At 64.7% G+C, this 45,192-nt stretch carries 47 protein-coding genes and 4 tRNA genes; 26 read left to right on the top strand and 25 right to left on the bottom strand.

What is annotated here, in order from left to right; translation table 11 throughout:
• The 5 genes from E4L98_RS22820 to E4L98_RS22800 form a co-directional block, all read right to left on the bottom strand.
• Positions 1-362 (bottom strand): ATP-binding protein (locus tag E4L98_RS22820; RefSeq protein WP_503826145.1); only part of this gene is annotated, 362 nt, incomplete at its 3' end.
• Positions 359-1,390, bottom strand: coding sequence for an ATP-binding SpoIIE family protein phosphatase (locus E4L98_RS22815; protein WP_135203830.1), 1,032 nt, complete (start codon positions 1,388-1,390; stop codon positions 359-361). The genes E4L98_RS22820 and E4L98_RS22815, both read right to left, overlap by 4 nt.
• Positions 1,378-1,782, bottom strand: a complete 405-nt coding sequence (locus E4L98_RS22810; protein ID WP_135203835.1) for an anti-sigma regulatory factor — start codon at positions 1,780-1,782, stop codon at positions 1,378-1,380. The genes E4L98_RS22815 and E4L98_RS22810 overlap by 13 nt, the downstream gene beginning before the upstream one ends.
• Before the next feature lie 65 nt (positions 1,783-1,847).
• Positions 1,848-2,204, bottom strand: coding sequence for an STAS domain-containing protein (locus tag E4L98_RS22805; RefSeq protein WP_135203829.1), 357 nt, complete (start codon positions 2,202-2,204; stop codon positions 1,848-1,850).
• A gap of 7 nt (positions 2,205-2,211) precedes the next feature.
• Positions 2,212-3,069, bottom strand: coding sequence for an STAS domain-containing protein (locus E4L98_RS22800; protein ID WP_135203828.1), 858 nt, complete (start codon positions 3,067-3,069; stop codon positions 2,212-2,214).
• 172 nt (positions 3,070-3,241) lie between these two features.
• On the opposite strand from E4L98_RS22800, the gene E4L98_RS22795 reads away from it, so the two are divergent.
• Genes E4L98_RS22795 through E4L98_RS30850 form a run of 4 tightly spaced genes read left to right on the top strand, consistent with a single transcriptional unit; the run spans position 3,242 to position 5,784 of the window.
• Positions 3,242-3,589: a GntR family transcriptional regulator gene (locus E4L98_RS22795; protein ID WP_135203827.1), complete on the top strand. Its 348-nt coding sequence runs from the start codon at positions 3,242-3,244 to the stop codon at positions 3,587-3,589.
• Positions 3,586-4,443 (top strand): ABC transporter ATP-binding protein, encoded by an 858-nt coding sequence (locus E4L98_RS22790; RefSeq protein ID WP_135203826.1) that lies wholly within the window; start codon positions 3,586-3,588, stop codon positions 4,441-4,443. The genes E4L98_RS22795 and E4L98_RS22790 overlap by 4 nt, the downstream gene beginning before the upstream one ends.
• Positions 4,440-5,396 carry a hypothetical protein gene (locus E4L98_RS22785; RefSeq protein WP_229257520.1) on the top strand — a complete coding sequence of 319 codons (957 nt, stop codon included), beginning with the start codon at positions 4,440-4,442 and terminating at the stop codon, positions 5,394-5,396. Before E4L98_RS22790 ends, E4L98_RS22785 begins: the two co-directional genes overlap by 4 nt.
• Positions 5,383-5,784, top strand: coding sequence for a hypothetical protein (locus tag E4L98_RS30850; protein ID WP_229257519.1), 402 nt, complete (start codon positions 5,383-5,385; stop codon positions 5,782-5,784). The genes E4L98_RS22785 and E4L98_RS30850 overlap by 14 nt, the downstream gene beginning before the upstream one ends.
• A 17-nt stretch (positions 5,785-5,801) precedes the next feature.
• On the opposite strand, the gene E4L98_RS22775 is transcribed toward E4L98_RS30850, so the two are convergent.
• From E4L98_RS22775 to rnr, 4 genes are all read right to left on the bottom strand, one after another.
• Entirely contained in the window at positions 5,802-6,476 is a 675-nt protein-coding gene (locus E4L98_RS22775; protein ID WP_135203825.1) for a YceH family protein, read from the bottom strand.
• A gap of 11 nt (positions 6,477-6,487) precedes the next feature.
• Complete coding sequence (cysE, locus tag E4L98_RS22770; RefSeq protein ID WP_135203824.1) at positions 6,488-7,225, bottom strand: serine O-acetyltransferase; 738 nt, start codon at positions 7,223-7,225, stop codon at positions 6,488-6,490.
• A 131-nt stretch (positions 7,226-7,356) separates the two neighbouring features.
• A complete protein-coding gene (gene rlmB / locus E4L98_RS22765; protein ID WP_205746812.1) occupies positions 7,357-8,088 on the bottom strand; it encodes a 23S rRNA (guanosine(2251)-2'-O)-methyltransferase RlmB in 732 nt (243 codons plus the stop codon).
• Between the two features lie 15 nt (positions 8,089-8,103).
• Positions 8,104-10,593: a ribonuclease R gene (gene rnr, locus E4L98_RS22760; RefSeq protein ID WP_135203822.1), complete on the bottom strand. Its 2,490-nt coding sequence runs from the start codon at positions 10,591-10,593 to the stop codon at positions 8,104-8,106.
• Between the two features lie 286 nt (positions 10,594-10,879).
• Between rnr and E4L98_RS22755 the strand changes: the two genes are divergently transcribed.
• Both E4L98_RS22755 and E4L98_RS22750 read left to right on the top strand, forming a co-directional pair.
• Positions 10,880-10,964: transfer RNA gene (locus E4L98_RS22755), tRNA-Leu, on the top strand.
• A 147-nt stretch (positions 10,965-11,111) separates the two neighbouring features.
• Positions 11,112-11,196 (top strand) — tRNA-Leu (locus E4L98_RS22750).
• A 37-nt stretch (positions 11,197-11,233) separates the two neighbouring features.
• Here E4L98_RS22750 and E4L98_RS22745 read toward each other — a convergent pair.
• Complete coding sequence (locus E4L98_RS22745; RefSeq protein ID WP_167761422.1) at positions 11,234-11,944, bottom strand: substrate-binding periplasmic protein; 711 nt, start codon at positions 11,942-11,944, stop codon at positions 11,234-11,236.
• 227 nt (positions 11,945-12,171) lie between these two features.
• On the opposite strand from E4L98_RS22745, the gene E4L98_RS22740 reads away from it, so the two are divergent.
• Both E4L98_RS22740 and E4L98_RS22735 read left to right on the top strand, forming a co-directional pair.
• Positions 12,172-12,256, top strand: a tRNA-Leu gene (locus E4L98_RS22740).
• Positions 12,257-12,314: 58 nt separating this feature from the next.
• Positions 12,315-12,399, top strand: a tRNA-Leu gene (locus tag E4L98_RS22735).
• Between the two features lie 76 nt (positions 12,400-12,475).
• Here E4L98_RS22735 and E4L98_RS22730 read toward each other — a convergent pair.
• Complete coding sequence (locus tag E4L98_RS22730) at positions 12,476-13,507, bottom strand: SDR family oxidoreductase (protein ID WP_135203820.1); 1,032 nt, start codon at positions 13,505-13,507, stop codon at positions 12,476-12,478.
• A 94-nt stretch (positions 13,508-13,601) separates the two neighbouring features.
• Between E4L98_RS22730 and E4L98_RS22725 the strand changes: the two genes are divergently transcribed.
• A complete protein-coding gene (locus tag E4L98_RS22725) occupies positions 13,602-14,519 on the top strand; it encodes an AraC family transcriptional regulator (RefSeq protein ID WP_135203819.1) in 918 nt (305 codons plus the stop codon).
• Between the two features lie 3 nt (positions 14,520-14,522).
• Here E4L98_RS22725 and E4L98_RS22720 read toward each other — a convergent pair whose 3' ends face one another.
• A complete protein-coding gene (locus E4L98_RS22720; protein ID WP_135203818.1) occupies positions 14,523-15,368 on the bottom strand; it encodes an SDR family oxidoreductase in 846 nt (281 codons plus the stop codon).
• Between the two features lie 97 nt (positions 15,369-15,465).
• On the opposite strand from E4L98_RS22720, the gene E4L98_RS22715 reads away from it, so the two are divergent.
• From E4L98_RS22715 to E4L98_RS22680, 8 genes are all read left to right on the top strand, one after another.
• Positions 15,466-15,879: a winged helix-turn-helix transcriptional regulator gene (locus tag E4L98_RS22715; RefSeq protein WP_135203817.1), complete on the top strand. Its 414-nt coding sequence runs from the start codon at positions 15,466-15,468 to the stop codon at positions 15,877-15,879.
• 70 nt (positions 15,880-15,949) lie between these two features.
• Complete coding sequence (locus E4L98_RS22710) at positions 15,950-18,157, top strand: ATP-binding protein (RefSeq protein WP_135203816.1); 2,208 nt, start codon at positions 15,950-15,952, stop codon at positions 18,155-18,157.
• An 87-nt stretch (positions 18,158-18,244) separates the two neighbouring features.
• The gene (locus E4L98_RS22705) at positions 18,245-19,402 is read left to right on the top strand and encodes a GGDEF domain-containing protein (RefSeq protein ID WP_167761421.1); all 1,158 of its coding nucleotides are present in this window, start codon (positions 18,245-18,247) and stop codon (positions 19,400-19,402) included.
• Positions 19,403-19,404: 2 nt separating this feature from the next.
• Positions 19,405-19,608 carry a hypothetical protein gene (locus tag E4L98_RS22700; protein ID WP_135203815.1) on the top strand — a complete coding sequence of 68 codons (204 nt, stop codon included), beginning with the start codon at positions 19,405-19,407 and terminating at the stop codon, positions 19,606-19,608.
• 69 nt (positions 19,609-19,677) lie between these two features.
• Positions 19,678-20,217 carry a phasin family protein gene (locus tag E4L98_RS22695; protein ID WP_135203814.1) on the top strand — a complete coding sequence of 180 codons (540 nt, stop codon included), beginning with the start codon at positions 19,678-19,680 and terminating at the stop codon, positions 20,215-20,217.
• A gap of 81 nt (positions 20,218-20,298) precedes the next feature.
• The gene (locus E4L98_RS22690; protein ID WP_135203813.1) at positions 20,299-21,939 is read left to right on the top strand and encodes a VRR-NUC domain-containing protein; all 1,641 of its coding nucleotides are present in this window, start codon (positions 20,299-20,301) and stop codon (positions 21,937-21,939) included.
• A complete protein-coding gene (locus tag E4L98_RS22685; protein WP_371857276.1) occupies positions 21,936-24,335 on the top strand; it encodes a helicase C-terminal domain-containing protein in 2,400 nt (799 codons plus the stop codon). The genes E4L98_RS22690 and E4L98_RS22685 overlap by 4 nt, the downstream gene beginning before the upstream one ends.
• A gap of 49 nt (positions 24,336-24,384) precedes the next feature.
• On the top strand, positions 24,385-24,843 hold the full coding sequence (locus tag E4L98_RS22680; protein ID WP_135203811.1) for a nuclear transport factor 2 family protein: 459 nt from the start codon (positions 24,385-24,387) through the stop codon (positions 24,841-24,843).
• Positions 24,844-24,846: 3 nt separating this feature from the next.
• Here the strand turns inward: E4L98_RS22680 and E4L98_RS22675 are convergent, their stop codons facing one another.
• The 8 genes from E4L98_RS22675 to trhA form a co-directional block, all read right to left on the bottom strand.
• Positions 24,847-25,515 (bottom strand): hypothetical protein, encoded by a 669-nt coding sequence (locus E4L98_RS22675; RefSeq protein WP_135203810.1) that lies wholly within the window; start codon positions 25,513-25,515, stop codon positions 24,847-24,849.
• 9 nt (positions 25,516-25,524) lie between these two features.
• Positions 25,525-26,256 carry a LytR/AlgR family response regulator transcription factor gene (locus tag E4L98_RS22670; RefSeq protein ID WP_135203809.1) on the bottom strand — a complete coding sequence of 244 codons (732 nt, stop codon included), beginning with the start codon at positions 26,254-26,256 and terminating at the stop codon, positions 25,525-25,527.
• 3 nt (positions 26,257-26,259) lie between these two features.
• The gene (locus E4L98_RS22665) at positions 26,260-27,339 is read right to left on the bottom strand and encodes a sensor histidine kinase (RefSeq protein WP_135203808.1); all 1,080 of its coding nucleotides are present in this window, start codon (positions 27,337-27,339) and stop codon (positions 26,260-26,262) included.
• Positions 27,339-28,052, bottom strand: coding sequence for a LiaI-LiaF-like domain-containing protein (locus E4L98_RS22660; protein WP_135203807.1), 714 nt, complete (start codon positions 28,050-28,052; stop codon positions 27,339-27,341). Before E4L98_RS22660 ends, E4L98_RS22665 begins: the two co-directional genes overlap by 1 nt.
• The gene (locus E4L98_RS22655; protein ID WP_135203806.1) at positions 28,049-28,426 is read right to left on the bottom strand and encodes a LiaF transmembrane domain-containing protein; all 378 of its coding nucleotides are present in this window, start codon (positions 28,424-28,426) and stop codon (positions 28,049-28,051) included. The genes E4L98_RS22660 and E4L98_RS22655 overlap by 4 nt, the downstream gene beginning before the upstream one ends.
• A gap of 105 nt (positions 28,427-28,531) precedes the next feature.
• A complete protein-coding gene (locus E4L98_RS30155; RefSeq protein WP_167761420.1) occupies positions 28,532-28,690 on the bottom strand; it encodes a hypothetical protein in 159 nt (52 codons plus the stop codon).
• Between the two features lie 176 nt (positions 28,691-28,866).
• Positions 28,867-29,748, bottom strand: a complete 882-nt coding sequence (locus tag E4L98_RS22650; protein ID WP_135203805.1) for a LysR family transcriptional regulator — start codon at positions 29,746-29,748, stop codon at positions 28,867-28,869.
• Between the two features lie 13 nt (positions 29,749-29,761).
• Entirely contained in the window at positions 29,762-30,379 is a 618-nt protein-coding gene (trhA, locus tag E4L98_RS22645; RefSeq protein WP_135203804.1) for a PAQR family membrane homeostasis protein TrhA, read from the bottom strand.
• A gap of 281 nt (positions 30,380-30,660) precedes the next feature.
• On the opposite strand from trhA, the gene E4L98_RS22640 reads away from it, so the two are divergent.
• From E4L98_RS22640 to E4L98_RS22625, 4 genes are all read left to right on the top strand, one after another.
• Positions 30,661-31,041: a BlaI/MecI/CopY family transcriptional regulator gene (locus tag E4L98_RS22640; protein ID WP_135203803.1), complete on the top strand. Its 381-nt coding sequence runs from the start codon at positions 30,661-30,663 to the stop codon at positions 31,039-31,041.
• Entirely contained in the window at positions 31,038-32,747 is a 1,710-nt protein-coding gene (locus E4L98_RS22635) for a peptidoglycan DD-metalloendopeptidase family protein (protein WP_135203802.1), read from the top strand. The genes E4L98_RS22640 and E4L98_RS22635 overlap by 4 nt, the downstream gene beginning before the upstream one ends.
• 3 nt (positions 32,748-32,750) lie before the next feature.
• On the top strand, positions 32,751-34,874 hold the full coding sequence (locus E4L98_RS22630) for a TonB-dependent receptor plug domain-containing protein (protein ID WP_135203801.1): 2,124 nt from the start codon (positions 32,751-32,753) through the stop codon (positions 34,872-34,874).
• Between the two features lie 82 nt (positions 34,875-34,956).
• Positions 34,957-36,027: a patatin-like phospholipase family protein gene (locus tag E4L98_RS22625; protein WP_135203832.1), complete on the top strand. Its 1,071-nt coding sequence runs from the start codon at positions 34,957-34,959 to the stop codon at positions 36,025-36,027.
• A gap of 15 nt (positions 36,028-36,042) precedes the next feature.
• Here the strand turns inward: E4L98_RS22625 and E4L98_RS22620 are convergent, their stop codons facing one another.
• Together E4L98_RS22620 and E4L98_RS22615 are read right to left on the bottom strand one after the other, a co-directional pair.
• Positions 36,043-37,737 carry an FAD-dependent oxidoreductase gene (locus E4L98_RS22620; RefSeq protein ID WP_135203800.1) on the bottom strand — a complete coding sequence of 565 codons (1,695 nt, stop codon included), beginning with the start codon at positions 37,735-37,737 and terminating at the stop codon, positions 36,043-36,045.
• Positions 37,738-37,825: 88 nt separating this feature from the next.
• On the bottom strand, positions 37,826-38,158 hold the full coding sequence (locus E4L98_RS22615; RefSeq protein ID WP_135203799.1) for a hypothetical protein: 333 nt from the start codon (positions 38,156-38,158) through the stop codon (positions 37,826-37,828).
• Between the two features lie 118 nt (positions 38,159-38,276).
• On the opposite strand from E4L98_RS22615, the gene E4L98_RS22610 reads away from it, so the two are divergent.
• Positions 38,277-39,353, top strand: a complete 1,077-nt coding sequence (locus E4L98_RS22610) for a type II asparaginase (RefSeq protein ID WP_135203798.1) — start codon at positions 38,277-38,279, stop codon at positions 39,351-39,353.
• 3 nt (positions 39,354-39,356) lie between these two features.
• On the opposite strand, the gene E4L98_RS22605 is transcribed toward E4L98_RS22610, so the two are convergent.
• Positions 39,357-39,980, bottom strand: coding sequence for a flavin reductase family protein (locus E4L98_RS22605; RefSeq protein WP_205746811.1), 624 nt, complete (start codon positions 39,978-39,980; stop codon positions 39,357-39,359).
• Positions 39,981-40,089: 109 nt separating this feature from the next.
• On the opposite strand from E4L98_RS22605, the gene E4L98_RS22600 reads away from it, so the two are divergent.
• Positions 40,090-40,542 (top strand): GNAT family N-acetyltransferase, encoded by a 453-nt coding sequence (locus E4L98_RS22600; protein ID WP_135203796.1) that lies wholly within the window; start codon positions 40,090-40,092, stop codon positions 40,540-40,542.
• A 167-nt stretch (positions 40,543-40,709) separates the two neighbouring features.
• Positions 40,710-42,638: a CocE/NonD family hydrolase gene (locus E4L98_RS22595; protein ID WP_135203795.1), complete on the top strand. Its 1,929-nt coding sequence runs from the start codon at positions 40,710-40,712 to the stop codon at positions 42,636-42,638.
• Between the two features lie 115 nt (positions 42,639-42,753).
• On the opposite strand, the gene E4L98_RS22590 is transcribed toward E4L98_RS22595, so the two are convergent.
• Both E4L98_RS22590 and E4L98_RS22585 read right to left on the bottom strand, forming a co-directional pair.
• On the bottom strand, positions 42,754-43,170 hold the full coding sequence (locus E4L98_RS22590) for a DUF6691 family protein (RefSeq protein ID WP_229257518.1): 417 nt from the start codon (positions 43,168-43,170) through the stop codon (positions 42,754-42,756).
• Positions 43,167-43,592, bottom strand: coding sequence for a YeeE/YedE family protein (locus E4L98_RS22585; RefSeq protein WP_135203831.1), 426 nt, complete (start codon positions 43,590-43,592; stop codon positions 43,167-43,169). The genes E4L98_RS22590 and E4L98_RS22585 overlap by 4 nt, the downstream gene beginning before the upstream one ends.
• Positions 43,593-43,834: 242 nt before the next feature.
• Between E4L98_RS22585 and E4L98_RS22580 the strand changes: the two genes are divergently transcribed.
• Together E4L98_RS22580 and E4L98_RS22575 are read left to right on the top strand one after the other, a co-directional pair.
• Complete coding sequence (locus E4L98_RS22580; RefSeq protein ID WP_135203793.1) at positions 43,835-44,218, top strand: MCP four helix bundle domain-containing protein; 384 nt, start codon at positions 43,835-43,837, stop codon at positions 44,216-44,218.
• Positions 44,219-44,411: 193 nt separating this feature from the next.
• Positions 44,412-45,192 (top strand): methyl-accepting chemotaxis protein (locus tag E4L98_RS22575; RefSeq protein ID WP_135203792.1); only part of this gene is annotated, 781 nt, incomplete at its 3' end.

The raw sequence follows: 45,192 nt of genomic DNA, 5'->3' as shown, positions 1-45,192 counted from the left end.
GCCTTGCCCAGCTCGACCCGCAGGCCGGGCGCGGCGTCGGCCGCCACGCTGCAATCGTCCATCAGGCGCCGCGCGGTGATGCTGACCGACTTCAGCTCGGCCGCCGCCTGCGGCTGCCGGCTCGCGCCATCGGCGCTGATGGTCACGCGCAGCTGGTCCTGGTCGACCGCGAACGCGGCCCTTCCGCCGGACTGATGGGCATAGGCGCAGCGCGCCACTTCCGACACCGCGGTGGCGATGCGCACCTGGTCCTGTACCCCGTAGCCGAGCAGGCCGGCGATCTGGCGCGCGCGCTGGCGCACCGTCACCACGTCCGGCTCGCTGGCGATGCCCACCTGCAGGATGCGCGCGGAGGCCATCATGCGGCGCCCGCAATGGCCAGCACCAGCACGCTGGCGTCGTCGCGGCCGCGCGCATAATCGCGCAGCAGCACCGCGGCGATCACGGCCGGCTCGCGCAACGCCAGCCCCGGCAGCGCCGCCAGGTCCCACTGGGTGCTGATGCCGTCGCTGGCCAGGATCACCAGCGCGCCCGGCGGACAGGGGAAACTCAGTTCCTGCACCTTGCGCACGTTATGCCCGACAATGCCGTTGTGCGACATCAGCTGGCGCCGCGCGCCGTCGGCAAAGATGCAGGCGGTGATGTTGCCGATGCCGGCAAAGCGCAGCTGCTGCGCGGCCGGCTCGTAGCTGGCGATCGCCAGCGCGGCGCCGCGCGTGGGCCGCAGCGCCTCGTGGCAGCCGTGCATCAGATCGGCCGGGGTCTGGCGCGACGCCGCGGCCAGCAACTGCAGCGCCGGCAGCGCCGCCCGGGCCGCTTCCGGACCGTGACCGAGGCCATCGGCCACCATCAGCGTCAGGCTGTCGTCCCAGCGTCGCACGGCCCAGGCGTCGCCGCTTTCCTTTTCGCCGGCCAGCGGCAGGCAGACGCCGCCGGTCAGCAGCCGCGGTGGCTGCTGGGCCTGCTGCGGCTGCGCCCACAGCCGCATGAAAAACACCGCGCCGCGGCCGGCCGGCGCGTACATGTCGAATTGATCGGACAGGCGCCGCATCGCGCCCAGGCCGGTGCCCGAGGTGCCGGTGCTGGACACGCCATCGGTCATGGCGCGCTGCGGATTGGCGATGCCCGGCCCCTGGTCGATGGCCAGCACCTCGATGCAGCGCTGGGCGCCGTGGCAGACGATGGACAGCAGCATGCGGCCCTCGCCCGCATGCTTGAGGATGTTGGTGGCCGCCTCGCTGATCACGATCGCCAGCTGGCCGGCGCGCGTCTCGTTCAGGCCCAGCACGCTCGCCAGGCCCTGACCGATGCGCCGCGCCGCCGCCACGTCGCTGGCGTGGCTGATGGCGATCCACTCGGCCGGTTGCAATGAACTGCTCAGATTTTCCATTTGATAATCGCTACCGCCGTGCCGTCGCCGGGACGGGAATCTATCGTAAAGTCGTCGACCAGGCGCTTGGTGCCGCCCAGGCCCAGGCCCAGGCCGTTGCCGCTGGTGTAGCCATCGCGCAGCGCCAGTTCGATGTCGGGAATGCCGGGGCCGGTGTCGGCAAACACCAGCCGCAGGCCGCTGCGCAGGCCGTCGCGCAACCGCTCCAGCAGTACCATGCCGCCGCCGCCATACTTGATGGTGTTGCGTGCCAGCTCGCTGGCGGCGGTCACCAGCTTGGTCTGATCGACCAGGCTCAGTTTCATGTCGATGGCGTGCTCGCGCACGGCCTTGCGCACGGCAACCACGTGCTCGTCGGTTTCCAGCGGCAGCGCCTGGTGGACGTCGGCCATGGCCTGGTAGCGACTCAGCAGCAGCGACGTGTAGCGGCTGGTATCGAACGCGACGTCGTTTCTCATCAGTCGTAGCTCTTCCCGAGCAGCTTCATGCCCCGCTCAACATTTAACGCGGTTTTCACCCCCGGCAGCGTCAGGCCCAGTTCCACCAGCGTGATGGCCACGGCCGGCTGCATGCCGACCAGCACCGTCTGCGCGTCCAGCACGCGCGCCATGGCGGCGGTGTTGCTGATCATGCGGCCGATGAAGGAATCCACCAGGTCCAGCGCGGAGATGTCGATCAGCACGCCCTTGGCGTGGTCGCGCACGATGCGCTCGGTCAGATCGTCCTGCAGCGCCATGGCCAGGCGGTCGTGCATGTCGACCTGGATGGTCACCAGCAGCAGATCGCCGATGCGCAGAATAGGAATCCGTTCCATGGCGATCTCAGCTGCGGACGATGGTGGCGCCCACCCGCGCCAGCGCCACGGTGAAGGCGTCGGCCAGCGTGGCCTTGGTCACCACGTCTTCCAGGTTCACGCCCAGATGGACGATGGTCTGGGCGATCTGCGGGCGGATGCCGCTGATGATGCAGTCGGCGCCCATCAGCCGCGCGGCGGCGATGGTCTTGATCAGGTGCTGGGCCACCAGGGTGTCGACGGTCGGCACGCCGGTGATGTCGATGATGGCGATGGCCGCGCCGGTCTCGACCACTTTTTCCAGCAGGCTTTCCATCACCACCTGGCTGCGCGCGCTGTCCAGGGTGCCGATCAGCGGCAGCGCCAGGATGTCGTGCCACAGCTTGACCACCGGCGTCGACAGCTCCATCAGCTCGTGCTGCTGGCGCACGATGATCTGGTCGCGGCTCTTCTGGAACACTTCGATGGTATACAGGCCCAGCTGGTCCAACAGCGTGCTGACGCCCCAGGAGGCGTCGGCCAACACGATGGCGTCCGCCGCCAGCTCGCGCCGCAACAGCGTGAACAGCGGCTGCTTGAGCGAGAACACGAAGGTGGCGGTCTCGTTCGGCGTCGAGCCTTGGCGCGCGCGCTGGCTCGAGATCTCGTTCAGCAGGTTGCGCACTTCATCCCAGTGGCGGCCGTAGATGTCGTCGGTGCCGCCGGCGCCTATCGCGCCCGGCAACAGCGCCAGGAACTGGCTGCAATGGCGCTGCAGCTGCTGGCTGGCGGCATCGTCGCCACGGACGGACTTAGCGGCCAAATCGCCGGTCCAGCTCGTCAAAATCTCATTTTCAAATTGTTTGATCAGCGCCCCGGTGCGCTGAGCGGTCTCATTTGAATTCATCAAATCCCCGTTTAGTTTGGACACATCCGTCAACTATATATCATAGAGTCAATATTGACTTCCTATTTTCAATCGTGCGAAACGAATACCGGTTTTTGCTTGCCATCCGGGACTTTAGTGTTATAGTTCACTACAACACCACTTCATCAACACACGTAAGGGGTAATTATGTATGTGGAATGACAATGCGCCGATTTACCGGCAGCTGAAGGACAAGGTGATCGGCATGATGCTCGATGGCCTGCTGCGGCCCGGCGACGCCCTGCCCTCGGTACGGCAGATCGCCGCGGATTACCAACTCAACCCGATCACCGTCTCGCGCGCCTACCAGGAACTGGTGGACGAGACCCTGGTGGAAAAACGAAGGGGATTAGGCATGTATGTGACCGATGGCGCCCGCGACAAACTGCTGGCCAGCGAACGCGAGCGCTTCCTGCGCGAAGAATGGCCGGCCATGCTGGAACGCATCCGCCGGCTGGGGCTGGACCTGGAAGCGCTGCTGCAGCGGGGTGCGGCATGAGCGCCGTCATCACCGCGACCGGCCTGCGCAAGCAGTACGGCCGGCAGACCGCGCTGGACGGCGCCAGCTTCACGGTCGAGGCCGGCCGCATCGTCGGCCTGATCGGGCCCAACGGCTCGGGCAAGACCACCACGCTCAAAGCCCTGCTCGGCCTGACGCCGTTCGAGGGCGAGCTGTCGGTGCTGGGCCTGGACCCGCGCACCCAGCGCGAGGCGCTGATGAACGAGGTGTGCTTCATCGCCGACGTCGCCATCCTGCCGAAGTGGCTCAAGGTGAAGGAGGCGATCGCCTTCGTGGAAGGCGTGCACCCGCGCTTCAACCGCGCCAAGGCCGAGCAATACCTGGCCAACACCAAGCTGACGCCGGACATGAAAGTGAAAGCCATGTCCAAGGGCATGGTGGTGCAGCTGCACCTGGCGCTGGTGATGGCGATCGACGCCAGACTGCTGGTGCTGGACGAGCCGACGCTGGGCCTGGACATCCTGTACCGCAAGCAGTTTTACCAGAACCTGCTGGAAGACTACTTCGACGAGGACAAGACCATCCTGATCACCACCCACCAGATCGAGGAAGTCGAGCACATCCTGACCGACCTGATGTTCATCGAAAACGGCAAGATCTCGCTGGCGGCGTCGATGGAGGAAGTGGGCGAGCGCTTCACCGAGGTGATGGTCGAGCCGCAATTCGTGGCGGCCGCCAACGCCTTGCAGCCGCTGAGCCAGCGCAACGTGTTCGGCAAGGCGGTGATGCTGTTCGACGGCGTGGCCCGCCACCAGTTACAGACTTTCGGCGAACTGCGCACGCCCAGCGTTGCCGACCTGTTCGTCGCCACCATGAAAGGAACCTACGCATGAGCACCAAGCTGCGCACCATGAAATGGCTGATCCGGCGCGAAATGTGGGAACACAAGGGCATGCTGGTCTGGACCCCGGCCGTGATCGCCGGCCTGATCTTCGCGCTGGTGCTGGTGTCGATCGTGCTCGGGCACGGCGTCGGCTTCCATCCGCAGATCAACGGCACCGTGATCAACCAGGTCACCATCGAGGGCAAGATGCGGACCCAGATCGTCGCCGGCCTGGCGCAGGCTTACCTGGCGTCGGCCATGCCGGTGCTGATGGTGCTGAGCCTGATCATCTTCTTCTACTGCCTGGGCGCCCTGCACGACGAGCGGCGCGACCGCAGCCTGCTGTTCTGGAAATCGCTGCCGGTGTCGGACCTGCAGACCGTGCTGTCGAAAGTGCTGCTGGCCCTGGTGGTGGCGCCACTGATCACCATCGGCATCGGCGTGCTGCTGTCGCTGGTGATCCTGGTGGCGGCCTGCCTGGTGCTGCTGTCGCACGGCACCAACCTGTTCGGCGCGCTGCTGATGACGCCCGAGCTGTACCTGTCGCCGCTGCGGCTGGTGGGCCTGCTGCCGGTGTACATCCTGTGGGCCTTGCCGAGCGTGGGCTGGCTGCTGCTGGTGTCCAGCCTGGCGCGCTCCAAGGTGTTCCTGTGGGCGGTCGGCGTGCCGGTCATCAGCGCCCTGCTGCTGACCTGGGCCGACAAGGTGCTGCAGCTGGGCATAGACTCGCCATGGTTCGCCACCCAGGTCAGCATGCGCGCCCTGCTCAGCGTGATACCGGGCTCGTGGCTGCTGTTCGATAACATCGGCCCGCACCTGGCCGACAAGACCGACATGGCCAACACCATCTTCAACAGCGCCTGGGGCAGCCTGACCGGCGTGCGCGTCTGGCCCGGCGCGCTGGCCGGCGCGGCCATGATCGCCGCCTCGGTGTGGGTGCGCCGCCGCCATGAAGAGGCTTGAGGTGGCGCGCCGTTACCTTGCCCTGGCCGCCCTGCTGCTGCCGCTGCTGTGGCAGCAGCAGGCGCGCGCCGACGACGACGCCGGCCAGCTGGTGATCATCAACGGCACCCGCAGTCCCGAGCTGCAGCCGTACCGCTACATGCTGTCCGGGCTGGACGCCTTCGACGACCACCACGAGCTGGCGTCGAACGCCGCGCAGGTGCGCTTCCGCCTGCACAAAAAAGGCAAGGCCCCGGCCGACGCCTTCGACAGCCTGACCGTGCGCCTGCTCGGCAACGAGACCGACATTCCGCTGCCGCTGGCGGACGACCACAGCTTCGCCCTGCCGCGCAACCGCGCCGTCCCCAACCAACAATACCCCGACGACGCCCTGATCTCGTTGGAATAAGATCGGGGCCGACTTTTTTACTCGAACTGCTGGCGGAAATCGGCGAACTGGGCGGTCAGGTCGTCGATCTGGCGGCGCAGCTGGGCAACTTCCTGTTCCAGCGCGCCGATGCGGCTGCCCTGGCCGCCACCGACCGAGCCGCCCAGGCTGGCCGCGGTTTCTTCGCGCGCCAGCGCTTCTTCGCCGCCCAGCAGCTGGCCGTAACGCGGCTCCTTGGTGCCGGGCGCCAGCGGCAGCTTGGATACCAGCGGCGGGTATTTGTCGATCAGGAATTGCAGCGCCTGCTCGACGTCGGCCACCGATTTGAATTCGTGCAGACGGCCGCTGCGGGTGCGGATTTCGCCGGCGGTCTGCAACCCGCGCAGCATCAGTATCGTCAGCACCGCCAGCTTGTCCTGCTCCAGCGACCATTTGATGCGCATGCGGTGTTCGTATTTGGTCACGCGCGCGCCCGCTTGCGTGATGCCATTCACGTATTTGTTCTGCATCAGCCGCTGCAAGACTTCCGCCACCATTTCTTCCGACAGCGCCATCACCGGGTCGCGGCTCGACAGCTGATTGCAGCCGTTGACCAGCGCGTTCAGCGACAGCGGGTAGTTATCGGGCGTCAGCGCTTCCTTTTCGGCCAGCACGGCCAGCACGCGGATTTCATAGGGGTCCAGCACTTCTGCGCCATCGGGCGTTACGTCCATAGCTTGCTTCCTTATTCGACGAGCTTGTTCAATTGGGCGGAGTTCAATTTATCACAGTCGGGCACGCTCTGACACTCCAACCCCGCCGCCTTCATGGTGGCCACCAGCTGTTCGATGCGCTGTTCCTGCTTGACGGCGTTTTCGATCAGCCCGCGCAGCGCCTTGGACAAGGGGTCGTCGCCATTCGGCGTGACGCCGTAGGCGGCAAACGGATTGGCGGCGGCGCCGGCCAGCTCTTTCTGCACGATGTGGGCCGGATTGCCGACCGCGGTGGCGCCCGGCGGCACCGGCTTCAGCAGCACGGCGTTGGAGCCGACCTTGGCATAGTCGCCGACGGTAAAACCGCCCAGCACCTTGGCGCCGGCGCCGATGATCACGCCGCGTCCCAGCGTCGGGTGGCGCTTGGCGCCCGCGTGCAGCGAAGTGCCGCCCAAGGTCACGCCCTGGTAGATGGTGCAGTCGTCGCCGATCTCGGCCGTTTCGCCGATCACCACGCCGAAGCCGTGGTCGATGAACACGCGCCGGCCGATGCACGCGCCCGGATGGATTTCGATGCCGGTGACGATGCGCGCCAGGTAGGAGATGAACCGCCCCAGCCACTTCATGCGGTGCAGCCAGCACCATTGCGCCCAGCGGTGCATGACGATGGCTTGCAGCCCCGGGTAGCAGGTCAGCACTTCCCAGGTATTGCGGGCGGCGGGGTCGCGTTCGATGATGCTGTTGATGTCTTGGCGCAGGCGTTGAAACATGGCGTATCCAGTGGGGCAACCGGTGCTTTTATAGTAGCTTATCCGGCTGGTGGTTGCTGAACAGCGGCTGACTTCGGAGGGGAGTGGGAACCGGCAGCCCTCGAAGCGAGCCGCCGGGTATTGCGTCGCGCTTAGACTTCCTTGGCGAGACGCTGGCGGCGGGCTTCGTACAGACAGACGCCCGAGGCGACCGAGACGTTCAGGCTCTCGACCGAGCCGAACATCGGAATGCTGACCAGCACGTCACAGGTCTCGCGGGTCAGGCGGCGCATGCCCTCGCCTTCCGAGCCCATGACGATGGCGGTCGGGCCGCTGAAGTCGGCCTGGTACAGCCCCTTCTCGCCGTCGTCCGAGGTGCCGATCAGCCAGATGTCGCGCTCCTTCAGCTCGCGCAGGGTGCGCGCCAGGTTGGTGACGGTGATGTAGGGCACGGTCTCGGCCGCGCCACTGGCGACCTTGGCGGCGGTGGCGTTCAACCCCACCGAGCGGTCCTTGGGCGCGATCACGGCGTGCGCGCCGACGCCGTCGGCCACGCGCAGGCAGGCACCCAGGTTGTGCGGATCGGTGATGCCGTCCAGCACCAGCAGCAGCGGCGGACCGTCGATGGCGTCCAGCAGTTCGTCCAGGTTGCGCGCCAGCGACAGCTGCGAGGCAAACGCGATCACGCCCTGGTGGCGGTGGGTGCCGACGATCTTGTCCAGACGCGAGGACTCGACCGGCATCACGCGCACGCCGGCCGCCTTGGCGTTGGCGACCAGATCCTTCATGCGGCGGTCGTCACGCTGGGCGTCGACGAAAATCTCTTCCACCGATGCCGCCTCGTGCCGCAGGCGCGAGGTCACCGCGTGGAAACCAAAAATCATTTTGTTCTTGCTCATTTATCGCTTCTTCTTACTTTTAGGGGCAGCTTTGGCTGCTCTGGGTTTGGCCGCCGCCTTGGGGGCGGCAGCGGCCTTGGTGGCCTTGCCGGCCGATTTCGGTTTGGCGGCGGGCTGGGCAGCCGCTGGCGGCAGCGCCTTGATGCTCGGTCCCTTGCGCGCCGGCCTGGACGGCTCCACCGCCGGCGCCTTGCTGACCGGCTTGATGTTGGTCTTGCCGCCGCGCGCGGATTTCGATGGCGTTTCCGTCGGCGCTACAAATGCTTCGCCGGTGGCCAGGCGCAGGTCGATCTTGCGCGACTCCAGGTCCACCCGCACCACCTGCACATTGACCTGGTCGGTCAGCTGGAAACGCTTGCCGCTGCGTTCGCCTTTCAGCTCATGGCGCGCCTCGTCGTACTGGAAGTAATCCTGGCCCAGATCGGTCACGTGCACCAGCCCTTCGATGAACAGCTCGTTCAGCTGCACGAAGATGCCGAAGGTGGTCACGCCGGTAATGATGCCGGTGTATTCCTCGCCCAGCTTGTCCTGCATGTAGTAGCACTTGAGCCAGGCTTCGACGTCGCGCGAGGCTTCGTCGGCGCGGCGTTCGTTGGCCGAGCAGTGCACGCCCAGCGCATCCCACACGGTCAGGTCCTCGGCTTTCTTTTCCTTGCCCTCGGCCTTGTCCTTGGCCTGCTGCTTGCGGGTGGCGTTGGAGACATTGGTGTTCAGCACGCTGGTGTCGGACACCTTGGGCTCGTACTTCTTGCCCAGCAAAATCGCCTTGATGGCGCGGTGGGTCAGCAGGTCCGGATAGCGGCGGATCGGGCTGGTGAAGTGGGCATACGCCTCGTACGCCAGGCCGAAGTGGCCGATGTTGTCCGGCGAGTAGACCGCCTGCTGCATCGAGCGCAGCAGCATGGTCTGCAGCAGCGACGCGTCCGGACGTTCCTTGATCTGCTTCATCAGCGCGGCGTAGTCGGCCGCGGCCGGCTTGTCGCCGCCGGCCAGGTCCAGGCCCACCTGCTTGAGGAAGGTGCGCACCTGCTTCAGCTTTTCCACCGTCGGGCTGGCGTGGATGCGGTAGGTGCCCGGATGCTTGTGGCGGATCAGCAGGTCGGCCGCGCAGACGTTGGCGGTCAGCATGCACTCTTCGATCAGGCGGTGCGCGTCGTTGCGCGTACGCGGGATGATCTTTTCGATCTTGCCGTTCGGGTTGCAGACGATGTAGGTCTCGGTGGTCTCGAAGTCGATCGCGCCGCGCGCGGTGCGCGCCTTCAGCAGCGCCTGGAACACGTCGAACAGGTTCAGCAGGTGCGGCACGATGCCCGGACGGCGCGCCGCCTCCGGCCCCTTGGTGTTGCCGAGGATGTCGGCCACCTCGGTGTAGGTCAGGCGCGCGGCCGAGTGGATCACGGCCGGATAGAACTGGTAGGCCTTGATCTCGCCGGCGGCGGTGACCACCGCGTCGCACACCAGGGTCAGGCGGTCAACCGCCGGATTCAGCGAGCACAGGCCGTTGGACAGCTTTTCCGGCAGCATCGGGATCACGCGGCGCGGGAAGTACACCGAGGTGCTGCGCTGAAGCGCGTCGGCATCGAGCGCGTCGTTCGGCTTGACGTAGTGGCTGACGTCGGCAATCGCGACGATCAGGCGGTATCCCTTGCTGCGGCCGATCTTGACCGGTTCGCAGTAGACCGCGTCGTCGAAGTCGCGCGCGTCTTCACCGTCGATGGTCACCAGCGGCACGTCGCGCAGGTCGACGCGCTCGCCCCAGTCGCTTTCGCGCACGTGGTCGGGCAGCTTGTTGGCCTGGCGCAGCGCGGCGTCGGAGAAGATGTGCGGCACGCCGAACTTGCGCACGGCGATTTCGATTTCCATGCCGGGATCGTCCAGCGAGCCCAGCACTTCCACGATCTTGCCGACCGGCTGCTTGAAGCGCATCGGCTGCTCGGTCAGCTCGACGCTGACGATCTGGCCGCTCTTGGCCTTGCCGATCGATCCTTCCACCAGCACGTCCTGTTGCATGCGCTGGTCTTCCGGCGCCACGATCCAGGCGCCGTTTTCGTTCAGCAGGCGGCCGATGATGTGGGTGTTGGCGCGCTGCGTGACTTCGACGATGGTGCCTTCGGCGCGGCCGCGGCGGTCGACGCCGACGATCTTGGCCAGCACGCGGTCGCCATGCAGCACTTTCTGCATTTCCTTCTCTGGCAGGAACAGGTCTTCGCCCGGTTCGTCCGGGATCACGAAGCCGAAGCCGTCGCGGTGGCTGCTGACGCGGCCGGCGATGAAGCCGGTCTCACTGGCCAGCGTGTACTGACCGCTGTCATCGATGACGATCTGGCCGTCGCGCTGCATCGCGTTCAGACGGCGCGACAGGATCGCCTGCGCCTCGGTGCCGACTTTCAGCGATTTCGACAGGGCGCGCAGGTCTAACGGGCCTTTGGCGCTGCGGAAGATGCCGAGAATTTCCTCCCGGCTGGGAATGGTATAAGTAGCTTGGTTCAAAAGTTTTCTTATTTTTTCAGTGTTTAGCATATATATGGCATGACGACAGGCGTAGTGTACTTGGAAACGCCTGGCTTGACTAATTCATGCCGGAATCGGGGACGGCCCAAAATAATTTATGGTGGGCATTTGACATCGCGCGGGAATCCTCTATAATTCTGGTCTCTCGCAGCGCAAGCGGCGGGATCTGCAAGACAGGGTGGATGTGCAGTAAGGAATGTCAAAGTTCATCTGGCGCGAAACTCTCCCGGTCGATATAATAGCAGAGTTGTTCAGCAGTATCGTTGCCCACGTGGCGGAATTGGTAGACGCGCATGGTTCAGGTCCATGTGCCGCGAGGTGTGGGGGTTCGAGTCCCTCCGTGGGCACCAAAAATTCCGTAGAAAAGCCTCCTCCGGGAGGCTTTTTTATTTGTTGCAAAAAACAAGTCGCCCGCCCTTGACGGCGTGTTGCCTGTCCCGTAAGATGCTGGCCTCTGACGCAATCAACGGCGACAGAAAATCAGCAAGCAGTACTATGCCCACGTGGCGGAATTGGTAGACGCGCATGGTTCAGGTCCATGTGCCGCGAGGTGTGGGGGTTCGAGTCCCTCCGTGGGCACCAAAAATTCCGTGAAAAAGCTTCCTTCGGGAAGCTTTTTTCATTTCAGCGTCTGCAAATATTCTGCGTATTTGCCGCTGTCCTTCAGCTTCTTCAATCCCCGGTTGAACAGCGCCAGATAGCGCTCATTGTCGCCGCCGCGCCTGTTCAGCAGCAGATGGTAGCGCGTGGTGTTGAACGGGCGCGGGTCCCAGGTGATCAAAGCCGCCTGCTCCGGCGTCAGCGTGGTGCGCATGATTTCGCGGCCCGCATTCAGATCCGCCGGGAATACGTCGAAGCGCCCCGCCGCCAGCTTGCGGAAGTTCAGCTCGTCGCTGGGCGCGGTGCGGTCGATGGTGATGTCCTTGTGGCCGGCGAACAGATAGTCGTAGCCGGCGGTGCCGCCCATGCGCACGCCGGCCAGCCGGTCGAAGCTGGTCCAGCGGAACGGATAACGCTTCAGATGGAAAAACACCGACTGGCCCTCGAACACCACGTCGCTGTAGTGGTAGCGGCGCTCGCGCTCACCCGCCAGGCCAGGCCCGGACTCGCTCCACAAGATGGTGCCGTTGGCGCCACCGCTGTCGCCTTCGATGAACGCCCGGTTCCAGGGACGGAAGACATAACGCACCTGCACGCCTTCGAGGGCGAAGGCTTCGGTGATGATGCGGGTCAGCGGACCGTAATGCGGCAGCTTCTCGGAAATGTACGGCTGCCATTCGCCACTGGTCAGCGTGATGGTGTCGGCCGCGCGGGCGGCAAGGGGCAGCAAAAGCGCGCCAGCCGCAACCAGCACGCGGCAAGAGACAGACATGGCGCAGCGTTCGAACATGGGAAAGCGCTATTATGCTGCAACTCGTTGTCACGCGTCCGATGACCGAAAATGAAATTATTTCAGGAAAGCAGCATTTGACCCTTGACGAGGTATCACCCCTCCCGTAAGATGCTGGCCTCTGACGCAAACAACGCAGCAGAGAAAAGCAGCAAAACAGTATCAGTGCCCACGTGGCGGAATTGGTAGACGCGCATGGTTCAGGTCCATGTGCCGCGAGGTGTGGGGGTTCGAGTCCCTCCGTGGGCACCAAAAATTCCGCAAAGCCAGCGCAAGCCGGCCGAGTTTGAACATACTGTGATGATGCAATGCCCACGTGGCGGAATTGGTAGACGCGCATGGTTCAGGTCCATGTGCCGCAAGGTGTGGGGGTTCGAGTCCCTCCGTGGGCACCAAGAATTCCGCAAAAAAGCCGCAGACTTTAACGAGTCTGCGGCTTTTTTCATTTCGGCCGCCGCTCCCTGCACGAGCTCAGTGGTGCGCCAGCAGGCCGAGACGAATCAGGCTGTCCGCAGACGCCAGGATGGCCTCCTCGCGGGAGCGCGGCGACCAGCCCAGCACGCGCCGCGCCTTGTCGCCGGAGGCGTTCAGGTTCACACCCAGCAGCGGCACCATGCCGCGCAGCGCGGGATTGCGCAGCGCGGCCAGGCGCACCATCCAATTCGGCAACGTCCGCGTCGGTACGCGGCCGGCGGCCGCGCCGAGGTGTTCGCGCAGCACGCGGGCGATGTCGATCATCCACAGGCTGTCGCCGGCGGTGGCGAGGAAGCGCTCGCCTTTGGCCGCCGGGTCGCGCATGGCGCGCAGGTGCAGGTCGGCCACGTCGCGCACGTCCACCACGCAGGTATTCACTTTCGGGCAGCCGGGCATGCCCACCAACATGTTGCGGATCAGCCGGATCGAATGCGAATAATCCGCCCCCAGCGCCGGGCCCAGCACCGTGACCGGATTGATCGCGCTGAGTTCCAGGCCGTCGCCCTCGCCTGCCACGAAATCCCAGGCGGCGCGCTCGGCCAAGGTCTTGGAACGCTGGTAAGGCCAGAGGGGCGCGTCCAGATTGCTCCAGTCGCTCTCGTTGAACGGACGGAGCTTCGGCGCGTGGCCGACGCCGATCGCACCGAAGGCGGAGGTCAGCACCACGCGCTTCACGCCGGCGTCGCGCGCCGCGCGCAGCACGCGCAAGTTGCCGTCCACGGCGGGACGCACCCACGCGTCCTCGCTGACCTGATCGCCCGAGGGCGTGGGCGAGGCGCCATGCAGCACGTAGGCGCAGCCCGCTGCGGCGCGCGCCCAGCCGCTATCGCTTTCCAGCTCCGCGGCGACGAAGGACAGGCGGACGCCGGCGTCGACGCCGCCGGCTCTGAGGTTGGCGCGCACCTCGGCTTCGCGCGCCAACGAGCGGACGGTGGCGCGCACGCGGTAGCCGGCGTTCAACAGTGCCAGCATACAGTGCTGCGCGATAAAGCCGGTGCCACCGGTGACCAGTACAAGTTGTTCGTTCATGTGTGCTCCATGGTGATGTCAGCTCGCCATGGTAAGGCAGACATTCGGATGATGAATGCTCTAAAATGCGAATTACTTGCGCAATCATCCCGATATGAGTAACGATCCCTTTTCCGATATTCTCAAGCTGGCCAATGCCGAACCGGTGGTGACCGGCGGCTTCAGCGCCGGCGGCGACTGGGCGCTGCACTTTCCCGCGCGCGACAAAATCAAGTTCTTCGCCGTGGTGAAGGGCCGCTGCTGGGTGCACCTGGACGGCGAACCGGCACCGCTGCAGTTCAGCGCCGGCGATGTCGGACTGCTGGCGGTGCCGCGTTCGTTCGTGATGTGCAGCGCCCCGGGTCTGGCCGCGCTGGATGCGCACGCGCTGTTTTCCGGCGCCGGCCGCAGCACCGTGCAGCTGGGCGACGGCGGCGAATTCACGCAGATCGGCGGCCATGTGGAGCTGGATCCGGTGCGCGGGCGGCTGCTGGCGGATGTGCTGCCGCCATGGATACAGATCCGCGCCGACACGCCGCACGCCAGGGTGTTCGGCCTGCTGCTGGACCAACTGGTGGACGAGAAGGCGACGCAACAGCCCGGCACGCAGCTGGCGTCCGCCCAGTTGACGCAGCTGCTGTTCATCCAGATCCTGCGCGCCCACTTGCGGTCGGGCGCGCCAATGCCGTCCGGCTGGCTGCGCGCGCTGGCCCATCCGCGCATCGCGCCGGCGCTGCGGCTGATGCACGCCGAACCCGGCCGCGCATGGCGACTGGAGGACCTGGCGGCGGCCTGCGCCATGTCGCGCACCACGTTCGCCGCCCATTTCACGGCAACGGCCGGCGTGGCGCCGCTGACCTACCTGACACAATGGCGCATGCGCCTGGCGGAACGGGCGCTGCGCGAGGAAAACCGGCCCGTGGCGCTGATTGCCGGCGCACTGGGCTATACCTCGGAGAGCGCGTTCAGCAACGCCTTCAAGCGCGTGACCGGGCTGTCGCCACGCGCGTACCGCCAAGCCGGCGCGACCTGATGATCACAGCGCCGCCTTGACCGCGTCCGGCAGTGTCGTCGTCTTGTGACCGATCAACTTGCCGAGCACCCCGCTGTCGTCGAACAGTGCGCCCCTCGCCGCCTGCGCATCGGAATCGGCCACCAGCTCGGCGAGCGGCACCGGCAGGCCGACGTTGACCAGCAGGTCGCGGTACGCCTGCTGCGGCAGGTCGTGGAACGGGATATGCTTGCCGGTCTGGCGCGAGACTTCCGCCGCCAGCTCGGCCAGCGTGAACGCCGTATCGCCGGCCAGCTCATACACCGGTTCCGGCGCCGCGCTGGTCAGTACCCTGGCCGCCGCCTCCGCGTAGTCAGCGCGCGCCGCCGCCGCGATGCGGCCCTCGCCCGCGCCGCCGGCCAGCGCGCCATGCGCCACCGCGGCGCCCAAGCTGCCGGTATAATTTTCCATGTACCACCCGTTGCGCAGTAGCGTATACGCCAGACCGGAAGCGCGCACCGCTTCCTCGGTGGCGCGGTGCTCCGCCGCCAAGCCCAGGGTGGAATGGTCGGCATGCAGCACGCTGGTGTAGGCCAGCAGGCCGACCTTGGCGCGCACGGCCGCGTCAATGGCGTTGCGGTGCTGTGTGACACGGTTGCCCAGGTCATTGGACGAGATCAGCAGCACTTTGCTCGCGCCCGCGAAGGCGGCGTCCAGCGAGGCCGGATCGTTGTAGTCGGCGCGGCGCACCTGCACGCCTTGCGCCGCCAGGTCGGCCGCCTTGGCCGGATCGCGCACGGCGGCCACGATCTGCGATGCGGGCGTGGTGGCGAGCAGCCGGGCAATCACCAGGCGGCCCAGCTGGCCGGTAGCGGCGGTAACGATAATCATGGAGTTCTCCTTGGGTTTGAATGAGTGGGGCCATCATATCGGCTATACTTACGATTTGTAAGTACGTACAAATTAGTAAGTATCCCGGGAGTTCGCCATGAAGGACAGCAAGACCCTGCGCGCCGCCATCGCCGCGCGCAACGAGGAAGCGCGCCGCGGCCAGGTGATGCTGGCCGATTGCCCGTCGCGCGCCGTGCTCGGCCACATCACCAGCCGCTGGGGCGTGCTGGTGCTGGTGATGCTGCTGGAGCGCACCCACCGCTTCAGCGAACTGCGGCGCGCGGTCGGCGGCGTCAGCGAAAAGATGCTGGCCCAGACGCTGGACGCCCTCGTCCACGACGGCCTGGTCTTGCGCGTGGCCCACCAGGTGGTGCCGCCGCACGTCGAGTACAGCCTGACGCCGCTGGGCCGTCAGGCTGCCGAGCGGCTGGAAGTGCTGGTCGACTGGATCGAGGAGAATTTCCCGCTGATCAAACAGGCGCAGGACGCCGCCGCACTGAACGCCGCATAACGCCGCCCGTTGCCGATCATCTTGTAATACACTGACTGCACGCCGCACTGCGGAGCTGAGCCAGTCAGACATGATGCCGCCGTTCTCTTCCGATCAGCCGCAAACCATCCTGCTTGTCGCCGGCGCGGCCTACGATGCGGATCCCTTGCGGCGGCTGCTGGCGCGCCATCATTTCGAGGTGCGCGCGGTCAGCCGCGGCGATGCGGCGCTGGCCGCCGTGCGCGAAGGCCACGTGGCGCTGGTGCTGCTCGACGTCGCGCTGGCCGGCAGCGCCAGCCTGGAGCTGTGTCCGCGCCTGCGGCACGCCAGCGCGCGGCCGCTGCCGGTATTCCTGCTGTCCGCCCATCCCGACGAAGACGAGCGCGCGCTGGCCGGCGCCGCCGGCGCGGCCGCCTATCTGCCGCTCAGCTTCGATAGCGAAGACCTGGCCGAAAAAGTCTTGCTGCAGCTGCAAGTGATCCGCCCCGCGCCGGTGCTGGCCGGCATGCCGACCATGGCCACGCTGGAGGTCAATTACCACACCATGCTGGCCGGCTCGCCGGACGCCATCATGCTATTGCAACGCGGCAACAACCGCGTGCTGGACGTCAACCGCCGCGCGCGCCAGTTGTTCGGCATGACCGAAACCGAACTGCTGCAAACCGATTTGCTGCAGCTGTGCCCGCCACTGCAACCGGACGGCCAGCCCAGCGGGCAGGTGCTGGACACCCTGCTGGAGCGCATCATGGCCGGCGACATCCAGATGTTCGAGCTGGAGATGCGCCACAGCTCGGGCCGCGCCATCGCCGGCGAGCTGCGCATGGTGCCGCTGACCACCGCCGAGCACCGGCTGATGCACGTGCGCATCGTCGACATCACCGCGCGCAAGCTGGCCACGGCCCTGCGCGACGGCAAGAACGCGCTGCTGGAAATGATCGCGCGCGGCGCGCCGCTGGCCGACACCCTGGACAAGCTGGTGCGCCTGATCGAAGGCCAGCTGGATGGCGGCTATTGCACCGTCATGCTGCTGAATCCGGACGGCGTCACGGTACAGGCCGCCACCGGCCCCAGCATGCCGCCGGCTTACCTGGCGGCGCTGAACGGCCTGCCGATCGGCCCGGCGGCGGGTTCCTGCGGCACCGCCATGTTCCGCAGGGAGACCGTGATCGTCAGCGACATCCTCAACGATCCGCTGTGGGCGCCCTACCGCAACGCCGCCGCCCACTACGGCCTGCGCGCCTGCTGGTCGATGCCGATTTTGCTGGACCAGGACACGGTGTTGGGCTCGTTCGCGATGTACTACAAGGAAGTGCGCACGCCGGACGAGGAAGACCGTCGTTTGATCGGCGCCGCCACCCATCTGGCCGGCATCGCCATCGCCCATACGCGACGCGAAAAGGAATTGCAGCGCCACCGCGAACATCTGGAAGAACTGGTTTCGGCCCGCACCGCCGAGCTGCGCGCCGCCAAGGAGGACGCCGAACACGCCAACGAGGAATTGACGACCGCGCTGGACAACCTCAGCATGACCCAGGATGAACTGGTGCGGCGCGACAAGCTGGCCGCGCTGGGCGCGCTGGTGGCCGGCGTCGCGCACGAACTGAGCACGCCGATCAGCAACAGCCTGGTCATGGCCAGCAGCATGAGCGAGCGCACCGCCGCGCTGCACCGCGGGCTGGAGGCCGGCCTGCGGCGCTCCGAACTGGAAACCTATCTGCAGCAGGCTGTCGCGGCCGACGAGGTGGTGTTGCGCAACCTGAACCGCGCGGTGGCGCTGATGACCAGCTTCAAACGCATCGCCGTCGATGGCGGCGGCAGCCAGCGCAGCCGATTCGTGCTGGGCGACCTGGTGGCCGAACTGCTGGCGGCGGTGCAGGCCGAGGTGCGCCGGCGCGGCCTGGAACTGATCGAGGATGTCGACCACTGGCTGGAAATGGACAGCTATCCCGGCCCGCTGACCCAGGCGCTGCAACACCTGATCGAAAACAGCCTGGTGCACGGTTTCGACGAGCGGCCGCGCGACGGCCGCGGCAGCATCACGCTGTCCGCCCACGACAGCGGCAACGGCGAAATTGCCATCACTCTCAGCGACACCGGCGCCGGCATCGCGGCCAAGCACCTGCCGCGCATCTACGATCCGTTCTTCACCACCCGTCTCGGCGCCGGCGGTTCGGGCCTGGGGTTGTATATTACCCACAACATCATCACCGGCGTGCTGGGCGGCCGCATCGAGGCGGCCAGCACGCCAGGCCAGGGCGCCAGCTTCATGTTGCGCCTGCCGCGCGTCGCCCCCCTGTAAGTTTTTCTCCGCGCCGCAAATGTTGCGGTCGTATAATTGTTGGTATCAGACCGGCAAACAGCCGGCCGCTAGCGGAGACACGCTGACATGGTCCCCAATCCCGACCCGTCCAGAACCATCAAGGTGGCGCCCTTGCGCTGCGAATTTTGCGATCCGGCCATCGAGCAGGAATTCCTGCGCCACCATCTGGCCATGACGCAGGCGCAACTGCGCGTGACCTTTCTGTTCTGCTCCTTGTTCTACCTGTGTTTCGCGCTGACCGACGTGATCTGGGTCGGCTACAGCCTCAAGACCGGCCTGCTGATCGGCGCGCGGCTGCTGGTGGCCGGGGTGGTGCTGGTCTGCCTGGCGATGCTGGAGCGGCGGCCGAACGCCATCCCGTTCACCCGGGTGGCGGCGAATATCGTCGAAGTGGCCGGCGCGGCCGGCTTCCTGCTGATCGCCGCGCTGCGGCCGGCGGAATTCTCGCTGCACGCGATTTCGATGTCCATCGTCATCATCGTCATCTACATCTACATCCCCAACCGGCTGCTGTACGCGGCGGCGATCGCCGCCCTGTCGACGCTGCTGTTCATCCTGCTGGCGTGGCGCCTGGGCGGCCTGCCGACGGCGGAACTGGCCACCATGGCGGCGCTGCTACTGCTCGGCAACCTGTTCGGCTACGTGGCGGCGCGGCGCTACCAGATGCTGTGGCGGGTCGAATTCAGCGCCCAGATCGTGCTGAAAAACCTGTCCATCCGCGATCCGCTGACCGGCTGCTACAACCGCCGCTACCTGCACGAACAGCTGTTGGAAACCGAAATCTCGCGCGCCCAGCGCTACCGGCTGAGCCTGACGGTCATCATGTGCGACCTCGACCATTTCAAGGCCGTCAACGATACCTACGGCCACCACGGCGGCGACGCGGTGCTGCAGCGCTTTGCCGCGCTGCTGCTGTCCATGACCCGCGACAGCATCGACAGCGTGGTGCGCTACGGCGGCGAGGAATTCCTGCTGATCCTGCCGGAAACCGACCTCGCCGGCGGCGAGCTGCTGGCCGAGCGCCTGCGCCAGCAGCTGGAAGCGACCGTGGTCGAACACGAGGACCAGCGCATCAGCATCACCGCCAGCTTCGGCGTGGCCAGCATCGATTTTGCCAGCGCCGGGCACGACGCCCACCTCAACATGATCGCAGCCGCCGACGATTTGCTGTACGCTGCGAAAAACGGCGGCCGCAATCGCGTCTGCACCAGACAATTGGCATGAACATGAAACGATTAACATACGCATCCGCCCTGCTGCTGGCCCTCTGCTGCGTGAACCTGACCGCCGCGCCGGCGCCTTGGTGGAAATGGCGCAGCAAGGTCGACGGCCAGCTGGTCTGCTCGCAAACGCCGCTGGGTGACGGCTGGGAAAAGGCTTATGGCCCGTTCAAGGACCCCCATTGCGAAAACCTGATCGTTAGAAGATAATTAATTACAAGAAGTTAATAATAAGGAGTTGCTGCACGTCGCATCCCACCATACCGATGAGGAGACTGTATGTTTACGAACCCGGAGCAATTCGCCAACGCCACCAAGCTGCTGTTCGACTTCCAGCTGGAGACGTTCAACACGCTGACCAGCAAGACCATCCAGGGTGTCGAGCAGGTACTGGCGCTCAACATGGCCACCGCCAGATCGCAGGTTGAAGAGGGGCTGGCCACCGGTAAGGAAATGAGCCAGGCGGCGGACGCCAAGGCCGCGATCCAGGTCGCCGCCGACAAGATCCAGCCGGGCGTGGCCGGGGCGGCCGCCTACAACCAGCAGCTGGGCGGCATCATCGCGGAGATCCGCAACGAATTCACCCAGGCGGCCGAGGCGCACATGACCGAAGCCAAAAACAACCTGAGCGCGCTGATCCACGACGTCACCAAAAACGTACGGCCCGGTTCGGAGAACGCGGTGCAGATCGTCAAAACCGCGATCGACAACGCCTTTGCCGGTTACGAGCAGGTCAACCAGGCCACCAAGCAGGCAATCCAGGCGGTCGAAGCCGAAATCGCCAAGGCCAACTCGCTGGTCGGCCAGAAAGCGAAATAACGCCGCTATTTTGCTTTGCAAGCGCGGACGGACGCGATACACTGTACGGAAATACAGTTAATCGCCGTCCGTCCCGCTGCAATGATCAAAGTCCTTGAAAATCCGTTCTATTACCTGGAGAACTTTCACCAGGTGCTGGCGTGGATAGCCGAGCGCTACGATGACCTGCTGAACCCGGACGAGCGCGATTTCCTGACCTCCTTCCCCAGTCTGCCCCAAGCCTCGCGCGCGCTGTTCGTGCGCATGGTGATGCGCAAAGGCACGGTGTTTCGCGCCAGTAAGCTGGTGTATGCGGAAATCGGCAGCACGCACGAGGCCGCCCGTCCGCTGGCCGAGTGCGGCCTGATCGAGGAAGATCCCACGCTGTGCCTGGACGAATTGTTCGAGCTGCTGCAAAAGCCGGAAATCGCCCGGGCCTTTCACCTGGGGCCGCACATCAGGCACCTGCGCAAGGCCGAGCAGCTGGCGGCGCTGCGCGAGGAATATGACGGCGAGCACCGCTTTTCCGGCTGGTATGCGGAATCGGGCGATCACTGCTACCGCAACCTGACGCAGGCGCTGTGCGACCGCCTGCGCCTTATCTTCTTCGGCAATTATCGCCAGGACTGGACCGAATTCGTGCTGTCCGACCTCGGCATTTACCAGTATGAGAAGGTGGAATTTTCGCCGGCCGCGCGCGGATTCCGTTCGCGCCGCGATATCGACGATTTCCTCGCACTGCACGATTGCCACGAACGCTTTGCCGAGGGCGCGGCGCCGGCCGAGATCATTGCCGCCCTGCCGCCCTGCTCGCCCGATAACGAGTGGCTGCGCAGCCGCCGCGACAAGCTGGTGTTCAGCATCGCCCAGCACGTCGAGCGTCTGGCCGACTGGCCCGCCGCCTACGCCCTTTACGCCGAATGCCATTATCCCGGCGCCCGCGCCCGCGCCATCCGCGTGCTGGAGAAGAACGAACAGCCGCGCGAGGCGTTCGAGCTGCTGCACAGCGCCATGCTGGCGCCGGAAAGCGAGGCCGAACGCCAGCAGCTGCTGCGCATGGCGCCACGCCTGGCGCGCAAGCTGGGCCAGGCCAAGCCGGCGCCGGTGACGGCCGCCCAGGCCGCGCGTATCGACCTCAGCCTGCCGGCGCCGGAAGAAGCCAATTACGTCGAATTCGTGGTGCGTGATCATCTCAGCCGCGAAGACGCGCCAGTCTATTACGTCGAGAACGCGCTGATCAATTCGCTGTTCGGCCTGCTGTGCTGGGATGCGGTGTTCTCGCCGATACCGGGGGCGTTCTTCCACCCCTATCATCGCGGCCCGGCCGATTTGCACAGCGCCGATTTCCAGCGCCGCCGCGCGCAGCAGTTCCACGCCGCGCTGTCGCAGCTGGACGGCGATCTGTATCGTCAGACGATCCTGGACAACTACGCCGCCAAGTACGGCATCCAGTCGCCCTTCCTGTACTGGGAGGCGATCGACGACGATCTGCTCGGCCTGGCGCTGGACTGCATTCCGCCGCTGCACCTGAAGCGCGCGTTCGAGCGCATCCTGCTCGACATCAAGGCCAACCGCAGCGGCTTCCCCGACCTGATCCAGTTCTGGCCGGCCGAACGCCGCTACAACATGATCGAAGTAAAAGGCCCGGGCGACCGCCTGCAGGACAATCAGCTGCGCTGGATCGAATACTGCGCCCAGCATCAGATGCCAGTCTCGGTCTGTTATCTGCAATGGGCGGCATGACGCAGTTCTCCAAATACACGATCGCCGTCCGCGCGCTGTGCGAATTCACCGCCAAGACCGGCGACCTGGATCTGCGCTTCACGCCCTCGCCGACCGCGCAGGAAGGCATCGCCGGCCATGCGGTGGTGGCTTCGCGCCGCGATGACGATTATCAGACCGAAGTGGCGCTGTCCGGCGACTTCGGCCCGCTGCACGTGCGCGGCCGCGCCGACGGTTACGACGTCCGCGCCAACCGTCTGGAGGAAGTCAAAACCTACCGCGGCGATTTGGAGAAGATGCCGGACAACCAGCGCGCGCTGCACTGGGCGCAGGTGAAGATCTACGGTCATCTGATGTGCCGGGACCGGCAGCTCGACAAGATCCGCCTTGCGCTGGTTTATTTCGACATCGGCAGCCAGAAGGAAACCGTGCTGCACGAGGACCATACGGCCGGCGGCCTGCAGGCTTATTTCGAGCAGCAGTGCACCCTGTTCCTGCAATGGGCGCAGCAGGAGATGGCGCACCGCGCCGAACGCGACGCGCAGCTGAGGGCGATGCGCTTCCCGTACGGCGATTTCCGTCCCGGTCAACGCCAGCTGGCGGAAGCGATGTACCGCGCCAGCAATCGCAAGGTGTGCCTGCTGGCGCAGGCGCCGACCGGCATCGGCAAGTCCGTCGGCAGCCTGTTCCCGATGCTGAAGGCTTGCGCGGAGCATGAAGTCGACAAGGTGTTTTTCCTGGCCGCGAAGACCTCGGGCCGGCAAATGGCGCTCGACGCGGTGGACATCATCCGCGCAGGCGCGCCGCTGCTGCCCCTGCGCACGCTGGAGCTGGCGGCCAAGAGCACCGCCTGCGTCAATCCGGACAAGGCTTGCCACGGTGAGTCCTGCCCGCTGGCCAAGGGATTCTACGACCGCCTGCCGGCCGCGCGCGCGTCGGCGCTGGCGGTGATGGCGCCGTCAGCCGGCGCGAACGCAGCCGCGGACACGCGCGCGGGTGCGGACAGCGGCGCGCCGGCAAGCGCCGTGCCGCTGTCCCTGGACCGCGACACGCTGCGCGCCATCGCTCTCGCCCACGACGTCTGTCCGTATTACCTGAGCAGCGAAATGGCGCGCTGGTGCGACATTGTGGTCGGCGATTACAACTACTACTTCGACATCAGCGCCATGCTGCACAGCCTCACGCAGCTCAACGACTGGAAAGTCAACGTGCTGGTGGACGAGGCGCACAACATGGTGTCACGCGCGCGCAAGATGTATTCGGCCGACATGGAGCATGACAGCCTGCGCCTGCTGCGCAAGATCGTGCCGGACGAACTGAAAAAACCGCTGGACCGCGTGCACAAGCAGTGGAACCAGCTGGAGAAGGACCAGCAGGCTGAATACCAGTCCTACAGCGCGCTGCCGGACAAGTTCATGGGCGCGCTGCAGACTGCAGCCACCGCCATCGCCGACTACATGGTCGATCATCCCGGCTATGTGGAGCCGGACCTGCAAAGCTTCTACTTCAACGCGCTGATGTTCGCGCGGCTGGCGGAAAGCTTCGGCGACCACGCCTTGTTCGACGTCGAAAAGGCGCAGGGCGCGCGCGCCAGCAACAGCAATTCGGTGCTCTGCATCCGCAACATCGTGCCCGCGCCGTACTTGAAGCCGCGCTTTGAAAGCACCCACACCACGGCGCTGTTTTCGGCCACGCTCAGTCCCTGGAACTACTTCGGCGACATGCTGGGCATGCCCGAGACCACCGCCTGGGTCGACGTGGAATCGCCGTTCGTGGCCGAGCAGCTGTCGGTGCAGGTGGCGGGCCACATCTCCACGCGCTACCAGCACCGCCAGCAGTCGCTGCGGCCGATCGCGGAGCTGATGGGCCAACAGTACCAGCGGCAGTGCGGCAATTACCTGGCCTTCTTCAGCAGCTTCGATTACATGGAGAAGGCGGCCAACCAGTTCAGCGAGCTGTATCCGCAAGTGCCGGTGTGGCGCCAGTCGCGCCGCATGGACGAGGCGGAGCGCGCGCAATTCCTCGACCGCTTCACGCCGGACAGCGAAGGCATAGGCTTCGCCGTGCTGGGCGGCTCGTTCGGCGAAGGCGTGGATTTGCCCGGCGCGCGCCTGATCGGCGCCTTCGTCGCCACACTGGGGCTACCGCAGATCAATCCCGTCAACGAACAGATACGCCAGCGCATGGAGACTATCTTCGGCGCCGGTTACGACTACACCTACACCTATCCTGGCATGCAGAAAGTGGTGCAGGCGGCGGGACGCGTGATCCGTACCCAGACCGACCGCGGCACCGTCTACCTGATCGACGACCGCTTCGGCCGGCCCGAGATCCAGGAACTGATGCCCCGCTGGTGGCGCGTAGAACGCCATTCGCCCCACCCGGCAGGCGATTCGTCGGAAAAACTGCGGGCCTGAGCGGCAGCTGGCGTAGGATGGCAATTCCCGCCACCTGATGGAGCCACCGATGAAGCAACTGGTTTTGCTGTTATGCGCGCTGTCCGCCACCGCGTACGCCGCCGACGATGCCACGCTCAGCGCCACGCTGTCGCGCATCGATACCGAGATGTTTGACGCTTTCAACCAATGCGACAAACCGGGGGAGCTGGACAAGTACGCCAGCTACTTCGATGCCGCAATCGAGTTCTATCACGATAACGGCGGCGTCACCTGGACGCGCGACGCCATGATCGCCAACACCGCAAAATATGTGTGCGGCCATTACAGCCGCCGACTGGTGCCGGGCAGTCTGAAGGTGATACCGGTCAAGGACTTCGGCGCCATCACCACCGGCTCGCACGTGTTCTGTCAGTCCGGCAGCGGCAAATGCGAGGGCATCGCCGAATTCACCATGGTGTGGCGCTACAAAGACGACGTCTGGCAGGTCACGCGTGCCCTCAGCTATGGGCACCGCCCCAACCAGTAGTGCTCAATGCCCGGAAAGCTCTTTCTGGCACAGTCCCTGCGGGCTCCAGTTGCGCACCAGCGTGGTCGGCGGCATGGCCTTGTCGTGCAGGATGAGGGCGAAACCCTGGCGCGGCTCCGGCCCGATCGCCATCAGCAGCATGGGTGGGCCGCGCCGCACCACCAGGCTGTTGCCCGGCCCGCGGCCGACCTGCGCGCCGTCCGGCGTTTCGAGGCAGGTGCCGCCGCTGACGGCGTAGAACGCCTCCGGCCCGGAATGCACGTGGATCGGCGCCGTCATGCCGACGCTGAAAGTCGACTTGAGAAATTCCGCGTCATACAGCGTGTCCCGCTCGACGGCGATCGGCCCCACGTCCGCCACGTGCTGACCGCCCGGCCCCGGTCCCAGCGCCGGCGCGCCGACGGTGAACAGCCATACCTTGCCGAATGCTTCGACCACCGTCCCCTGTTCCGGCCGGTCGCGCTGCGCCGCCGCGACATCGGGGTAGGTATAGAGCCGCCAGTACACTACGTCCGCCGCCAGCTTGCCGATTGCCTGATGCGACATCAGGCACGCCGGCCCAGGCTTATCTTCGGAGACAGCGGCGTCGCAGGGCCGCGAAGTCGCCTGCGCCCATACCACCGAGGTCAACGCGGACAACACCACTCCCGCCCATGCAGCTTTTGCAGACATATGCACCTCCTATTGGATGACAGTACGGATCCTTTGATAGCCGCTGCGGCTGACCGGCACCCGGCTACCATCCCTGAGTATAGCCACATGGCTGTCCTTGGTGGCCTGTTCGATGCGTTCGACAAAGGCGATGTTGACGATCCACGAGCGGTGGATGCGCAGGAACTGTTCGCCGTCCAGCTGTTCCTCCAGCTCCGCCAGCCGCTGATTCTTCAGATAAGACTTGCCCTCCGAGCGGATCTGCACATAGTCGTCCTGCGCCTCGATGTGTTCGATCTTGTCGGCGCTGATCACGTGGACCTTGGCGCCATCGCGTATCAGCACCCGGCCCAGCGGCTTGTGGCGGGTGGACGCCTCGCGCACCATCTGCGCCACGACGTCGCCGCCCTTGCCCGAATTTGCGCGCGCATGCGCCAAGGCCTGGTCGAAGCGCTGCTGGCTGAAGGGCTTCAGCAGATAATCGAGCGCGTGGAATTCGAACGCCCTGATCGCATACTGGTCGTAGGCCGTGGCGAAGATGTAGCGTGTCTTGCTGCCGGCCAGTTCCGCCACTTCGAAGCCATCCAGCTTGGGCATCTGGATATCCAGGAACACCAGGTCCGGTGCCAGCTCGGTGATGGCCTTCACGGCCTCGAAGCCGTTGGCGCATTCTGCCACCACCTCCACGTCCGCGTGCGCGGCCAGATATTCGCGCACCACGCCGCGCGCCAGCATTTCATCGTCCACGATGATGATACGCATACCCTACTCCCCTTCTTCGCCCGTCTGCGCGGGCATGGTGATGTCCACGCCGAAGCTGTCCTCGCGCCGGCCCCAGTGGATGCCGGCTTCGTGTTTATAGGCGCCGGATAAACGCTGGCGCACGTTGGTCAATCCTATGCCATGGCCATCGCTGCGGACGGCCGACATATCCTCGTCCACCGGGTTGACGACACTGATCTGCAGTACCGAACCCGCACGGTGCGCGCTGATGCGGATGATGCCGCCATCTGGCAGATTGCAGATGCCATGCTTGACGGCGTTTTCCACCAGCGGCTGGATGATCATCGGCGGCACCAGGCAAGCCGCCGCCTCCGCGCTGATGGACTCCTGCACGCGCAACCGCTCGCCGAAGCGCACCTGTTCGATCGCCAGGAAGTGGCGTATCAACACCATCTCTTCGCCCAGCGTCACTTTCTTGTGCGCCTCCATGCCCAGGCTCTGGCGGAAGAAGCTGGCCAGCTCCAGCGTCATGCGCCGCGCCGCCTTGGGGTCCATCGAGGTCAGCGCGCTGATCGAATTCAGGCTGTTGAACAGAAAATGCGGATCGATCTGGGTGCGCAACATGCGCAATTCCGCTTCCTGCGCCATCAGCATCGATTGCAGCTCGCGCTGTTCGGCGTTCTTGGCGCGCACGAACTCGGTCACCAGGTAATGCACCGCCGCCGCGAAGCCGTACAGCAGCATGCCCAGTCCGACGATCAATGCGGACAGCTGCGGCGTGATCACCATCCCGGACCACTTCACGCCGGGCAGCAGGCACAACGCATTCCACACGGAGCCCATCAGCAGCCACAGGAAGCCCGACACCACCGCCGCCACCGTCATCACCAGCAGGATGGAACCGGCGCGGCGGCCGCCCAGCGGAAAGGCGCGGCACAGGTAGTAAGCCGAGTAGCCCGCCGCAAACGCATACAGCAGATGCATGGGGATGGCGAACAGCATGGCGTTGATCAGCGGCGTGTCGCTGGTCAGGGTGATCACGCTGCCCAGCGCACAGCCGAGAAACAGCCACGCCAGCAGGTAGACCACCCCGCCGCGCCGGGGCGTGACGATGTCCTCCATCAGTTGCGCAGTTCGACGCCGCCCATGATGGCGTAGCCGCGCACGATCAGCCGCTTGTTCGACGCCCCCGGCGGCACGGTCTTCTCGTCGAAGCCGCCCATGACCGGTGTCCCCTGAATCACCACGGTCCAGTCGACCGGCACCTTGATGGTGATGCCGCCGAACATGGCGAACACATTCAGCACCGCGTCGCCGTTGATCGATGCCTGGCGCAGATCGAGGTCGCAGCCGCCCATGATGGCGGTGATCTCGCCGCCGCGGAAGTCCTGGGTGATCATGCGGCTCTTGTAGCCGCCCATGATGGCGGTGACTTCCACCACCGAGTCCTCGGCGCCCTTTTCCAGCGAGACGCTGTTGCCGACACTATCGAACGCCTTGCGCCCGGTGCTGGCCTTGTACACGGCGGCGGCGCCGGCGATGATCATCGCCAGCGGCCAGACGGTGCTCCAGCCGAAATAGATCAGGCCGGCTTCCTTCAACCACAGCATGCCGCCGAAGAAGATCAGGGCGCCGCCGACGATCATGCCGGCGCCGTTGCGGGTCTGGACCAGTTTCAGCACGCCGCACACGATCAGGATCGTCGGCAGCACGTGCAGGCGCAGATCGAGATCGAGCCAGCCCAGGTTATCGAGCAGGAACAGCATGCCGACCACGATGATGCAGACGCCGATCATCATCTGCACGGCCGGGTTGCGGTCGCGGCGGGTTCTCATGGCTGCTCCCGGGTGGCGGCGAAGATGTTATCCAGCAGCGGCCGCAGCATCATGCCCAGGCCCCAGGCCACCAGCAGCGCCGGCCAGGTCTGACCGAAGCCCAGGCCCCAGATGTGGTTGAAGGAGATGTACCACCAGCCGGCGAAGAAAATCTCCCACAGGCCATTGGTGAAATGGCGCGAATTGGTGGGCGGGATGATTTTGGTGAGGCCGCTGACGACCACCAGCCAGGGCCAGTAGCGCCAGAAATGCGCAGGATCCAGGTCCAGATCCAGCACGTCTGCCTGCACCAGCAGGACGATGATGCCGGCGGCCATCAGCGCCAGGCCCCAGACCAGCTGCGAGCGCCAGCGATAAGCAGTTTCAACGTTCATGTTTAGTCCCCCAAGTCGGTATGGATATAACAATACCGGGGAACTGCAGGCGGGGAAACCGCTATTCGGCGAACGGCGGAAAAGTACCGGTGAACGGCGAAGCGGTCAATTGCGGCCGTTGCCGACCTTTTGCTCGAACAGCATCAGGCCCCAGCCGAGCTGGCGGCGGATTTCGTCGGGCGTAGGAGGCGGCTTCACTTCCTGGGAGCGGCGCTCCATGTAAGCGCGCACCAGGTACTTGGAAGGATGAGTGGTCTGCGTCATGGTGACCTCCATAAGGCGTCAACATCGGAATTCGTGCCGGTGCTCGAGGCCACCGGCTTACCTGCTGCTGAGCTTTTTGCGTTTTTCTGCGTTCTGCTCCAAGCACGCAAGGCCAGTGTATGCCCGTACAGGGTTGACCTCTGTACGCCGACGCACACTGCCTTGCAGGCCCATTCCTACAGTTTCTGCTGCAAAAACTCCAGGAAGCAGCTGATACGCTGCGCCAGCTGGGTATTGCGGTAGTAGACGGCGTGGATTTGCTGGCGATAGCCGGTATAGTCGGCTTCGAGGATTTTCACCAGGCGGCCGGCCGCAATGTCGGCGCGGGTCATGAAATCGGCCAGGCAGACGATGCCCTGTCCTTCCAGCGCCAGCTGGCGCAGGGTCTCGCCGCTGGAAGCCGAGATCGACGGCGTCACTGGCCAGGTATTGCCATCGGCGTGGCGCAGCGGCCACTGGTTGCCCGGTTCGTACTGCACGAAGCCCAGCAGCGAATGGCGCGCCAGATCGGCCGGCGTCTGCGGCGTGCCGTGGCGTTCCAGGTAGCCGGGGCTGGCCAGCACGTACAGCGGGCTGGAAGTCAGCGCGCGCGCATGCAGGGTCGAATCGGTCAGTGCGCCAATGCGGATGGCGATGTCGGTGCGGTGTTCGATCAGGTCGGCGATCTGGTCGTTGCTGCTCAGTTCCAGGCGGATTTCCGGGTACAAGGCGCGGAATTCGGCCACGTGCGGCACCACGCAGTGCAGCATGAATGGCGAGGCGGCGTCCACGCACAAGCGGCCGGCCGGCTTCTGGCGGCGGATGCGGATGGTTTCCTCGGCCTCCTCCATCGCCCCGAGGATGGCGCGCGCCTTCTCCAGGAACAGCTGGCCTTCCTCGGTCAGTTCCATGCGGCGCGTGGTGCGCGTCAGCAGCGAGGTGGCGAGCTTGTCCTCCAGGCGCGACAGCGCGCGGCTGACGCCCGAAGTGGTCTGCCCCAGATGCACCGAAGCGGCGCTCAGGGTGCCGCTGTCGATCACGGTAATGAAGGTCTTTAAATCGTCCGAGTTGATATCCACGCGTGTTCCATCCTTACGCCACGTAGAGCAGCACGGCGCCAAAATGACAGGCGCTGCCACCCAGTACAAACAAATGCCAGACGCCGTGTCCGTAGCGCCATTTATGATCGGTGACGAAGAAGGCGATGCCCACTGTGTAGACCAGGCCACCCGTCGCCAGCCACCCGAAACCGCTCCAGCCCAGCGCGTCGATCAGCGGACTGGCGCCGATCACGCCCACCCATCCCATCGCCACGTAAATCAGCAGCGACAGCACGCGCGCGCCCTTGGCAAACAAGAGTTCTTGCAGAATGCCGATCACCGCCAGCCCCCACACCACGCCGAACAGCGACCAGCCCCAGGGGCCGCGCAGGCTGACCAGCGTGAACGGCGTATAGCTGCCGGCGATCAGCAGGTAGATGGCGCAGTAATCCAGTTGCCGCAGCACGTCCTTGGCCCGGCCGCGCAGGCTGTGATACAGCGTGGACGTCAGGTACAGCGCCAGCAGGGTGACGGCATAGATGCTGCAGCTGACCACCTTCCAGGCATCGCCGCTGCGGGCCGCCTGGACGATCAGCAAGGTGCCGCCGACAGCCGCCAGGGCCGCGCCGACGGTATGCGTGATGCTGTTGAACCGCTCGCCGTAATACATGGTTTTTCCAATGCAGAGGTGGCTGCGGCTCCGATAGCTGCGGCCACAAGCATTGTATAGCGCTCGGCCGCTGACCGCCGCCGGTTTCAAACCGCTACCCTGCGGCGCGCTACTTTCGGTCCTGCTTCCTGCAACCATACATTTTTTGCTAATTAGCAAAAATGCTATCGTAGCATATTTAGAATTTATTTAAAGCAATGTTACAAATGGAGATAACTGGGCTTGACGCGATTGCGACATCTGTCGCACAATGATCCCATTCGTCGCATGAGAGGTGATTTATGTCGGTTCCAATTCCATCGGTCAGCGAGCTGACCTTGCTGAAAGTGTTGTGGAAGCAGCAGCCGCTGAGCGCGCGCGAGATCCACGACGCCGCCGCCGCCGAGCTGGCCTGGTCGTTCTCGTCCACCCGCAAGACGCTGGACCGGATGCTGGAAAAGCAGATGGTCGGCGTACAGGTGGTGCATGGCGTGAATGTCTACAGCGCGCTGCTGGAGAAGGTCGGCACGCTGGCGGCCTTCGCCCACGATTTCGGCCGCCGCGTGATGGAGATCGATGCGCCATTGCCGGTGACGATGTTCACCGGCAGCAAGTTGGTCGATCGCCAGGAGCTGGCGCAGCTGGAGCAAATGCTGCAGGACTGGCCTGCGGACGAGGCATGATGCCGCTGGCGCCCTGGGCGATGCCGCTGGCGGCCAAATGGCTGCTGGCCTGCGCGGGCAGCCTGGCCGCCGGCTTGCTGGTGTGGCTGCTGCTGCACGGCGTCGTGCGCATGTGGCCGGCGCTGCGGACCAGCCGCAAGCTCTGGCTCGCCGCGCAAGGCACGGTCGCCATCGCCGCCCTGCTGCCGCTCCTGCCGGTCGCCACGCATAGCAGCGGGTCTGCCGCAGCTGCGGCATCCACGGCATCGTTCGCGCCGGCATTTGACAGCAACGAGCACCGCGCCACTGTCAGCGACGCGGTCAGCGACGCCGACGCCGGCCGGGCACCCGCCACGGCTGCCGTCAGCGATACAGGCGCCGCCACGCAGCAGGGACGGCGCCCCGGCGGCAGCGCCTGGCCGCGGATCGTCTCCAGCCTGGTTGCATTGGCGGCCGGGGTCTGGCTGCCGGTGTATGGCATCGGCCTGACTGGCGTCATGTGGCGCCGGCTGCGTGCCCGTCGGCTATGGCGCGATCTGCTGGCCGGCGCGCGGCCGCTGACCGAGGCGGAACTGCGGGCGCATGCCGGCTTCACGCCTGCTCAACGCCGCCGCATCTCCCGGCGCGGATTGCGCGTGCTGCGCACCGACGCCGCCGTCTCGCCCATGCTGATCGGCGTACGTCGCCCGGTCTTGCTGCTGCCGGCCCACCTCGATGCGCTGAGCGAGGCGCAGCAGCAGATGATCGTCGCGCACGAACTGCATCACTGGCGCGTGCGCGATCCCCTGTGGCTGGCCGTTGCCGCCACCTTGCAGACGGTGTTCTGGTTCAACGCTCCGCTGCGCTGGATGGCGCGACAAATGGAATGGGCGCTGGAACTGCAGTGCGACCAGCAGGTGCTGGCCGGACGCCCGCAGCAGGAGCGCAAACAATATGCCCTGTCGCTGTTGCGCCAATGGACCGTCATGGCGCCCGCCGCCGCAGCAGCCTTCGGTGGCGCCACCGTCGCTGCGCGCATCCGCCAGATGCAGCATGATGGTTTGCCCATGCCCAGCATCGCCGCCGGTTGCACCGCCGCCCTCGTCCTAACGCTGGTGCTGGCGGCGGGCGTCGCACTGCAACCAGCGCTCGCGTTCAGCGTGCCACCAGTGACCGCGGCGCCTGCATCATCGTCGGCGCCAGCGCTGGCGGCAAATCCGCTACCGTCGCTCGCGCCGGCAGCTGTATCGATGGCTTCGGAGGCAACTGCGGCGCCCGCGGCGGCCAGCGCGGCTGAGCCCTGGCGCCTGCCACTGGCCCAGGTCCGCGTGACCGGCTTTTTCGGCGTCATGCGCAGCGTGCTGCCGACGCCTCACAAAGGCATCGATTTTGCGGCCGCCAAGGGCACGCCGGCCTATGCCACCGCCGACGGCATCATCACCGCCGCCGGCCCGATTGCGGAGAACGACGGACGTTACGGCACTGCCGTGATCATCGACCACGGCGCGCAAAGTTCCCTGTACGCCCATCTGGACGGCGTGAGCGTGCAGCCTGGCCAGCGCGTCCACGCGGGACAACTGATCGGCAGGACCGGCGCCAGCGGCTTCGCCACCGGTCCGCACCTGCATTTCGAAGTGCGCCGCAACGGCAGGATCGTCGATCCCGCGCCCCTGTTCGCCAACCTCGACGCCCATGCGACGCCGCGTGCGCTCAAGGCGCGCCGCCAACAACCGCCCACGAAAGATTAAACCATGCAGGTTACCCGTATCACCGGCAGCATGCTGCTGGCGGTCTCCGCTTGCGCCTACGCTTCGGACAACCCGACGCCGCAGCAGGTCGAAATCAGCGCCAGACGCGACGATCTGCGCCAGCGCGAGACCACCACCAGCATCGTCGTCAATCACGAAGACATCGTGCGGCAAGGCGATCAGACCCTGGCCGATGTGCTCAAGCGCCTGCCCGGCATCAGCATCACCGGCACGCCGGGCCAGGGTGGGTCGATCCAGATGCGCGGCCTGGGCAACGGCTACACGCAGATACTGCTCAACGGCGAGCCCGTCGCCGCCGGCTTTTCGCTGGACAGCGTGCCGCCCGAAACCATCGAACGGATCGACATCCTGCGCAGCGCGACGGCGGAGCTGAGCAACCAGTCGGTGGCCGGCGCGATCAACATCATCCTGAAAAAATCGGTGAAACGCGGCCAGCGCTCGCTGAACGCCGGCATCGCGCGCCAGCACGGCGTCAACACACCGACATTGAGCACGCAACTGTCGGACCAGGATGGCGCCATGTCGTACAGCCTGGCCGCCACGCTGACGCGCAAGCGCAGCGAAATGCCATATACCGACATCCAGGACCAACACGACGCAGACGGCATCCTCACCCTGCTGCGCCGCACGCCACAAACGGAATCCGGCCGCACCGACGCGCTGACGCTGACGCCGCGCCTGAACTGGAAGCTGGCCGACGGCGACAGCATCGGCTGGCAAAGCCTGGCCTATCTGCGCCGGGTCGACAATTTGTCGCGCGCCGACGAGACGGCGCTGCTCGGCCCACACAGCGAATATCCGCGCAACGACGCCAACTTCGTGGCCAACTTCATCATGCTGCGCAGCGACCTGCAATGGACGCATTTGCTGGCCGATGGCGCCCGGCTGGAGGCCAAACTGGGCGTCAGCAGCAACCGCCGCACCGGCACCTTCGACTTCCACGGCATGGACGCGGAAGGCAAGCCGCTGGGCCGCCATCACGTCGATTCCGGCCCGGTGGAAAACACCGTCACCAGCACCGGCACCTACCGCCATCCGGTCGGCCAACAGCACGCGGTGGCGCTGGGCTGGGACGTCAGCCACGCCATCCGCAGCGAGGACCGCAACGAAACGCTGTTTGACGCCGCCGGCGTGCAGACGGGCGCCAACAATGCCGATTACCGCGCCACGGTCAACCGCGTCGCCCTGTTCGCGCAGGACGAATGGCAGCTCGGCAAACGCTATTCACTGTATCTGGGCCTGCGGCACGAACGGCTGGCCACCAGCAGCCGTGCGGCGGCCAGCAACGCGCCCGATGCGCTGAGCGCCAGTTCCGCTGTCTGGAGCCCGTCGCTGCAGTCGCGTTACGAACTGGCGAACAAGGATGTGCTGCGGGTGGCGCTCAGCCGCACCTACAAGGCACCGCCGCTGGTCAAGCTGATCCCGCGCCGCTATACCAACGATAACAACAACAATCCGACCAATCCGGATGAACAGGGCAATCCCCATCTGCGGCCGGAACTGGCCTGGGGACTGGACGCGGCGTACGAACACTATCTGGGCGACGGCAATCTGGTCAGCGTCGGCACCTACGCGCGCCGCATCCGCGACGTGACACAGACCCGTTTATTCCAGCAGGACGGCGCATGGGTGGAAGCGCCCTTCAACGACGGCAACGCCAGCGTGCACGGGGTGGAGCTGGAAGCCAAGCTGCGTCCGACGCCGTCGCTGGATATCCGCGCCAATGTGGCGCGCAACTGGTCGCGCGTGGACAATGTGGCGGGGCCGGACAACCGCCTCGAATCGCAAACGCCCGCCACCGCCAACCTGGGCGCGGATTATCGCTGGTCGGGGCTGACGCTGGGCGGCAACCTGAATTACCAGGCGCGTGGCCCGATGCGGCAATCTGCGCAGGTGCTGACCAGCGCCAGCGCCAAACGTGAGCTCGACCTGTATGCGTTGTGGAAGATGGATGGCAAAACCCAGCTCCGCCTCTCCGGCAGCAACCTGCTGCGCCAGCAGGCGACAGAAGATTATCAATACACCGACGCGACCGGCAGCATGCGCCGCCTGCGGCTGATCCCGACGCAGGCCACGCTGCGCATCATGCTGGAGCAGCAGTTTTAATCTGTATTGCAGATGCGCGGCCAGCAGCTGTGGTATGGTTGCCGCCATGACGCGAGAACCGTATAAACCGTATGAACGTTGCATGGTGATGGGGGGCGGAGGTTTCCGCTTCGGCATCTACATCGGCATGTATGCCGCGCTGCGCGAGGCCGGCCGGGCGCCGGATGTGCTGCTGGCCAGCTGCGGCGGCGCGATCGCCGCAGCGATCATCCATCAGCTGCCGGACCCGCAAGCGCAGAAGAACTGGCTGTCGTCGGAGCAGATGTACCGGTTCTGGCGCGGCCTGCGCTCGACCGAACACGCGGTCTTGTACGGCACCCTGCTGCGCGCCGCGAAGCGCAAGCTGTCTCGCACTCCGGTGCCGGTGATCCCCGACCTGTTCAACGACTATCTGTTCGAGATTCCGCCGCAGCTGCCCTTCCCGCCCGCCGCCGACAAGCCGCAGGTGGATGTCGCCATCATTGGCGGCAGGTTGCTGTTCGATGCGGCGGAGGTCGGTCAGCCCCGCGGCCAGCGCAAGCTGTATGAAGAGACGGTGTTTTGCAACGAACGCGCCGCCGCCGCGTTGCGCGGCATGGCGTCACCGCTCAGCGATACGCGCTGGGGCGAACATGCGATTGCCCGTTCGCTGCATACCGACGGCAGCGTGCCGGTCACAGAGGCGGCGCGCATCTCCATCGCCGATATGGTCTACTTCCGCTGCGCGCGATATCGGGGCGAAGAGTACATCGGCGGCGTGCTCGATCTGTTCCCGGTGGAGATCGCGCGACGTCTCGGAACGGAAGTGATCATGGAGTTCAAGGAAGCGTTCGACCAGGTGTTTTCGATTCCGGCCTGGCGCAGCGTGCTCGGCGTGGATGGCAACGCGCGCCTGCGTTACGCCAACAGCCATCTGGCCGACATGCGCATCGATTCGTCGGATGTCTCGGTGGTGCTGAAGAAGCAGCAGCTGCAGCAGAAGCTGGACTGGCTGCGCAACCGCATCGAGTTGCAGATGCCGCCCGACTACGCCACCTTCGCGCAGCACGTCAGCGACCAATGGCGATACGGTTACGATCGCGCGCGCGAGGCGCTCGCCAGGCCGCCGCGCACGCAGCCCGCCGTACGACGTTCCAACCATCACAGCCGGCCGCTGAGCAGCATCGAGCCCTGAGCGGCCCGCACCGCTTCAGCTGAAGTCCGAAGCCAGCGCCTGATGCAGCGAGGCCACCGCGGCCGAGCCCTCGCCCACCGCCGCCGCCACCCGCTTGATCGAGCCGCTGCGCACGTCGCCCACCGCAAAGATGCGTGGGTGGCTGGTCTCCAGGAAGTGGCGCGGCCGCGCCAGCGGCCATTTATCGGCCGGTACATCCGGTCCGGTCAGCACGAAGTGCTTGTCGTCCAGCGCCACGCAATCGCCCAGCCACGCGGTGCTGGGTTCCGCGCCGAGGAACAGGAACAGATGGCGCGCCGGCGCCTCCCGCGCTTCGCCGCCGCTGGTCTGCCAGCAGATGCTTTCCAGCCTGTCGTTGCCGCGCAATTCGACGATCTGCTTGTGCGTGTGCAGCGTGATCCTGGGCGAAGCCTCGATGCGCTGTATCAGATAGCGCGACATGCTGGCCGCCAGCCCGCCCGAGCGCACCACGATGTGTACATGTTTGGCATGCGCCGACAGGAACACCGCCGCCTGCCCGGCCGAGTTGCCGCCGCCGACGATCACCACTTCCTCGTTGGCGCAGAAATTCGCTTCCATGAAGGAGGCGCTGTAATACACGCCCTTGCCCTCGAAGCGCTCCAGCCCCGGCAGGTCCGGCTTGCGGTAGCGCGCGCCGCTGGCGATGACGATCGAACGCGCACGCAGCCGCTCGCCGCTGTCGATGCCGATGTCGAATTCGGGGCTGTCGCAATTGAGCGCGCTGACCTTGACCGGCACCGCCACCTCGGCGCCGAACTTGCGCGCCTGCGACAGGCCGCGCCCCGCCAGCGCCTGCCCTGACACGCCGGTCGGAAAGCCGAAGTAGTTCTCGATCTTGGAGCTGGCGCCAGCCTGGCCGCCGGGCGCCTTGGCATCCAGCACCGCCACGCTCAAGCCTTCCGAGGCCGCGTACACGGCCGCCGCCAGGCCGGCCGGGCCGGCGCCGACCACCACCACGTCGAACAAGCGCCCATCCAGGCCGTCCGGGCTGATGCCGATGCCGTCGGCCAGCTCGCGCAGCGACGGTTGGCGCAGCACTTGCCCGCCAGGCGTGACCACGGCCGGGATGTCGTCAACGGCGATGCCGAAGCGGTCCATCAGGCCTGGCGCATCCGGATCGGCCTCGGTGTCGAAGTAGGCGGCCGGCTGGCCGTTGCGGCTCAGGAAATGGCGCAGGATCAGCGTCTGCTGCGAGTTGCGCGCGCCGAACACCAGTACGCCGCCGGTCTGGTCGGACATGTAGGCCACACGCCGCAGGATGTAGGCGCGCACGATGGTCTCGCTCAGCGCCGCCTCGGAAATCACCAGCGTGCGCAAGGCGTCTTCGCTGATGACGATCAATTCGCTGTCCTCCACCACGCGCGCGGTGGCGACGGCGGCGCGGCCGGCCAGCGAGCCCATTTCGCCGGTGAACATGCCGGGGCCGTGGCGGCCGATTTTGGTCGAGCCCAGCGCCGAGCCGCGCTCGACTTCGATGGCGCCGGAAATGATCACGAACATCGGGATGTGGCGGTCACCCTGGTGGAACAGCACGTCGCCGGCGGCAAAGCGGCGCCGCTCGCCATAGGACAGCAGGACGTCGAACTGGTCTTCGCTGAGGGTGGGGAAAATCTGGTGCCGGCGGTTGCCGATGTCGGATGACGCCAGGTGGGGCGCGGCGTCGCTCTGGCCGCCGTAGTTGTGTTCCATGCCGTATTCCTCGCTAAATTGTGCGGCTGATCGATGCGGCCATGATAGCGCTAATTGCCGGGCTCGGCAGCCTGCCGGGAGACAGGCGTCAGCGGCACAGTTGCTGCCACTGCGCCTCGAACTCCGCCGGCGACACGTCCTGCGCCAGCAGCGTCAGGTCGCGCGCCACCGAAATATAGCGCTGGTAGCCGATGTAGGCGCCAAACGCATCCTTGGCATTGACCTCGCCGCATGGCGCGCCGCCCTTGCCGATGAACTGGTTGCGGAACTGCGCCTGGCCGGGCTCGAGGATTTTTTCCCTCACATACTTCTCGCCCAGCTGGGTCAGCACCGCGTTCTCCTCGCGCTGCTTCTGCTCCGCCGACTTGCCGCAGGCGGCCAGCGCCAGCAGCAGCGCCAGTGTGATCATCAATCTCATCATGTCGTTCTCTTTTTTTCATTCTTGTTCAGCGTTCCCTTTAACGCCGTAACCACCCGCATTGTTGACAGACAGGCGATTTGTTAATATCCCAAGCTTTACCGCCCGTTCAGGAGACTGCATGTCCAACTCTATTTCCGCACGCATGGCCCAGGCCCTGCTGGCTTGTGCAATGTTGCTTAGTTCCTATGCCGAGGCAGCGGACAAGCTGGCCCACGTGACCATTCTGGCCACCGGCGGCACCATTGCCGGCAGCGGCGCGTCCAGCACCACCACGGTCGGCTATACCGCCGCCACCGTGGGCGTAAACCAGCTGATCGCCGCCGTGCCGGAACTGGCCAAGGTCGCCGATGTCAAAGGCGAGCAGGTGTTCCAGATCGCCAGCGAAAACATGACCAACCAGCACTGGCTGACGCTGGCCAAGCGCGTCAATACCCTGCTGGCCCAGGCCGATGTCGACGGCATCGTCATCACCCACGGCACCGATACGCTGGAAGAGACCGCCTATTTCCTGGACCTGACCGTCAAGAGCAAAAAGCCGGTGGTGCTGGTGGGCGCGATGCGTCCCGGCACCGCGCTGTCGGCCGACGGTCCGATCAATCTGTACAACGCCGTGCTGCTGGCCGCCAGCCAGGAAGCCATCGGCAAGGGCGTGCTGGTGGCGCTGAACGACCAGATCCACGCCGCGCGCGAAGTCACCAAGACCAATACCTCGACCCCGGACAGCTTCAAGACGCCGGAACTGGGCATGCTCGGTTACATCCAGGGCAACAAGCCATATTTCTACCGCGCCTCGACCCGCAAAAACACGGCCGACACCGAGTTCGACGTCAGCAAGCTGGACAGCCTGCCGCAGGTCGACATCGTATACGGCTATGCGAATGTTAACCCAGTTGCACTCAACGCGCTTGTGGCCGCTGGCGCCAGGGGCATCATCCACGCCGGCGTCGGCGACGGCAGCCTGGCGGCGCCGGTCAAAACCGCGCTGATCGCGGCGCGCAAGCAAGGGGTATTGATCGTGCGCTCGAGCCGCGTCGGCCAGGGCATCATCGCCCGCAACGGCGAAGCCAACGACGATGAGCTGGACTTTGTGGCGTCCGATACGCTGAATCCGCAGAAAGCGCGCATCCTGCTGACCCTGGCCTTGACCCGCACCACGGACAGCAAGGAAATTCAGCGCATGTTCTACACCTATTGAGGCTTAGGGATAAGCCGGACGCCGCATGCGGAACAGCGCATCCGGCGTAATCTCGAAATAATCGGCCGGGCCGCCGCCGCGCAGGATGGTCTGCGAGCCTGCCGTATCGTAAATGCCGTCGCGCAGCATGGACTGCGCGATGTGCACCCCCACCACCTCTCCCAGCACCAGCCAGGTATCGGTGTCCACGCCGGCAGCACTTTGCAGGCGGATGATCTGGGTGCGCCGACATTCGAACGACACCGGACTCTCTTCCACGCGCGGCGCGCCGACGATACGCGACGCGCCCGGCGTCAGGCCGGCCAGCTGGAACTCGTCCACCTCCGGCGGCGCGGCGGCGCAGCTGGCGTTCATCGCTTCGGCCAGCGGCCGCGTGGCCAGGTTCCAGACGAATTCGCCGGTCGCTTCGATGTTGCGCAGCGAATCCTTGCGTCCTATGCTGGAAAAGCCGATCAGCGGCGGCGTGTAGTTAAACGCGTTGAAGAAGCTGTATGGCGCAAGGTTCAGCACGCCGTTGGCGGCGCGCGTGGAAATCCAGCCTATCGGCCGCGGGCCGATGATGGCGTTCAGCGGGTCGTGCGGCAGGCCGTGTCCTTGGGCCGGCTCGTAAAAGTGGCGATCTGTCATGATCGCATTGTCGCACAGAGGCGATTTACACGTTTTTATACATTTCAGGTATTGCGCGATTGGGCATCCGGCGCCTAATCTAAGTGAAACACTTAGCTGATTGACCTACATGAATCTGGATGAACTTCAATTCCGCCCGCTCAAGGCGGCCCTGCCGACCAAGGTCCTGATGAATTTCCGTCGCGACGCTGGAAAGGAAGGCGTGGCGCCCAGCGCGGCGCCGGCCGATGTGCGCGGCAAGGTGCAATGGGTGACGGTCGAGCACAAGAACAAGATGATCGGCGTGGCGCGCATGGAAATGGCGCCGCCGGAATTCTGCTTCGTCTCGGAACTGATGATACTAAGCACCCATCGCGGCCAAGGCATAGGCCACTGGTTCTTGAAACGCATCGAACAGTATTGCCTCGACCATAAAGTCTTTCGCCTGCTGCTGGAAGCCGGCGAAGGCACCGACAATTTCTACCGCTCGCAAGCCTTTGTGCCCGATCCACTGCTGCCCCGGCTGATGCGCAAGGAAATCAATCCTTTCCAGCGCCGCATCTTCGCGGCGCAATACCAGTGAACGACGGTTGTTAACAAATTCTGTGGATAAGGCTGTTAACAAGCAACAAGTTCAACCGCCAAGCGATTGTTTTTGAACGAAAAAGTTTTCCTGCGTAAAATTCTTGCAGCCAAAGTTGTCCACCGACAGTACACTTGGCGGTCTGTGATTTCCTTCTGAAAGCCAACATGAAGCCACGTTTTACCGCCCTGGCACTGTCGCTGCTGCTGGCTGGCGCCTGCCTGCACAGCGGCGCCGCCGATACCGCCAAATACACTCTGCGTGAACACTACACGAAGTATGAATTCCGCATTCCGATGCGCGACGGGGTGCGCTTGTTCACCACCGTCTACGTGCCCAAGGATGCCAGCAAGCCTTATCCCTTCCTGATCCAGCGTACGCCGTACAGCGCCGGCGTGCAGTCTGGCGGCGAGCTGCATTACGGCGTGGATTTCTATCCAGAACACATCGGCCCGTCGGAAGAGTTCGAAAAAAGCGGCTATATCTTCGTCAAGCAGGATGTGCGCGGCCGTTACATGTCCGAAGGCAAATGGCAGGAAATGACGCCGCACGTGAAAGCCGTGCGCGCCAAAGGCGAAGGCAACGAGAGCGAGGACATGCACGACACCGTCGACTGGCTGCTGAAAAACGTCGCCAACAACAACGGCAAGGTCGGCATTCTGGGCATTTCCTATCCCGGCTTCTACACCTCGGCCAGCATCATCGACTCGCATCCGGCGATCAAGGCCGCCTCGCCGCAGGCCCCGGTGACCGATCTGTTCATGAACGACGACTCCTACCATGGCGGCGCCTTCATGCTGGCAGCTAATTTCGACTTCTACTCGGCATTCGTGGAGGCGGAAAACCCGACGCCGCTGCCCAAGACCTGGGACCGCTTCGACTATGGCACGGCGGACGGCTATGATTTCTTCCTCAGGCAGCTGACCCTGCCCAACATCATCGGCACGCTGACACCCAGGCAGCGCGCGCTGCTGCAGCCGACCATCGAGCACAACACCTACGACGAGTTCTGGAAAATCCGCAACATCGCGCCCCATCTGAAAAACATCAAGGCGGCGGTGCTGACGGTGGGCGGCTGGTACGACGCCGAAGACTTGCAGGGCCCGCTGACCACCTACGCCAGCGTCAAGCGCAACAATCCCGGCATCTACAGCGGCCTGGTGATGGGGCCTTGGGTGCACGGCGGCTGGGCGCGCGGCGACGGCAAGAGCCTGGGCTATGTGCAGTTCGACGCCAAAACCGGCGAATACTTCCGCGGCAACATCCTCTACCCGTTCTTCGAGCAGCATCTGAAGGGCGTGACCAACAAGAACATGTCTGAAGTCTACGCGTTTGAGACCGGCAGCAACGTCTGGCGCAACTATGCGGCCTGGCCGCCCAAGCCGGCCCAGACGCGCACCCTGTTCCTGGGACCGGACGGCACGCTGAGCTGGAAACAGCCGGCCACGGGCGCCGCTTATGATGAATATGTGTCCGATCCGCGCAAGCCGGTGCCCTACATCGCCTATCCGGCCACCGGCGTGCCGCGCGAATACATGACCAGCGATCAGCGCTTCGCCTCCACCCGTCCCGACGTGCTGACGTACAGCAGCGAGGTGCTGGAAGAGGATGTGACTTTTGCCGGCCCGGTCAAGCCCAAGCTGTTCGTCTCGACCACCGGCACCGATGCCGACTGGGTGGTAAAACTGATCGATGTCTATCCGCCCGAATATCCGGCCGGCGACGACAAGGAAAGGCACGGCGGCGACGAGCCCAAGCCATCGCTGACCATGGCCGGCTACCAGCAGCTGGTGCGCGGCGATCCGTTACGCGGCAAGTTCCGCAATGGCTTCGAAAACCCACAGCCGTTCACGCCGGGCAAGGTGGAACCGCTGACCTACAGCATGAGCGACATCAACCACACTTTCCGCCGTGGTCATCGCATCATGGTGCAGATCCAGAGCTCGTGGTTCCCGCTGGTGGACTTGAATCCGCAGACCTTCGTCGATATCGCCAAGGCCAAGCCGGAAGATTTCCAGAAAGCGACGCAACGGGTCTACCATGCGCCGTCCATGTACTCGGGCATCGAGGTGCAGGTGATGCCGGCCGTGCGCTAACGCACACTTGTTAACAAATTCTGTGGATAAGCTTGTTAAAAAGCGTGCACATGACAGCGCAAGTAGCTGTTTTCATTGAATAAAATCCCGCTGCGCAGATTTTTTGCAGCGGGACTTATCCACCGTGACGGCGGTCCAGCAGTTCGAAAATCCCCATTCCGGCCAACATCGCGCCCGCAAACAACAGCGCCTTCGGCAGCCCCATGCCGGAGGCGACCAGCGCCGGACCGGGACAGAATCCAGCGATGCCCCATCCAATGCCAAACAGCAGTGCGCCAAATATCAGGCGGCGGTCGATTTTATTGGTGGTGGGTAAATTCAGCGCGCCGCCCAGCAGGGTCTGTTTTCGCGCCTTGGCCCAGCTAAAAGCGGCCAGCCCCAGCACAATGGCGCCTGCCATAACCATGATCAGCGACGGATCCCAATCCCCGGCCAGGTCGAGAAAACCCAGTACTTTGGCAGGATTCGCCATGCCCGAAATAATAAGCCCGAGCCCAAAGATTAAGCCGCTTAAAAAGGCGATAAATATCATAAGTGGCGCCATATAAACACCGTGACGAAGCCGGCAGCCATAAACACAGCCGTGGCGAGCATGGAACGGAGCGATAAGCGCGATATTCCGCAGACGCCGTGACCACTGGTGCAACCCGAACCGTAGCGAGTACCTATTCCAACAATCAAGCCAGCGATTATCAACATCCCCGGCGTCGCATCGATTTGAATTGCCGGCAGGTGAAAGAATATACCGTACACGGACGGCGCAATCAGCAACCCGGCAATAAATGCAACCCGCCAGCTGATATCACCGCGTTTTAATTGAAGCATGCCGCCGACAATTCCGCTAATGCCGGCAATTCTGCCATTGAAAAGAATCAGCAAGGCCGCCGCCAATCCGATCGCCATGCCGCCTGCCAGGCTGGTCCACGGCGTGAAATGAGTCCAGTCTATGCTCATGCTTCCTCCAAGGTGAGTGGCCAGTATGCCAGAAATCGGCGTTTTCACGCCAATTTTTAGCGCGAACTCAGCTTTCAACGTTTTGGTGGAACTCCTTCGGATATTTGGAACGTGTTGGCCGGCCCCGCTATCGCACGCAGAGTGAGCGCGCGGGCCGCAAAGCGTTTCAAAAGGGGAACCCAAAAATACCTGATTGCAAGCGTGGTAGTCTGAACCGAAATCACCCACCCGAGGAGAATAAGATGAACCTGCTGACGAATCTGAGTATTGGGAAACGCTTGCTGTGTGGTTTTGCCCTGATTTTGCTGTGTGCATTAACAGCCGTCGGCGTTTCGATTTCGCGCCTGAATGCGGTGGCCGACGCCAGCCGCGAATTACTCGATGAACCGCTGGCGACGGAGCGAATGGTCACCGACTGGTACCGCATTATCTATGCCGGCATCCGGCGCAATATCGCCATCGTCAGAAATAACGATTCATCGCTGGCGGAATTCTTTGCCAAGGAAGTGGCCGATTCGACCATTGAATCGGTCGAATTACAAAAGCGTATAGAACCGCATATCGATACGCCGCAGGAACAGGAATTATGGCAGCAATTATTAGCGGCGCGGGAAAACCTACGTTAATGCGCGCGACCGCGCCATTCAACTGAAAAAGGATGGTAAATTCGAAGAATCGAATAAAATTTTTGAAGATAAATTCGTCCCGGCGTCGTTTATTTACACTGGCAAGATTCAGGAACTGCAGCAGGAAGAACGCCGCCATGTCACGGAACTGGCGGACGGCATTCAGCAAGTCTTCATTCAGGGGCGCCAGCTGATGCTGGTGCTGGCGGTGCTGATGGTGCTGTTCGTCGTGACGCTGGCCTGGCTGATATCCACTTCCATCACCCGTCCGCTGGCGCAGGCGGTGCAATTGGCCCAGCGCGTGGCGCAGGGCGATCTGAGCGGCACTGTGCAAGCCACTTCGCGGGACGAAACCGGGCAATTGCTGCGCTCGCTGGGCGACATGAATGCGCGGCTGGCGGCACTGGTGCGCCGTGTGCGCAGCAGTTCGGACGCGATCGGCGTCGCCTCGCGCGAAATCGCCGGTGGCAATGCCGACCTGTCGTCGCGCACCGAAAATCAGGCATCCGCGCTGGAGGAAACCGCCAGCTCGATGGAAGAACTGACCAGCGCGGTACGCCAGAACGCCGATCATGCCCACGAAGCCAACCGTTTGGCGCACTCCGCCAGCGAGGTGGCCAGCCGCGGCGGCGCGGTGGTCCGTGAGGTGGTGGCGCGCATGGGCGGAATCCGCGGCAGCTCGCAGAAAATCGCCGAAATTACCGGCGTGATCGACGCCATCGCTTTCCAGACCAATATCCTGGCGTTGAACGCGGCGGTCGAGGCGGCACGCGCGGGCGAACAGGGTCGCGGCTTTGCCGTGGTGGCGAGCGAAGTGCGTAACCTGGCCCAGCGCAGCGCCACCGCCGCGCGCGAAATCAAGGAGCTGATCAGCACCTCGGTGACGCAGGTGGAGCAAGGCAGCGTGCTGGCCGATCAGGCAGGCCAGACCATGCAGGACGTGGTGGACAGCGTGCGCCGGGTTTCCGGCATCA

The organism is Duganella callida (assembly GCF_004614165.1).
In the GTDB taxonomy this organism is placed as follows: Bacteria; Pseudomonadota; Gammaproteobacteria; order Burkholderiales; family Burkholderiaceae_D; genus Rugamonas; species Rugamonas callida.
The sequence above is the reverse complement of the archived record's forward strand: the minus strand, read 5'-3'. Positions and strand labels throughout refer to the sequence as shown.

Excerpts from the sequence above, each read along its gene's own strand:
- E4L98_RS22815 (WP_135203830.1), bottom strand. The coding sequence starts at position 1,390 with ATGGAAAATCTGAGCAGTTCATTGCAACCGGCCGAGTGGATCGCCATC.
- E4L98_RS22810 (WP_135203835.1), bottom strand. The coding sequence starts at position 1,782 with ATGGCCGACGTCCACCAGGCGCTGCCGCTGGAAACCGACGAGCACGTG.
- E4L98_RS22805 (WP_135203829.1), bottom strand. The coding sequence starts at position 2,204 with ATGGAACGGATTCCTATTCTGCGCATCGGCGATCTGCTGCTGGTGACC.
- E4L98_RS22800 (WP_135203828.1), bottom strand. The coding sequence starts at position 3,069 with ATGAATTCAAATGAGACCGCTCAGCGCACCGGGGCGCTGATCAAACAA.
- E4L98_RS22795 (WP_135203827.1), top strand. The coding sequence starts at position 3,242 with ATGTGGAATGACAATGCGCCGATTTACCGGCAGCTGAAGGACAAGGTG.
- E4L98_RS22790 (WP_135203826.1), top strand. The coding sequence starts at position 3,586 with ATGAGCGCCGTCATCACCGCGACCGGCCTGCGCAAGCAGTACGGCCGG.
- E4L98_RS22785 (WP_229257520.1), top strand. The coding sequence starts at position 4,440 with ATGAGCACCAAGCTGCGCACCATGAAATGGCTGATCCGGCGCGAAATG.
- E4L98_RS30850 (WP_229257519.1), top strand. The coding sequence starts at position 5,383 with ATGAAGAGGCTTGAGGTGGCGCGCCGTTACCTTGCCCTGGCCGCCCTG.
- E4L98_RS22775 (WP_135203825.1), bottom strand. The coding sequence starts at position 6,476 with ATGGACGTAACGCCCGATGGCGCAGAAGTGCTGGACCCCTATGAAATC.
- cysE (WP_135203824.1), bottom strand. The coding sequence starts at position 7,225 with ATGTTTCAACGCCTGCGCCAAGACATCAACAGCATCATCGAACGCGAC.
- rlmB (WP_205746812.1), bottom strand. The coding sequence starts at position 8,088 with ATGATTTTTGGTTTCCACGCGGTGACCTCGCGCCTGCGGCACGAGGCG.
- E4L98_RS22730 (WP_135203820.1), bottom strand. The coding sequence starts at position 13,507 with ATGAACGAACAACTTGTACTGGTCACCGGTGGCACCGGCTTTATCGCG.
- E4L98_RS22725 (WP_135203819.1), top strand. The coding sequence starts at position 13,602 with ATGAGTAACGATCCCTTTTCCGATATTCTCAAGCTGGCCAATGCCGAA.
- E4L98_RS22720 (WP_135203818.1), bottom strand. The coding sequence starts at position 15,368 with ATGATTATCGTTACCGCCGCTACCGGCCAGCTGGGCCGCCTGGTGATT.
- E4L98_RS22715 (WP_135203817.1), top strand. The coding sequence starts at position 15,466 with ATGAAGGACAGCAAGACCCTGCGCGCCGCCATCGCCGCGCGCAACGAG.
- E4L98_RS22710 (WP_135203816.1), top strand. The coding sequence starts at position 15,950 with ATGATGCCGCCGTTCTCTTCCGATCAGCCGCAAACCATCCTGCTTGTC.
- E4L98_RS22705 (WP_167761421.1), top strand. The coding sequence starts at position 18,245 with ATGGTCCCCAATCCCGACCCGTCCAGAACCATCAAGGTGGCGCCCTTG.
- E4L98_RS22700 (WP_135203815.1), top strand. The coding sequence starts at position 19,405 with ATGAAACGATTAACATACGCATCCGCCCTGCTGCTGGCCCTCTGCTGC.
- E4L98_RS22695 (WP_135203814.1), top strand. The coding sequence starts at position 19,678 with ATGTTTACGAACCCGGAGCAATTCGCCAACGCCACCAAGCTGCTGTTC.
- E4L98_RS22690 (WP_135203813.1), top strand. The coding sequence starts at position 20,299 with ATGATCAAAGTCCTTGAAAATCCGTTCTATTACCTGGAGAACTTTCAC.
- E4L98_RS22685 (WP_371857276.1), top strand. The coding sequence starts at position 21,936 with ATGACGCAGTTCTCCAAATACACGATCGCCGTCCGCGCGCTGTGCGAA.
- E4L98_RS22680 (WP_135203811.1), top strand. The coding sequence starts at position 24,385 with ATGAAGCAACTGGTTTTGCTGTTATGCGCGCTGTCCGCCACCGCGTAC.
- E4L98_RS22675 (WP_135203810.1), bottom strand. The coding sequence starts at position 25,515 with ATGTCTGCAAAAGCTGCATGGGCGGGAGTGGTGTTGTCCGCGTTGACC.
- E4L98_RS22670 (WP_135203809.1), bottom strand. The coding sequence starts at position 26,256 with ATGCGTATCATCATCGTGGACGATGAAATGCTGGCGCGCGGCGTGGTG.
- E4L98_RS22665 (WP_135203808.1), bottom strand. The coding sequence starts at position 27,339 with ATGGAGGACATCGTCACGCCCCGGCGCGGCGGGGTGGTCTACCTGCTG.
- E4L98_RS22660 (WP_135203807.1), bottom strand. The coding sequence starts at position 28,052 with ATGAGAACCCGCCGCGACCGCAACCCGGCCGTGCAGATGATGATCGGC.
- E4L98_RS22655 (WP_135203806.1), bottom strand. The coding sequence starts at position 28,426 with ATGAACGTTGAAACTGCTTATCGCTGGCGCTCGCAGCTGGTCTGGGGC.
- E4L98_RS30155 (WP_167761420.1), bottom strand. The coding sequence starts at position 28,690 with ATGACGCAGACCACTCATCCTTCCAAGTACCTGGTGCGCGCTTACATG.
- trhA (WP_135203804.1), bottom strand. The coding sequence starts at position 30,379 with ATGTATTACGGCGAGCGGTTCAACAGCATCACGCATACCGTCGGCGCG.
- E4L98_RS22640 (WP_135203803.1), top strand. The coding sequence starts at position 30,661 with ATGTCGGTTCCAATTCCATCGGTCAGCGAGCTGACCTTGCTGAAAGTG.
- E4L98_RS22635 (WP_135203802.1), top strand. The coding sequence starts at position 31,038 with ATGATGCCGCTGGCGCCCTGGGCGATGCCGCTGGCGGCCAAATGGCTG.
- E4L98_RS22630 (WP_135203801.1), top strand. The coding sequence starts at position 32,751 with ATGCAGGTTACCCGTATCACCGGCAGCATGCTGCTGGCGGTCTCCGCT.
- E4L98_RS22625 (WP_135203832.1), top strand. The coding sequence starts at position 34,957 with ATGGTGATGGGGGGCGGAGGTTTCCGCTTCGGCATCTACATCGGCATG.
- E4L98_RS22620 (WP_135203800.1), bottom strand. The coding sequence starts at position 37,737 with ATGGAACACAACTACGGCGGCCAGAGCGACGCCGCGCCCCACCTGGCG.
- E4L98_RS22615 (WP_135203799.1), bottom strand. The coding sequence starts at position 38,158 with ATGATGAGATTGATGATCACACTGGCGCTGCTGCTGGCGCTGGCCGCC.
- E4L98_RS22610 (WP_135203798.1), top strand. The coding sequence starts at position 38,277 with ATGTCCAACTCTATTTCCGCACGCATGGCCCAGGCCCTGCTGGCTTGT.
- E4L98_RS22605 (WP_205746811.1), bottom strand. The coding sequence starts at position 39,980 with ATGACAGATCGCCACTTTTACGAGCCGGCCCAAGGACACGGCCTGCCG.
- E4L98_RS22600 (WP_135203796.1), top strand. The coding sequence starts at position 40,090 with ATGAATCTGGATGAACTTCAATTCCGCCCGCTCAAGGCGGCCCTGCCG.
- E4L98_RS22595 (WP_135203795.1), top strand. The coding sequence starts at position 40,710 with ATGAAGCCACGTTTTACCGCCCTGGCACTGTCGCTGCTGCTGGCTGGC.
- E4L98_RS22590 (WP_229257518.1), bottom strand. The coding sequence starts at position 43,170 with ATGATATTTATCGCCTTTTTAAGCGGCTTAATCTTTGGGCTCGGGCTT.
- E4L98_RS22585 (WP_135203831.1), bottom strand. The coding sequence starts at position 43,592 with ATGAGCATAGACTGGACTCATTTCACGCCGTGGACCAGCCTGGCAGGC.
- E4L98_RS22580 (WP_135203793.1), top strand. The coding sequence starts at position 43,835 with ATGAACCTGCTGACGAATCTGAGTATTGGGAAACGCTTGCTGTGTGGT.